Origin of the sequence: Idiomarina sp. UBA4520 (assembly GCF_002388365.1) — a bacterium.
Classification (GTDB): Bacteria; Pseudomonadota; Gammaproteobacteria; order Enterobacterales; family Alteromonadaceae; genus Idiomarina; species Idiomarina zobellii.
In genome coordinates, this window is sequence record NZ_DGMK01000017.1 from 1 (window position 1) to 57,671 (window position 57,671).

Genomic DNA, 57,671 nt, shown 5'->3' on the forward strand with positions numbered 1-57,671 from the left:
GACACAGAATTCTGAACACTACCCCCCTTTCGGGGCTCTTTATATTTCTAGTATAAGTTATTGAGGTGCAGCTTCACTACTCGTTTCAGCGTTTAGCTCCTGGCGCACTTCTCTCACAATAGGACGGTTAATCCGTATCATAGCGCGTAACTCTTCAATATATTCAACACCACGTTCAGAATAACTTTCCAAACCGACAATTAAGTCATTTGCCGTTATATCTTCATTATCTAAACGCTTCTGCTCGCGTAGCAAACGTAAGTCTAAATAAGCACCGTGGGTATTAATGTTTCGCATGTAACTTTTTACCGAATCATTCACTGAGTCAAATTTAGCGACTTCGTGACGGCCGTCTTCTTCGCGGCCTCTGGGGACAAGACCACAGCCTTTCACATAACACCATTGGCCAAACAAGTTAAGGCCCATCCGGGAGAAGCGAGAAGTTCCCCAGCCTGACTCATTAGCCGCCTGAACCAACACCATCATTTCAGGAATGATATCCATACGACGTTTTAACAAGCCGAATAAGTTGTCATCAATGGCTATGTCTTCTTCTAAACGGTAATACTCGATCCAGTCATCAATCTTTTGTTTATCGTCAGCGGTTAACTGGCCTTCTTGAAAACGCCCATAAACGTCTTTTAAATACGCCCGCTCATGTAATATATGAATGTTTTCCGCTTCAACCATAGGCAGTAAAAAGCTAAAAAAGGCTTCTTTTTTCTCGGACACATCTGTCATTGCCGAAAACTCAGGCATGGTTGTTTTAATCTCGACATCCGGAATAGGCGGTAAGTGTGCAACGACCGAAGCGTCTTCCTTTTTAGGTGGCTCTTTTGGAATAAACCAAGGCGTTAACAGCGCCGCAATACAAAGAACAATGAATAAAATTATCGTAACTATTCGCATACATTCCTCAAATAAGCCTTAAATAGAAATATTGTCAGACGGCTCTGGGTCATCGTTATTAATAATAGTTACGCCAATAATCTCTTTATAGACCACACCAATCAGGTTATAAATCATTGGCAACATCCAAATCAAACCTAAGCCAAATGGAATAATCGCCAAAAACAAAGCCCCCATAATGAGTAAAAAGAGCACAATAAATTTTGGCAACTTGTAGTGGGTAATGCGGAAAGAGTAATACAGTGCATTCAATGGGCTGGTACCACGCTCGATAACCAACGGCATAGCTAAAGCCAGAACCACGGTTAAATACAGCGAGCCAAGTAGCCCTAAATTCGGGTGTAACTGCCCCAGTAACAAAGTCAGAATAATATTTAAAACGGTCGCAATTAGTGAGACTACAATAAGCGGCATTAAGCGCTGAAAACCGTCAAATACTTGTGTCGCTTTTGTTTTTATATCAACGCTGTGCTTTATGCCCATCAGCATAAGGCCACCGAGCAATGGCGCATTAATAACCGCTTGAATAATACTGGTGACAAACTGCAGTTCCAGCGAGTTTTCAAAACTTTCCAGCGAAAAGAAATTAATCAGTACCAGCACCATTAACACGTTAATGCCGAATAAAATTAAAAAGCCGCCTAACAAAGAGCCAAGATGGCTCTTTGTGACATTAAATGATTGCTCTATGACACTTTTTAACGAAAAATCGTACTTACCAGTTAACGCATCGGTTAATGAGCCGCCTACTATTAGCTTGTTATCATTCACAAAAATTACCACACTTTAATTGCTGAGTCGGTTAAAATAGCGCCCGCTATACTAGAGCATACGCATCGACAATCCAATAAATTCGATAACCCCTGAAGGAGTATCATGCAGAAAAAGCGTAAAGAACGTCCTGCGAACCCCAAATTGGTCTTGCTTAATAAACCTTACGGTGTTCTATCGCAATTTAGTGGTGAAGCTGACGATGATACCTTAAAAAATTATATTCCTCATAAGGATGTTTATCCTGCCGGGCGTCTCGACAAAGACAGCGAAGGCTTGCTGCTGCTTACCAACGACGGTGTCTATCAGGCGAGACTTGCGAACCCCAAGTATAAGGTATGGAAGACATACTGGGTTCAGGTCGAAGGCGAACCGACTGAAGAGCAACTGGAGCAATTGCGTAACGGTGTTGAACTCAAAGACGGAATAACGCGCCCGGCAGAAGCTTTTGTTATGCCCGAGCCTAATGACTTATGGCCTCGTAACCCGCCTATTAGAGAGCGAAAGTCTGTACCCGATACCTGGCTTTGCATAAAAATAAGAGAAGGCAAAAACAGACAGGTTCGTCGCATGACAGCACACGTTGGACTACCAACGTTAAGGTTGATAAGAGCCGCAGTCGGCCCTTTTCAGTTAAAAAGATTACAGCCAGGACAATGGCGTGAAGAGCCGCCGGTTTGGTAAACCTTTGACTACCGCTGTGACGGTGAAAATGATAGAATACGCGCCAATTTTAGTACGCCAAAACGTCCGAGCAAATTTATGAGTGATGCAGTAAAAAAAGTCATTGTCGGAATGTCCGGAGGGGTCGACTCCTCTGTCTCAGCTTATCTTCTAAAACAACAGGGCTACCATGTTGAAGGCCTGTTTATGAAAAACTGGGAAGAAGACGACACGGACGAGTATTGCGCGGCCGCCGACGACCTGGCTGACGCAGAAAAAGTTTGCGAAACCCTGGGTATTGAGCTGCACACCATTAACTTTGCCGCTGAATACTGGGATAACGTGTTTGAGTACTTTCTGGAAGAGTACAAAGCCGGCCGTACCCCCAACCCGGACATCATGTGCAACAAAGAGATTAAGTTTAAAGCCTTTCTTGAGTTTGCCGCGGAAGCGTTGGACGCCGATTATATCGCCACAGGCCATTATGTTCGTCGACAATATGACGGCAAAAAATGGCAAATGCTGCGTGGCTTAGACAATAACAAAGATCAAAGCTACTTCTTGTATACACTGAGTCATGAGCATATCGCGCAGACACTATTTCCGGTTGGCGAACTGGAAAAGCCTGAAGTTCGACGTATTGCCGAGGAACAAGGCTTAGTAACGGCGGATAAAAAAGACTCTACCGGTATTTGTTTTATTGGTGAGCGTAAGTTTAAAGATTTTCTACAACAGTATCTTCCGGCTAAGCCTGGTGACATCGAAACCGTCGATGGTGATGTTCTTGGGCAACATGAAGGCTTGATGTACCACACGCTTGGTCAACGCAAAGGTTTACATATTGGTGGACTTGCTAACGCTTCTGACGACCCTTGGTATGTGGTCGATAAGGACGTTGAACGTAATGTACTGATTGTTGCACAGGGGAAGAACCACCCTCGCCTGTACTCTAAAGGCTTAATTGCCGGCCAGCTGCATTGGGTGAACCGTGAAACGCCTGCGGAACCGTTCCGCTGTGCCGTAAAAACACGTTATCGCCAGAACGATATCGCCTGTCAGGTAACCCCATTAGATAATGGCGATGTTCATGTTGAGTTTGACGACCCCGTTGCGGCAGTAACGCCAGGCCAGTCAGCGGTGTTCTATATCGATAACGTCTGCCTTGGGGGCGGTATTATTGAAAAACGCCTTACCGACTTTGAGGTAAAACTATGAACGACTGGCAACAGCGAGTTATTGCCTTAGCCGGTATGTCATTAAGTGCCGCTGCAGTACAAAAAATAGCGCGCAGCGGCAGTTTGTATCCAGAATCCATTACCGACACATTAGTTCATAGTGTATTACAACAGTCGCCCGACTCCATCGAGCAGGTTTACGGCGGACTAGCGAATATCCAGCCCGGTTTACAGACACTTGTGCGCCAAATTGGCAGCAGTTCTCAGAAAGATGTTGAAGTCACTCGCTATTTAATAGGGATGCTGCACCTTTCAAGACGTTTATTAAAAGAACCCAAAGTACTGGACGAGCTGGGTCAGCGCATTTCACAAATAAAGCGCCAAAAAGAAGAGTTTGGCTTTGAACAATACCGCATTTTAGAAAGTATGGCTGGCGTATACCGTGAGTTAATAAGCCCATTAGGTCAGCCTATTCGAATCAATGGTAAACCAGAGGTGTTAAAGTCCGATGCTAATCAGCATCATATCCGTGCTCTGTTACTCGCTGGCGTACGCAGTGCCATACTCTGGAATCAAGTCGGTGGTAAGCGCCGCCATTTCATTTTTTCAAGAAAACAGATGCTGAAAGCCGCTCAGCAGCTACTTCAACTTGCTTAATATAACTCGGAGAACCTTGTATGTTGCCCTTATCTTCACTCACTGCAATATCCCCTGTTGACGGTCGATATGCGTCAAAAGCTGAAATGCTACGCCCTATTTTCAGCGAATATGGTCTTATCAAGTTCCGAGTAACCGTTGAAGTACGCTGGCTACAATTGTTAGCAACTGTCGACGGCATTAAAGAAGTTCCCGCATTAAGCGACGAAGCGAATGCAGTACTCGACGGTATTGTTGAAAACTTCTCTGTTGAAGATGCGGAACGCATTAAAGACATTGAGAGAACGACTAACCACGACGTTAAAGCGGTTGAGTACTTTCTGAAAGAGTCCGTTGAACAAAGCGATGAGCTCAATAATGTCTCCGAATTTATTCATTTTGCGTGCACCTCGGAAGACATCAATAACCTGTCTCATGGTTTAATGCTGGCAACGGCACGAGACGACGTACTGTTGCCAATGATGAATCAACTGCTCGACGATGTGAAAGCCAAAGCTAAAGAGTACCGCGCCGTTCCAATGATGGCTCGCACCCATGGCCAACCAGCTACACCAACAACAATGGGCAAAGAGTTTGCCAATGTTGCTGTTCGCTTAGAACGTCAACTTGAGCAATTTAAAGCGGTTAATATTATGGGCAAAATAAATGGTGCGGTAGGTAACTATAACGCCCACCTTGCGGCTTACCCAAATGTTGACTGGCACGGTATTTCTGAGCGTTTTGTTGAGTCTTTAGGCTTGAACTGGAACGCTTATACCACTCAAATCGAACCGCACGATTACATTGCTGAGTATTTTGACGCCCTGTCACGCTTTAATACTGTACTTATCGATTTTGATCGCGATGTCTGGGGTTACATTGCTCTGAACCACTTCAAACAAAAAACGATTGAAGGCGAAGTCGGCTCTTCAACCATGCCTCACAAAGTTAACCCAATCGACTTTGAAAATTCAGAAGGCAACCTGGGCATTGCCAACAGCATTATGCAGCATTTAGCGCAGAAGCTACCTATCTCACGCTGGCAGCGTGACCTGACTGACTCAACGGTATTGCGCAACTTGGGCGTCGGCTTAGCTTATGCGGTAATTGCTTATCAGGCGACACAAAAAGGTTTGAGCAAATTGGAAGTGAATGACGCCAAACTGGCCGCCGAATTGGATGACAACTGGGAGCTAATGGCAGAGCCAGTGCAAACCGTTATGCGCCGCTACGGTGTTGAAAAGCCTTATGAAAAGCTCAAAGCGTTAACTCGCGGCAAACGCATTACCCCAGCTGACTTAAGCGACTTTATTGATGCGTTAGATATTCCTGACGCAGCAAAGGATGAAATGAAAGCGCTAAGTCCGGCAAACTACATTGGCCGTGCGGTTCAGTTTGTTGATGATTTAGTATGACATTAAACTACGATATAGCAGACTTTCTGGCGAATAGCTGGCAGAAAAAGCCTTGTTTAATTAAGCAAGGCTTTGCTGCATTTTCAGATCTTATTAGCCCTGAAATACTGGCGGGCTTAGCCATGGAAGAAGGTGCGGATTCCCGTATTGTGCAGACAAATGCCAATACCGATTCAGGCTGGCAGGTCATTCATGGTCCCTTCGAAGAATATGAATCATTTGGTGAGTCGGACTGGACGCTATTAGTTCAGTCCGTTAATGAGTGGGTGCCAGAAGTTGGCGAACTCCTGCAACCCTTTCGCTTTCTGCCGGACTGGCGCCTGGACGATGTCATGGTTAGCTTTTCCTGTGAAAACGGTGGTGTTGGTCCACATGTCGATCAATACGATGTTTTTATTATTCAGGGCGCAGGTAAGCGACGCTGGCGCGTGGGCAACCGTCAACCGTTACAGGAGTTGCAACCCACTGAGGATCTTTGCTTAGTCAATAATGATTTTAACGTCGTTATTGACGAAGAACTCGAAAGCGGTGACGTGTTGTATATTCCGGCAGGCTGCCCACACGACGGCATAGCACTTGAGCCGTCGCTGAATTACTCCGTTGGCTTTAGAGCTCCCTCTCAAGCTGAGTTGCTGTGGCAACTGGGCGACAGCGCTATGGCTAATGACGTGCTAACCAAGCGCTACACAGATCCAGACAGTCAAGCACCATCGTCTGGCTATGAGATCACCGAACAGCAGCTAGACGCTGTTAAGTCATTATTAATAGAAGCAATATCATCGGACGAGTCCAGTGACTTGATTGCCCGGTTACTATCGCAATCGAAGCGTCCTTTGGTAGAACCTGAGTTACCTGTAACAGCAGAGCAAATACCTGCAATGCTGGAGCAAGGCGCTGCTTTTATTGAGCGCGCTCCCGGTGCCCGATTACTGCGCTTAAATAATGACACTTTTTATTTAAACGGTGAAAAACTCGAGGTGCCTGAAGCGGCACAGCAAGCCGCTACGCAACTGGCTAAAATGCACGGCAGCGCTCATGTTACAGAGCTGAAAGCCACCTTCTCAACGCCGGAAAGTCAGGCTTTTCTGGCCGAGGTCATTAACCTGGGTGGTTACTATTTCTTCATTGATGAAGCACCTGAATAATTCTGTAAAGAGAAGTTGATAAACACCTGTTTGAATACGCGTATTTATTGATTTTATTCAGTAGCGAACGGTTGCCCTACGTGGTAATGTTCGCGCAATTTTTTAAGCAATAAGGAATTGAAATTCATGTCTCTATTCGAGCATCCTGAATTTGATAATCACGAGCAAGTTGTATTCTGTCACGACCAAGAGTCTGGCTTGAAAGCTATTATTGCCATTCATGATACAACCTTAGGCCCAAGCCTTGGTGGTACACGCCTTTGGAATTACAGCTCGTCAGGTGAAGCTTTAACTGACGTACTACGTCTGTCTCGTGGCATGACCTATAAAAGTGCAATGGCAGGCCTGCCTTTAGGTGGCGGTAAAGCGGTTATCATTGGCGACGCAAAAAAAATTAAAAGCGAAGAGCTATTCCGTGCTTATGGACGCTTCATCGAGTCGTTAAGTGGTCGTTACATTACCGCAGAAGACGTCAACATCCGTACTGAAGATATAGACATCGTTGCAAAAGAAACCAGCCACGTAGCAGGTACTGCTGACAAGGCCGGCGACCCTTCTCCGCATACAGCTTTGGGCACTTACCTGGGCTTAAAAGCGGCAGCAAAACACCGTTTAGGCAGCGAAGACTTAAAAGGCGTAAAAATTGCTGTGCAAGGTTTAGGCTCGGTCGGTTATGACTTTGCTAAGTACTGTGCAGAAGACGGCGCTGATCTTATCGTTACCGATATTAACGAAGAGTCTGTTGAGCGTGCGGTTAAAGAATTAGGCGCAAAAGCGGTTGGTTTGGATGAAATATACGGCGTTGAAGCTGATATTTACGCACCTTGTGCATTAGGCGCAACCATTAACGATGAAACACTGAAGCAACTTAAGGTGAAAGTTATTGCCGGCAGCGCAAATAACCAGCTGGCAAACCCTAAGCATGATCAGGCTGTTAAAGACATGGGTATTTTGTATGCGCCCGACTACGTCATTAATGCCGGCGGTGTTATTCATGTCTGCTCTGAAGCGGCCAACATGAGTCTGGAAGAAACGGATAAGCGTGTTCGCGCTATTTACGACACTCTGGACAAGCTGTTTGCGCGTGCTAAAGAGGAAGATCGCCCAACGGGTGTTATTGCTGATGAGATGGCAAGAGAAATCATTGCCAAAGGCAAGCAGTAAGTACGCTTATAAAAAAGCCTGGTGATTAAACCAGGCTTTGCAGGATAACTTCGAGCGGGTGTTTCACCCGCTTTTTTTCTACCCGTTTTACTTGCGAGCGGCAGGAAAACCCCGTTACCAAGACTCCTGAACTACCGTAACGTTGAACAGCGTCGTGCCAACCCATGTGATACAAGCCCATACTGTCATCCAGGTTTTTAACCTCATGACCAAAAGTACCGGCCATACCGCAACAACCGACATTAACAATATCCAGGGTAAGGCCCAGCTTAGCGAACAGCGTTTGCCATTGTTTCGCTGACTCAGGAACAAAGCTTTGTTCAGTGCAGTGCAGGAGCAGTCCATAGTGACTTGATCGCTTTTGATCTTGCGTCTCAAAGTCTACAGACATAAGCCATTCAATCACGGTGCTGACATTGACTGATGGTAATTCGCCATTACAGGCCTTTCGATATTCATCCCTAAAAATCAGTGCTGTCGACGAATCGGGGCCAATTAAAGGAATACCCGCCTCTGAAAGCGGTTGTAACTGTTCAGTGACCTTGCGCGCGGTTTCATCAAAGTCTTTTAAAAAGCCTTTCACATGTTGCGCTTTACCATGCCCAGCAAAAGGCAGTAGTACTGGTCTATAACCCAACTTCGATACCAAGTGACCCAAAGCTAAAACAAACTCAGCTTCGTAAAAACTGGTAAATGGATCCTGAACAATAACAACAGTCTTGCTTATTTCCGTTTCACTTAACGCCAGAATATCGCCGGTATCTAAAATATCGAAGCCGTTTTGGCTCCACCCCGTTAGTAAGTCCGGCGTCGAGAAGCTCGGCGTATCAACATAACCCACAATATGTTTAAGCGCCCAGCGAGATGCCGGGTTATTAATCAACATATTACTAGCGGTTGGGAAACGACTCGCCAGACGTCCGGTTTTTTCAACGTTCTTAACCAGGTAGTCCTTCAGTGGACGGAAATACCGGCTGTAGTAATGCTCATAAAACCGAGCACGAAACGTCGGCACATCGACTTTTACCGGGCACTGATTGGTACACGCCTTACAGGCTAAGCACTTATCCATGGAGTCTTTCACTTCATGGCTAAAGTCATCCGATAGTTTGAACTTACGCGATAACTTTTCAAAAAAGCCGCTTTGTTCAGGAGCCTGTGTCGCGTCGTACCCTTCTTTTTGTGTGAGCCGCAGCCACTCACGCACTAGTCCTGCTCGGCCTTTCGGCGAATAACGCCTGTCGCGTGTCACTTTATAAGACGGGCACATAGCCGATGCAGTGTCATAGTTAAAGCAAAGACCATTACCGTTACAGTCCATCGCGTTTTGGTAACTCTCGCGCGTAGCTACAGGTATTTGCCGGTCATAGTAGCCACGCTTTATGGCATCCACTGAAACTAATTGAGCTTCTGTGCTAATTGGCGTGCAAATTTTGCCTGGATTGAGCTGATTATTGGCGTCAAAACTGGCTTTTATTTTTTGCAGCTCTTTATATAACTCGTCACCAAAGAATTTAGGCGCATATTCGGAGCGATACCCTTTACCGTGCTCGCCCCACATTAAGCCGCCGTACTTTTGCGTCAGTACAGCCACTTCATCGCTCACTTCTCGCAGCAAGCTTTCATCTGCGGGTTCGGTTAAATCAAGCGCAGGCCGTACATGCAGCACACCAGCGTCGGCGTGACCGAACATGCCGTAATCTAAGCCCTTACTATCTAGCAGAGCCCGGAATTCATTAATAAATGGTGCCAGTTTTTCAGGCGGTACGGCTGTGTCTTCGGCAAAAGCAACCGGTTTGCGTCGTCCTTTTGTTGCTCCTAACAAGCCGACTGACTTTTTACGCATTGCATATATCAGCTGTATGCTCGGCAAGTCATCACAAATTTGATAGCCGATAACTCCCTGGTTGTCTTTACTCTTAATGAGTTTGTCCAGGCGCTGACAAAGCGTATTGACCTTAGTATCTATGTCATCTTGGTCAAGTCCGGTAAACTCGACCATATTAATCCCGTCCATGCGCTTGCCTTCAACGTCTTCAAGCAAGTGTGACACAGACTTCCAGATGATATCTTCCCGCGCAAGGTTCAGCACCTTACTGTCAACAGTTTCGACCGACGTCGCATTTGCCTTTACCAGGAATGGTGCATTCTCTAAAGCCGCCTGAAAGTTTGAGTATTTAACGTTAACCAGCACGCGGTGTTTGGGAATTGGCGTAATGTTCAGCCGGGCTTCGCTGACGAAGCCTAACGTCCCTTCTGAACCGGCAATAATTCTCGAAACATCAACAACCTGCTCTTGGGGGTCATAAGCGTGCTTCAAGTCATAGCCCGTTAAAAAGCGATTCAATGGCGGGAATTTATCGGCAATTAAGTGCTCTTCACCAACGCAGGTGTCTATAACCTGACGGTAAATTTTTGCTACCCTGTCGCTACCTTGAGCAATGGTTTCAGCCTGTTCAAGAGACACCGGACCACTGTCCAGAACCTTTCCGTCAAGCAATACGGTTTTAAGCTCGAGAATATGATCGCTGGTTTTTCCGTAAACCAAAGAGCCCTGCCCGGAAGCATCGGTGTTAATCATGCCCCCCAGTGTCGCCCTGTTGCTGGTCGACAGGTCAGGCGAGAAGAAATAGCCATGCGGGCGCAACGCGTCGTTTAACTGGTCTTTTACCACTCCGGACTGCACGCGAACCCAGCCCTCTTCGGCATTCACTTCCAGTACTTTATTCATGTGTCGACTCATGTCGACCACAATGCCGGAGGTTAATGACTGACCATTGGTGCCAGTACCACCGCCTCGGGGAGAAAATTGAATATCAGAAAACTCATCCTGGCCGGCTAACTTCATCACCAGAACAAGATCAGATTGCTTTTGAGGGTATAAAACTGCCTGAGGTAATTGTTGATAAACGCTGTTATCGGTAGCGGCAATAAGCCGCCCCGAATAACTCACATCTATTTCTCCGGAGAATCCAGAGCCTTTTAATGACTTTAAAAAGCTCTGGTAGTTTTCCGGTAACGCACTTTCCGCTGAAACTTTCGGTAATGCGGTCATACTTATAGGTGTTCCGACAAATACATCCAGGTTTCAATAACGGTGTCAGGGTTCAGTGACACAGAGTCAATGCCCTGCTCAACCAACCAAGCGGCAAAATCGGGATGATCCGACGGCCCCTGACCACAAATTCCAACGTATTTACCACGTTTCTTAGCCGTTTGAATGGCCATAGCAAGCAGTTTTTTAACGGCTTCATTGCGTTCATCAAATAAATGCGCAATCACACCCGAGTCACGATCAAGCCCCAGGGTTAACTGAGTTAAGTCGTTAGAGCCAATAGAGAAACCGTCGAATATATCGAGGAATTCGTCAGCAAGCAGTGCATTCGACGGCAACTCACACATCATAATGACGCGCAGGCCGTTTTCGCCCTGTTTTAAACCTTGCTCTTCCAGAAGCTCAATAACTTTGCGACCTTCTTCAAGAGTTCGCACGAACGGAATCATAATTTCGACGTTGGTCAGTCCCATGTCGTTACGAACCCGTTTAATGGCTTCGCACTCTAATGCAAAGCAGTCACGGAATTCTTCAGAGATATAGCGGGAAGCACCGCGGAACCCAAGCATAGGGTTCTCTTCGCCCGGTTCGTACTGACTACCGCCAATAAGGTTAGCGTATTCGTTAGACTTAAAGTCAGACATACGAACAATGACACGTTCGGGTGAGAAAGCAGCACCTAAGGTGGCAATACCTTCTGCCAAACGCGCAACATAGTATTCGCGTGGACTGCTGTAGCCAGCCATCATTTGGTCGATAGTCGCTTTCAGGTCATCACTTTGTGCGTCATAGTTCAGCAGTGCTTTCGGGTGCACGCCTATCATGCGGTTAATAATGAACTCTAAACGCGCTAAGCCAATACCCGCATGAGGCAAACTGGCAAAATCAAACGCGCGGTCAGGGTTACCAACGTTCATCATAATTTTCAGCGGCAACGGTGGCATAGCATCAATGCGTGACTCGGTGACGTCAAAATCAAGCTGTCCCTGATAGATATAGCCGGTATCACCTTCTGCACAAGAAACGGTAACTTCCTGACCATTCGCAATATGATCTGTTGCATCGCCACAACCTACGACCGCCGGAATGCCTAACTCACGCGCAATGATAGCCGCGTGACAAGTACGACCACCGCGGTTAGTAACAATGGCAGCGGCGCGTTTCATAATCGGTTCCCAGTCAGGGTCAGTCATGTCAGTCACTAACACATCACCCGGCTGAACCTTGTCCATTTCACTAATGTCATTGAGAACTCGTGCAACACCACGACCAATGCGCTGACCGATAGCACGGCCCTGGCAAACTACGTCACTCTTGCTTTTCAGAGCAAAACGCTCAATAGCCTGGCCTTTCTGGTTAGACTGCACCGTTTCAGGACGTGCCTGAACAATATACAGTTTGCCATCAACGCCATCTTTCGCCCATTCAATGTCCATTGGACGGCCATAGTGCTTTTCAATGATAAGCGCCTGTTTGGCCAGAGCTTCAACTTCGTCGTCAGTAATTGAGAACGTGCGGCTTTTCTCTGTGTCGATGTCTTCAATTAATGTCTGCTTACCGTGCGCACGGTCTTCGGAGAAAATCATCTGGATTTTCTTGCTACCTAGTGTGCGTCGCAATACCGACGGACGGCCTGCGTCTAACGTTGGCTTATGAACATAGAATTCATCAGGGTTTACAGCGCCTTGCACAACCATTTCCCCAAGTCCAAAAGACGAGGTGATGAAGACAACATCTTCGAAACCTGACTCGGTATCAATACTGAACATAACGCCCGAGGAAGAAATATCACTACGCACCATACGCTGAATGCCCGCCGAAAGCGCAACACCACGGTGGTCATAGCCCTGGTGAACTCGGTAAGAAATTGCCCGGTCGTTAAATAATGAAGCGAAGACATGTTTAATGGCTTCCATCACATTGTCTAAGCCACGAACGTTCAGGAATGTTTCCTGCTGTCCGGCAAATGATGCATCAGGCATGTCTTCAGCCGTCGCTGAGCTACGTACAGCGAAACTAAATTCGTCGTTGTTTTCGCTCAGCGTTTCAAATGCTGATTTAATGGCATTTTCAAACTCGCTCTGGAATGGTGTGTCGATTATCCATTGGCGAATTTTTTGACCTGCCTGAGCAAGCGCTTGAACATCATCGACATCGAGGCTGTCGAGCAAATCGTGAATGCGATCGTTAAGACCACTTTGCTCCAAAAACTGATTATAAGCTTCGGCTGTGGTCGCAAAACCTCCGGGAACTTCAACGCCGGCGCCCGATAAGTTGCTGATCATTTCACCCAGAGAGGCGTTTTTGCCTCCCACACGATTAACGTCCTGCATTCCCAGATCTTGGTACCACACTACGTATTCTTGCACGTCACAGTCCTCAATTAATTTTTTAGGCATGGAAGTGCCGGTTATTTTACACTTTATAGCTCAACAAGTTAATATCGCTGTATTAATCCTTTGTAAAAGAGACTTAACGTGCGCTACGCCTTTTATATTTCTGACGGTACGGCACTGACCGCCGAGGCCTTTGGCCATGCCTTGCTTTCTATGTTTCCGGTCACCTTTGAGCATAAAACCCTGCCATTTATTGATACCGAAAAAAAAGCAGAAGATGTCTGTAAAACCATTCAAAAAGCACAAGAAGAAAGTGGCGAGCCACCACTTATCTTTCATACGTTTGTTAACGAGTCTCTAAAATCAAAAATAACCCACTGTGGTGGTGTTTGCTATGATTTCCTCGACCACTTTGTGGCTCCCGTTGAGAAAGAGCTTAACGTTAAAGCTGAGCCGAAGACCCACCGTACTCACGGTGTCCATAAGAATTATAACTTCCGAATAGATGCCATTAACTATGCGCTGGATAACGACGACGGTAAGCGTCTTAACCAACTCGATAAAGCCGATCTTATTCTGGTAGGTGTATCGAGAACCGGAAAAACACCAACCAGCCTCTATTTGGCGATGCAATACGGCATTAAAGTGGCTAACTACCCTCTTACGGACGATGACGACTTTGAGCGGCTGCAATTGCCAAAAGAACTCAAAATGCACCGTCACAAAATTTTTGGCTTAACGCTTAGCTCTCAGCGCTTGCATGAAATACGCAGTCAACGCCGGGAAGGTAGTCGTTATGCGTCGTTAGCACAGTGTCGATTTGAATTAGCCGAGGTTGAAAAGCTGTACCGCCGGGAAGCAATACCTTTTATCAATTCAACGCATTATTCGGTCGAAGAAATTGCTGCGAAGATTCTTGCGAAGACCAACTTAGAACGGCACCGCTATTAGTGCCGTTCCGTTATTAACGCTTATTTTGCGCTTATTTTGCGTTAGTACTTTCAAAGATTTTGTCTGCAGACGCTGCAACAAAACCGGTGTAGAGCTTACCAGGTTCTATTTCATAGCGTTTCGCAAACTCATAGAAACAGCTGGGAATGCTGACCGTTTTATCAGAGAACTCAACATCATGGCGGTCAGCCATAGTCGATGACTGCTCAAGATAGACCTCAGGAGACCCTTTGATTTCACCACCAGAGGTGTTCAGGGTAAAGCCGTTGTCTTTTAGCTTCTGATTAACCTGTTCCAGTGACTCATAGCCCGGAAGTTGGTTAACGCTGACAGTAAAGTGGTTTGCGCAATAGCCGAACGCCGACATCCAAGCAGCGTATTCACTTTCTTCTAACAGCGCCTGATAGTCTTCATGGCTGACTTTCCAGTGGGTTCCTGAGTACAAAAAGTCAGGTTTCTTAGTGTCTTCTTCAGAGACTTGCGCAACCATATCCTTCACTTTAGCTTGCAACTCGTCAGAAAACTCGCTGGTCATTAACTCACTAATAAAGACTTTTGGCAGCTCAGGGTCGTCATGCTCGAAGTGTTTAGCGCGAAGCTTCTTCGCTTCAAAGTGATAATCGCCGCCTTCCTTGTAGCCTAAATCGAGAAAGTGCTGTGCCAGAACTTCTAAGCCAACCGGAGCAATATCGAATGTTCTGAAAGCAACGTGATCGTTAATGATCGGGTGCCCTTCACCCAGAATTTTGTGTACTTTTTCTGCCGATGGCGTGCGAGATAAGTAATCTTGCCACAAATTCTCAAATAACTGCTCTACCTGCTGTGACATACAACGGTTGTCCTCTTATAGATTCAATGAAATAGAAAATTTAGCCTTCGCCATTGCGGGCTGCTTTCAGCGATTCGGCCACTAAGAATGCCAATTCTAACACTTGATCGGCATTAAGTCGTGGATCGCACTGCGTGCGGTAGCGGCTCGATAAGTCTTCTTCGCTGATTTTATAGGCGCCACCAGTGCATTCGGTTACGTCTTCCCCGGTCATTTCCAGGTGAATCCCGCCAGGATACGTACCCTCAGACTGATGAATGGCGAAGAACTGTCTCAGTTCCTTATGAATGGCGTCGAACGATCGCGTTTTCAAGCCATTGTCAGCTTTTATAGTGTTGCCATGCATTGGATCACTCGACCAGATAACATTGCGACCCTCTTCTTTTACGCGACGCACCAGGCGTGGCATGTTGTCCGCCAGATTGTCTGCGCCCATGCGGGTAATGAGTGTTAAGCGCCCTGCTTCATTATCCGGATTAAGCGCATCGATAAGGCGAATAAGCTCGTCCTCCGGCATTTTCGGCCCTACCTTCACACCAATTGGGTTATTAATGCCGCGCATAAACTCGACATGAGCATGGTCCAATTGGCGCGTACGTTCCCCTATCCAAACCATGTGTGCCGAACAGTCGTAAGGTAAACCTGTAAGAGTGTCGGTACGTGTTAAGGCTTGCTCGTATGGCAGTAATAAGGCTTCGTGCGACGTAAACAGCGACGTTTCATGAATGGTTGCATTGTTATCGGCATTAATACCAAGCACTTCCATAAAGCGCAGTGCTGATTGAATTTCTTCTGCAATTTGCTGATAACGTTCTTTCAGCGGATTTGAAGCTATGAAGCTTAAGTTCCACTTGTGAACCTTATGCAGGTTTGCCAAACCGCCCTGCGCAAAGGCTCGCAGTAGGTTTAAGGTTGCCGCCGAGTGATGATACGCCTTAAGCATGCGCTCAGGGTCTGGTTCACGGGAGGCTTGGTTAAAATCAGAGCCATTAATAATATCACCGCGATAACTTGGCAGGCTGACACCATCAATCGATTCGAAGTCGCTTGAGCGAGGCTTGGCATATTGCCCAGCCATTCTTGCAACTTTGGTCACCGGACATGAGCCAGCAAAAGTCATAACAATGGCCATTTGCAGAATGACTTTAAAGGTGTCTCTTATTTTAGGGGCATTAAAATCACTAAAGGACTCGGCACAGTCACCGCCTTGCAACAAAAAGCCATTGCCCTGACAAACATCGCTGAGCTGATTTCTTAGTGCCCGAATCTCTTCTGCAAAGACTAACGGTGGGAACTGACTTAATTGCCTCTCGACATCATGCAGCTGCTGTTCGTTTTGATAGCTGGGTTGTTGTTGAATTGGCTTATCGCGCCAGCTGCGCGCACTCCACTGTGCCATAAAATTAACTTCCGATTTTTTTGCTCTGTAAGAGGTACGAATGTACGGTGTCCGCCGCTGAAAAGCAACGACTAACGCCGTTGCTCCAGTGCATGAATACGCTCTTCCAAAGGCGGATGACTCATAAAGAGTTTACCAATCGTTGAGCGTTTTCCCTTAATGCCGAAAGCTAACATGGTACCGTCCAGTTCTGATTCGCGGCCTTGCTGCAAACGACGCAACGCCGCTATCATTTTCTGTTTACCTGCTATGTCTGCGGAGCCTGCGTCGGCTCTGAACTCACGCTGACGCGAGAACCACATGACTATGGTGCTGGCCAAAATGCCGAAGACAACTTCCAGCAACATGACTAAGCCATAATAAGCCAGGCCACCACGTTGGTTATCACCGCGTGCAATGGCGCTGGCGATGATCCGCGCAAAAAACATTACAAAGGTATTCACCACACCTTGAATTAAGGTCAGTGTGACCATGTCGCCGTTAGCAATGTGACTGACTTCGTGCGCCAGCACCGCTTCCACTTCGTCTGCGTTCATACTTTGTAAAAGGCCGGTACTTACCGCAACCAATGAATGTTTCTTGCTGCGCCCCGTCGCAAAAGCATTAGGTGATGGAGACTGGTAAACCGCTACTTGTGGCATCGGTATGCCTGCTTTTTGTGCTTGCTGCTGAACTGTTCTTATCAGCCATTCTTCTGACTGGTTCTGAGGCTGTTCAATTACCCGCGCTCTGGTTGACCGAATGGCCATCCAGCGAGATATCCAAAGCGAGACAAACGCACCACCAAAGCCAAATAAAGCGCAGAAAATCAATAACCCGGCAGAGCCACTAGCATCGATTCCGGTCGCTGCAATGACAATATTAAAAACAACACTAACAACCAATAAAATAGCTATATTAGTTGCTAAAAACAGCAGGATTCTTTTCATCCTAGTCTCCGTTATAAATAGTCACAGTTACCGATATGTAGGCGCTTAGCCTTAAGTTCAATACACCAGTGAAAATTTACTGGCTAAATTTTGTGTCTGCCAATCAGGAATATAAGGCAGCACTGCTATCGGTTTTGACCGCAATACAGCGATTAATGTTTCCAGGTTTTCGGTTTGTCTGGGCATGGGAGTTTCTGTCGTTTGCACAGCAATCCAGCCTGCTAAATCACACCCAGACGCTTTAATTGACTGTGCGCTAAGTAACGCGTGATTCAAGCACCCTAACTTTAAGCCCACCGTTAAAATAACTTTTGCAGACAAGCGCTTAACCAGCTCTGGCATAAAGTGAGAATTAGATAAAGGCAACTGCCAGCCCCCTGCACCCTCTATTACTAAAGCATCCACGTTACTTTGACGAATTTCGTCAACCGTCTGTTGAAGCTTATCCAAAGATATTTCTACATTCTCATCAGCAGCGGCAATATGAGGCGCAATTGCAGGTTTAAAGGTATAAGGGTTAACCTGCTTATAGGGCTGAGTAACGTTTGCAACCTTCATTAACGCTAAGGCGTCTGAGTTTTTTAGTTGCCCGTCGGTCATCTCGCAACCGGAGGCAACCGGTTTCATAACAGCGACTTTTTGTCCGCATTCCACTAAATACTGAACAAAGCCGCACGCTACGACTGTTTTACCTGCATCTGTGTCAGTACCAGTTATAAAATAAATATCCATATTAACTATTAATCAACCATACTTAACTAAAACTATATTAACAATATGCCATTCCAAGGGTAATCCACCACTTATTCTGTAAGTTTCATAGGTGTTTGCTAAAGTTTGTAATTTCGATTTAGTCATCAAACCTGAGTTGTTATCTCGTTTTACCAAACTGGCTCCCACCCCTTTTATACTGGTTAGCAAAGCACGTAAATTGGAAAAATGCTGGACGTAATTGTGCGTATAAAAGGTTTTATGCAACCACGGAAATGTTTCTGTCGCTTGGGTAATATCCGCTAGTGTTGAAAAGTTATTGATGTGAGGTTTGTTGTCGACCTCAGCCCAACTGTTTTGTAAAGAAGAAAAGGTACCCGGAAGCAACGTGTTCACCGTGGCAATACCACCGGGTTTAAGCACACGGTAAACTTCCGCAAACGCGGTGTTTAAATCATCCACCCATTGCAGTGATAAATTCGCAAATACCCAGTCGACACTCTCATTGGCTAAAGGCAGCGCAGTCCAATGGCCTTGTAACAAGCTCAAGTGAGGATTTAACGTCTGAGCCTGTGCCAGCATCTCTCTTGAAATATCAATACCAAGGTATTGCTGGCTATAACTCTCAAGCCGCGTTGTTTCAGCGGCGGGACCACAGCCAATATCAACAATTGTTTCCGGACTAATAGGCTTGACTGCGTTGGCGTAGCCCAATAAGTCGTGAGCGGCTTTTCTTTGAATTTCGTCATGCTGAGCATAGCTTATCGCCGCACGATCAAAATGCTGAGCAACGGCTTTATCAAAATTAAGCGGCTTCATAATGCGTTGTCGCGCTCCAGTAACCCGTCCACCACATGCCAAAACTGACTTATATGAGCAGGCTGCATATTGCTGTTTAGACTAAAGCGAATTCGGGGTGAATGCTTAGGTACCGTGGGGTGAACAATGGCACGGCATAAATAACCTAAACTGCTTAGCTCGCCAGCCATTCGCTTGGCAGACTCTTCGCTTTCAAACAGCCAGCTTTGAATTGGAGTTGAAGACTCAATATAGACTAACCCCCGACGAGACATCTCTAATTGAAACTGCTGCGCCAGTTGTGCCAAGTGCTCTCGCTTCTCGCGCCCTTCCTGGTGCTTTATAACCATTAAGGCGGCGCTTGCTGCGGCCGCTTGTGCCGGTGGCATTGCGGTTGAATAGATGTATTCTCTGCAGAACTGAATCAGCGCTTCAATAGTGTCTTGGTCTGCACAAACAAACGCTCCGCCAACGCCAAAAGCTTTGCCGAAAGTCCCTGTCATGATGTCAGCAACGCCCAAATCATTCGATAATGCGCCTTTGCCGCTATAACCAAGAACACCAATGCCATGCGCATCATCCACCATAACTGTGGTGTTCGACTGACGTTTTTTAAGTTCGATTAATTGTGTAATGCCGGCATCATCGCCGTCCATGCTGAAGACACCTTCTGTCACCAGCCAGTCGCCGGGCTTCAGTGCCTCAGCAATGGTCAGTGGTTGACTGTGGGCATAGCGCTTAAACCGCTGACGACTTTGCTTTATACCGTCAATCAAAGACGCATGAACCAGTTTATCCGCGTATATTTTGCTGGTGTCACTAACCAAAGTGCTCAGAACCCCGACATTTGCCGAGAAGCCAGAAGGGAAGAGTAGTCCAGCCGGCTTTTCCAGCCACTCTGAAAGCTCCGATTCGAGCCGTTGGTGCGCCAAACTATAGCCACTTAATAACGGAGAGCCGGTGCTTCCGACGCCCCATTCATTAGCCGCATCAACGAACTGTTTCTTAACTTCTGGGTGCTGACTTAACCCCAGATAATCATTTTTAGAAAAGTCGAGTACAACATTGCTTTCCCTTGCTGCTCGGCAGCGCCGCCGACGCATTTGCGGCGAAGACATTCGTTGCTTAAGTTTCTGGCGTAGCGACTCGTGCATTGGCTGTTAATTTAAGATGCGTCGTAGAAACGAACCGGCTGCTCTTGTTCAGCAATGGCATCTTCAATCACTGCTGTGTGTACCTCGTCATCATAGCCATCGGCCTGCTCTGGCGTAATGCCTAAGCGCTCAAATAAACGAAGATCAGCATCTGCTTCGGGGTTGGCTGTGGTCAGTAGTTTCTCACCATAAAATATCGAGTTAGCACCAGCTAAGAAACATAGCGCCTGCATTTCGTCATTCATATCTTCACGGCCAGCCGACAATCGAACATGCGACTGCGGCATTAGAATACGGGCAACAGCAACAGTACGTACGAACTCAAAATTATCTAAGTCTTCGAGCTTAGCGAAAGGCGTCCCTTCAACTTTCACCAACATATTAATGGGTACACTTTCAGGGTGCTTAGGTAAGTTAGCGAGCTGCACCAACAATGAAGCGCGATCTTTCACACTTTCTCCCATACCAACGATGCCGCCTGCACAAACTTTCATACCAGCGTCACGAACATTGGTCAGGGTATCAATGCGGTCCTGATAAGTTCGTGTGGTAATAATGTCGCCATAAAACTCCGGCGAGGTGTCCAAGTTATGGTTATAGTAATCAAGCCCGGCCTGTTGCAGCAGCTTCGCTTGCTCTGCACTCAGCATGCCCAGTGTCATGCAACTTTCTAAACCCAGCTCTTTAACGCCTTTAATCATTTCCATAATGTAAGGCATATCTCTGTCTTTCGGGTTCCGCCATGCAGCGCCCATACAAAAACGACTGGCTCCTTTGTCTTTCGCCGCTTGCGCTTCCTGCAAGACACTTTCAACGGCCATTAAGCGCTCCCGGTCAAGTCCGGTATGGTAATGCGCGCTCTGTGGACAATATTTGCAGTCTTCAGGACACGCTCCGGTTTTAATAGAAAGCAGCGTACTGACCTGTACTTCATTCGGGTTAAAGTGCTCTCTGTGAACACTCTGGGCTTTGAACATTAAGTCGTTAAACGGAAGCTGTAGTAAATTCTGGACTTCTTCAATGGTCCAGTCATTGCGAATGGCAGACATATTAATAATCTCGTCATTTGAACAGTTAATGTCGCATAGAATATGCGTTATCATTGCTCTGTCAATTTACACAAGAATAGAAACTTTACAACTGGGCAATTTATGACCTCATCAAGCCGTTTAAGTAATGAAGCCTTCGACCGCCAACATTTATGGCACCCTTATACCTCAATGAGCCACCCGCTACCGTCCTATGAAGTGAGCTCAGCAAAAGGTGCCACTATTACCCTTAAAAGCGGCGAGCAGCTTATTGACGGAATGTCCTCCTGGTGGGCGGTAATTCACGGTTATCGTAACCCACGGTTGGATAAGGTTGCCCATCAACAAATTGATACCGTCAGCCATGTAATGTTTGGGGGCCTTACACACGAGCCGGCAATTAACCTGGGGCGACAATTGGTTGATATGCTGCCTTCTCCGTTAGAGAAAGTGTTTATTGCAGACTCAGGCTCTGTCAGTGTCGAAGTGGCCATAAAAATGGCCCTACAGTACTGGCTGGCGCAGTCACGCCCTGAGAAGTCTAAGCTGTTAACCATAAAAGGCGGTTATCACGGTGACACCTTCAAAGCTATGTCGGTGTGTGATCCGGAAAATGGCATGCACAGCTTTTTTAATAACGCCATTGCTACGCAAATTTTTGCTGATGCTCCTGAATTAACACCCGACGATGAATGGGATGAAAACTCTGGCCAGCAGTTGACACTATGGTTCGAACAGTTCCATAAAGAATTAGCCGCCGTTATTCTTGAACCTATTGTTCAGGGGGCCGGAGGCATGCGTTTTTACCACCCTAACTACCTGAAACTTATACGAGCGCTTTGTGATAAATACGAGGTGCTGCTCATTGCCGATGAAATTGCCACTGGCTTTGGTAGAACCGGAAAATTATTCGCCTGCGAACACGCCGAAGTAACGCCCGATATCATTTGTCTTGGTAAAGCGTTAACGGGTGGCTATATGACGTTAGCGGCAACCGTCACGACCGCAAAGGTCGCTGAAACTATCGGGCAAGGCCCTGCTGGTGGCGCGCTCATGCACGGACCTACTTTTATGGGGAACCCCCTGGCTTGCGCTGTCGCATCCGAGTCATTAGCCATAGTTAGTGAAGGCAATTGGCAGCAGCAAGTGAGTACCATAGAGAAACACCTCAAAGAGAAGTTACTGCCTTTAAATGAGCTAAGCTCCGTGCACGAAGCACGAGTTTTTGGTGCTATTGGTGTGTTGGAGATGGAACAGACAATCGACGTCGCTGAAGCGCAGCGTTTATTCATTAAACACGGCGTTTGGATACGCCCTTTTGGTCGGCTGCTTTATATTATGCCGCCTTATATTATTAGCGAGCAGGAGTTATCAACGTTATGCTCGGCAATGGCTGGCTACGCAAAAAGCGTTTAAAAGCCGAAGAAATAAAGTGATAAGCCACCCAGGCAGCTTAAAATAAGTATCACCAGGTTCACCCAAATATGCTGTTTATGCTGCCTAAAGAGCACAAAGTTGAGCGCCAGGCTTATAAGGCTAATCACTAAGCCAATGCAAAGTGTGATAAAAAATAAGTCGCCTAGTGTTATATGCCAGTAATCCCGAACCGGAATACCAAAGATTTGTGTCAGTATGGTATTACGCTCGGGCTTTGCGTAATTAAAAACAATAGTGGCAATAACAAATATGACCCAGCCAGAGATGCATAATAAGCCAAGCACCCTTGACCAAAATGGTACTTTTTTCAAGTCGTCTATAGAGCCCCTTTTCATAATTTTTCTCTCTGTTAACGGGGTTATACTTGAGTCTGCGCCAATCCGAGGTAACATAGCAACCTTTGATTCGCAAAATAGTGTAAATTTCGGAGAATAGAAACCCATGTCGTATGCTTCTGTAGTGGATATTCTGGAAGGCAAAATTCCCGTCGATGAAACGGTAACGGTTCGCGGTTGGGTGCGTACGCGCCGTGACTCAAAAGCGGGTATTTCGTTTATTAATGTGCATGATGGCTCCTGTTTCGAGGCCGTTCAAGCCGTTGTTCCTGCTGAGCTTCCTAACTACAGTAATGAAGTGCAAAAGCTGACAACGGGTTGTTCTGTTGCTATTACCGGTGTGGTCGTTCCTTCTCAGGGGCAAGGTCAATCGTTCGAACTGCAAGCGACGAAAGTCCATGTTTATGGCTGGGTCGAAGATCCAGACACCTATCCAATGGCGCCGAAACGTCACAGCATGGAATACTTGCGTGAATACGCTCATTTACGCCCTAGAACAAACATTACCGGCGCAGTGATGCGTGTTCGTAACTCTTTGTCTCAGGCTATTCACCGCTTCTTTCACGAGAACGGCTATTTATGGGTTAGCACCCCTATTATCACTACGTCAGATTGTGAAGGCGCTGGTGAAATGTTCCGTGTATCAACGTTAGATTTACTCAATGTACCGAAAACAGAAAAGGGTGAAGTCGATTTTTCTGAAGACTTTTTCGGTAAAGAAGCCTTTTTGACCGTATCGGGTCAGCTAAACGTTGAGTCTTATGCGTGCTCGTTGTCTAAGGTCTATACCTTTGGGCCAACGTTCCGCGCTGAAAACTCGAATACCAGCCGCCACTTGTCCGAGTTTTGGATGGTCGAGCCAGAGCTTGCTTTCGCATCACTTGATGATGTCGCTGACTTAGCTGAAGACATGCTTAAGTATGTTTTCAAAGCAGTCCTTCAAGAGCGCCCTGACGACATGGCGTTTTTCGCTAAACGCATTAACTCGGAAGCCGTCAGTCGTTTAGAAGCCATTGTGAACAGCAACTTCGTCCACATGGATTACACAGACGCTATTGAGATTCTGAAAAACTGCGGCAAGAAATTTGAATACCCGGTTGAATGGGGTGTTGATTTACAATCTGAGCACGAACGGTATCTTGCAGAAGAGCACGTTGGCGCCCCGATTATTCTGAAAAACTATCCACGTGATATTAAAGCCTTTTATATGCGTCAAAACGAAGACGGAAAAACCGTTGCGGCAATGGACGTATTAGCCCCGGGTATTGGTGAAATTATTGGAGGTTCTGCTCGCGAGGAGCGCTTAGATATTCTTGATAAGCGCATTGAAGAAATGAACCTACCAATGGAAGAGTATGAATTTTATCGTGACCTTCGCCGCTACGGTACCGTCCCGCATGCAGGCTTTGGGCTTGGTTTTGAACGCTTAGTTGCTTACGTCACCGGCGTACAAAACATCCGCGATGTCATTCCTTTCCCACGGGCTCCCAAAAGTGCTGAGTTTTAACTCAGCACTTTATCTTTTGCTGAAACAAAATACGGTTCAGCATCTTTTTCAGGTTTTATTGGCGTAGGTACAGCAGGCGTGCCTACGTACAAAAAGCCAACAATAGCGTCGTCTTCAGCTAAACCCAGCTGCTCTTTGACGTAATCATCTTCCGCGGTCCAACCGGTACGCCAAATTGCCCCGAGTCCCTGCGCAAAAGCCGCTTGCTGCATGCCATGAGCAGCACAAGCAACGGTACATAGCTGCTCTTCACGCGGTACTTTCGGATGCTCTTGATACCTTAGACAGGCCGCTATCACTAAAGGAGCCCGAAACGGTAATTGCCCAGCCTGCTCAACAATGGTTTCAGAAAAGTCATTAATACGTGCCGCCTGCTGATAGATGTCAGCCAGAATTCCACGATCCTTTCCCTGAAATTGTATAAACTCGTACGGCGCTAACGACATATGATCGGGTGCTCTCACCGCTGACTTTTTTATTAGCTCCAATTGTTCGACACTGGGCCCAGGCTCTATCAGCCGTGGCATTGAAGAGCGCGTTGTTAATAACTCTACTGCATCCATATATCAACCTTTATCATTATGTAACGGTTCGTTACATTCTCCGGCTAGCTTGCATAGACCACTTTCGATATGCTTAAGACATTTCTTAAATAACAATGAGTGATAGCTATGCGTTCAGTGAGCTCAATCTTTAAATATATTTGGCGAATAATCAACGGTACCCGAAAGGTCATTATAAATTTAGTCTTCTTTATTGTGTTGGCTATTTTCCTGGCCAGCATGATAAGTGGCGAAGACCCTATTGAAGTGCCTGAAAACGGCATACTGGTACTTAACCCACAAGGTATTCTCGTTGAAGAAGAAACCTGGGTCTCTCCTATTGATAAATTCTTTTCTGAAGCACTTGGCGGCGGTGATGATATTCCCGAAGTATTAGTGGCCGATGTTGTAGAAAGTATTGAGATGGCTCAGAGCGATGAGCGTATTGGCGCGCTTTACTTAGATCTTCAGGATCTTTACCCAAGTGGCATTAATAAACTGAGCGCTGTTACCGAGGCATTAGAAGAGTTCAGAACCTCAGGTAAGCCCATTATTAGTAACGCCGATTACTATGCGCAACATCAGTATTATATTGCAGCCCACGCTGATCAGCTTTATTTAAACCCAATGGGTGGTGTCGTTTTTGAAGGCCTTGATTACAACCAGGTTTACTTTAAAGAGTTGCTTGAGAAGCTAAAAGTTAAGCCGCACGTTTTTAAAGTCGGTAAATTCAAGGCTGCGGTTGAACCCTTTATTCGTAACGACATGTCAGACGAAGCCCGGGAAGCCAATGAAACGTTATATAGCGAGTTATGGGCCGAGTTTCGTAATAGCGTGACTACCACTCGTAATATCAACCCTCGCTTAACCAGTGGCAAAATTGATGATTACATGGCCGCGTTTGACGAAGCAAACGGCGACATGGCGCGCATGGCGTTAGATAACAACTTAGTCGATGCACTGAAAACACGCACAGAGGTTCGTAATGAGCTTATTAATTTGGCGGGGCTTGACGAAGAGAAGGAAACGTTCAAGCACATTACTTTTGATAACTACCTGACTGCGCAGAAACCACCAATGCCGGCACCAAAAGCAAAAGACGAACCGAAGATCAGTGTTGTTGTTGCGCGAGGCCAAATTGTCGACGGTTCTCAAAAAGCCGGCATGATTGGTGGCGACAGTACCGCTAAACTTATTCGCGATGCCCGTAATGACGAAAACACCAAAGCCATTGTGCTTCGCATTGACAGCCCGGGTGGCAGCGCTTTCGCATCAGAAATTATTCGTCAGGAGTTATTGCAAGCAAAAGAAGATGGTATTCCGGTTGTAGCATCAATGAGTTCAGTCGCAGCTTCAGGCGGTTACTGGATTGCCGCAGATGCTGATAAAATCATTGCTTCCCCTACTACCATTACTGGCTCTATCGGTGTGTTTGGATTACTGATGAACCTGGAAGACAGCCTTGCTGCTATTGGTATTCACAGTGACTCTGTCAGCACCACTGAAATTGAATCCATAAACCCTATGGAAGAAATGACAGACTACCAGCAAACGATGATTCAAAAGTCGGTGGAAAATACCTACGACAACTTCTTAAGTCTTGTCGCTGATGCTCGTAATATGAGCAAAGATGACGTACATGAAATAGCTCAGGGCCGTATCTGGACAGGTCGTCAAGCAATGAAACGTGGTCTGGTTGATACCTTAGGTGACTACGACGACGCCATTAAACTGGCAGCAGAGCTAGCCTCTATTGAAAAGTATGATGTGAATGTTGTTCAGCAGAAATTATCACCACAAGAGCAGTTCTTTGCTGAACTGTTTAACAATAGTGCGGCTAGCGACTTGTTACCTAAGGTGAGCCGTGACAATAGTAGTGATTGGTTATTGAAGCTATTCAGTGACGTACAGTCTGAAACTGCCGTACTGAGAAACTTCAACGACCCGAAAAACGTTTACTCATACTGTGCACTGTGCCCTCAACCGCGTTAGAATAATCGACATTCGTTACTAAGAATGTCGACAGGAGACGCAAGTGCCTCGTAAAAAGATATATGTTGCTTATACCGGCGGAACCATAGGTATGAAAAAATCGGAACAAGGATACGTTCCGGTTGCGGGGCACTTAAGTGATTGCGTACAAAAAATGCCGGAGTTTTTCAGGGAAGAAATGCCGGAATTTGTTATTCATGAATACTGTCCTTTAATGGACTCCTCAAACATGACCCCGGCAGACTGGGTTACTATCGCCCGGGATATTGAGGACAATTACTCGGATTATGATGGATTCGTCATCCTCCACGGTACCGATACCATGGCTTACACAGCGTCTGCCCTATCGTTCATGCTGCAAAACCTCAATAAACCGGTCATTGTTACCGGCTCACAAATTCCTTTAGCAGCACTGCGTTCCGATGGTCAAACGAACTTGCTGAATGCCCTTTACGTTGCTGCTAACTATCCGATTCCAGAAGTCGGCCTGTTTTTTAATAACACCTTATTTCGCGGAAACCGTTCAACGAAATCGGATGCTAATGGCTTTAATGCGTTTTCATCGCCCAATTTCCCCTCGTTGCTGGAAGCTGGCATACAAATTCGCTTAAATGCCGGTCAACTTTCCGAAACAGATGCCAAACCGAGTGAGCTCAACGTGGTTGAAATGACGCCACAGCCTATCGGTGTGGTCATGCTTTATCCGGGCATTTCACCCGACATAATCGACAACCAGTTAAAACAGCCGGTGAAAGCACTTATTCTACAAAGTTATGGCGTCGGCAATGCGCCGCAAAACGATGCTCTGCTCTCTGTTTTAAAGCGCGGTATCGATAACGGCATTACAATTTTAAATTGCACACAGTGTTTCCGTGGGCGTGTCGATATGGACGGTTATGCTACCGGCAATGCGCTGGCAAAACTTGGCTTAGTGTCCGGCTCCGATATGACCATTGAAGCCGCGCTAACCAAGTTACATTACCTACTGTCGCAAGACATTTATCACAATGAAATTCAAAAACTATTACAGAAGAATTTACGCGGCGAATTAACTCCGCCATAATCGAGCACTGACTCAAATCAATAATAATAACAATATTACTATGGCTAAAAATACGTCTCCGGCTTTTGCCTCACGATTAGGCTTTATTCTCGCTGCTGCTGGCTCCGCCGTTGGAGTCGGCAATATATGGGGCTTTCCAACCCAGGCGGCCAGTAACGGCGGAGGTGCCTTTTTACTGGTTTACCTCATTATGATTGCCATTCTCGCCTACCCTATGCTTGTGGCAGAAGTCACCATCGGCCGAATTCGTCAAAACAACCCAATTGAAGCGTTAAGAAATTTATCCGACAAAGCCTTCTTCAGAGGAACCGGAGCTATAGCCGGGGTCGTCGGGCTTATCGTCCTTAGTTTGATTTTAAGTTTTTATGCCATCGTATCCGGCTGGCTTATTTCGTATATGATATCGCCGCTACTTATCTTTGTTGGCCTGCCGGACACTGCCGCATGGTTTGTCGAATTTTCAGAAGCCAGAAATATGGCGACCATGGTCTTCTTTATGCTGTTAACCGTCTACGTGGTGCGTTCAGGTGTCAATAACGGCATAGAACGCTGGTCACGACGGCTCATGCCAATGCTGTTTGTCCTCTTAATTGGTATGTCAGCATACATTCTGACTCAGGAAGGCGCTCTTGAAGGCCTTAAAATGTATTTAGTCCCTGACTTTTCCCAAATTAGCGACCCGCAACTTATCATACGAGCCATGGGTCAGGCCTTTTTCTCATTATCGCTAGGTGTTTGCGTAATGATGACTTACGGCGCCTATCTATCGAACAAAGAGAATATTCCTAAAACAGCCGCCTGGGTTGCTGGTATAGATACCAGCGTGGCCTTTTTAGCCGGGCTTTTAATTTTACCCGCTATGTTCGTTGCTCAGTCCAATGGCGTTCAAATATACGCAGATGACGGTACCCTGCTCTCCGCCGATACACTGGTATTTACCGTATTACCCGCAATGTTTGACACACTTGGAACGGCAGGCTTATTCGTCTCGTTCGGCTTCTTTTTATTGATGGTTATAGCAGCCATTACATCCTCTATTTCTATGCTGGAAGCACCGGTAAACGCATTGCGCGAAGAAGCTCGCTGCGACAGAAGCTCAGGGGTGTGGATAGTCACTCTTATTGTCACCGCTATTTCGACTACAATTATTTATAATTTTGAGGTCTTATTTGGGGCGGTAGTCACATTCAGCACCGTTTATATGCAGCCAATAATGGCTCTGGTGTTCGCTATTATGCTGACTTGGGTCTTACGCCAGAATCACCTGCTGAAAGCTTTAAAGCAAGGTTCACCGGATATCGATAAAAGCTGGTTCTGGAAAATATGGCCCTGGTACGTCAAATTTGTTTGCCCGGTGCTTATTCTTTTGATTATTTGGCAGGGCTGAATCAGTTTAAGGATAAAGAAATAAAGGCTGCCGCCAATAACGACAGCCTTTTCATCATTAAATAACCCATTTATCCATAAAACTATCGACCGGCATTTGATCAAACGAGTCGTTTTCAGTACACAGTTTAAATATCTCATTCGCCTGACTTGCCGGAAACCGCTTACTTAAGCTCGCTTTAAATTTTTCTTTGAGTACAGGAATACCCTCGTCACGACGGTTACGATGTCCTATTGGATACTCCACTGCCACTTTTTCTGTTTTCGTACCATCTTTGAAGAAAACTTGGATCGCGTTGGCAATCGAACGCTTATCCGGATTCAGATAATCTTCACTGTACTGGCGGTCTTCTTCAACGACCATTTTTTCTCGAAGAGCATCGATTTCCGGATGTGCCTGATGAAATCCATCTTCATAGTGATCAGCATTCAGTTCCCCCCAGATTAAGGGCACTGCGGTCATATACTGTAAGCAATGATCCCTATCTGCGGGGTTAGCCAGCTCCCCTTCTTTGGAGATAATACGAATCGCAGATTCATGTGTTGTAATAACGACTTTCTCTATGTCGTCTACCTTACCTTTTACATCGGGATGAAGCGTTACTGCAGCTTCACACGCTGTTTGAGCATGAAACTCTGCCGGGAAAGACAGTTTAAACAGAATGTTTTCCATAACGTAATTGCTGTAATCGCGCTGAAACTTAAATTTCCGATCTTCTTCGTCTTTCAGCTTCTGATCTTTATTTGTCTTACTAAAGAGAACATCATAAAAACCCCATTGTGGCGCAGTCAAAGCGCCGGGGATTCCCATTTCACCACGCATCGTTATATCTGACAGACGCACTGCCCGAGAGGTGGCATCCCCCGCTGCCCACGATTTACGGGAGCCCGCATTAGGTGCATGGCGATAGGTCCTCAATGACTGACCATCTACCCAAGCCTGAGACAGCGCTGCCATAATTTGCTCTTTGCTGGCACCCATTAGCCAACTAACAACAGCTGTTGACGCCACTTTTACCAGTACAACATGGTCAAGCCCAACTCGGTTAAAGCTGTTTTCTATGGCCAGATTACCCTGTATTTCATGGGCTTTTATCATGCCTTCCAGCACGTCTTTAATAACAAGAGGTTTAAGCCCACGGCTGCGTCGCTGCTGAGAAATGAAGTCGGCGGTCGCTAAAATGCCACCTAAATTATCAGACGGATGTCCCCATTCTGCCGCCAGCCAGGTATCATTGAAATCCAGCCAACGAACAATGCAGCCTATATCCCACGCAGCTTTAACGGGGTCTAAAGAAAACTGTGTACCAGGAACACGAGCGCCATTGGGAACCTTTGTCCCTTGTACCAGTGGTCCCAAATGTTTGGCACATTCCGGATAACCTAATGCCAACATACCGCAGCCCAGCGTATCCATAAGGCAGTACTTCGCGGTACTCCAGGCTTCTTCGCTTGTGACGTTATAGTTCATTACATAGTCGGCGATATCGACAATGACGTCGTCGTAATCGGGACGTTTATTTTGTTCGACAGTCGTAGGCATTATGACTCCTTAATTCAAAGGGTGACTCAAATAGCTACGGAGCTAATCGGTTGATTGATCGCTCTTTTCGTTTATTTTGGATAAAAAAAACCCGGAACCAATCCAGATTGTTCCGGGTATAGGGGAATGGCTCATGGGATGAGCCGTGCGCTAACTCATGATAAAACAGTCTCATTTATCCTGCTTAAAATTCATCCAACAATTTTTAGTTTAGACAATAATCGAAGGATGTCTAATTTTTTTACAGTTTCTTTTAACTTTATGTTTTTGAACAATTAAAAATGTTTTATCGACAAGTTATGCACAGCTCATTAAGATGCTTTAAACAGCTTATAAAAGTTCTCAGTGGTCACGCGTGCAACCTCTTCCAGCGTAATACCTTTAACGTCTGCTACGCATCTTGCGACATCAGTCACGTAGGCCGGCTGATTCACTTTGCCACGATGAGGCACCGGTGCTAACCAGGGGCTGTCAGTTTCAATAAGTAGTTTGTCTAAAGGCAATGCTTTAACTGTGTCTCTTAATTCCGATGCATTTCGAAAAGACGCAATACCAGAAATGGAAATATAAAAGTCTAATGAGTCGATGGCTTCTTTTGCCATTTCGTAAGACTCGGTAAAGCAATGTAAAACACCGCCAGGTTTATCCGCGTGGCCTTGTTTTAACATAGCCAGGGTATCTTCACGGGCTTCCCGGGTATGAATAATAAGAGGTTTATTCAACTGCCCTGCTACAGCAATGTGCTGCTCGAAGTTGTTTTGTTGTTTCACTTTCGAGTCCGGATCATAAAAGTAATCCAACCCTGTTTCACCAATGGCAACAACCCTTGGTTCGCTGGCTAGCTCTGTTAACTTTGCCGCCATTTCATCAGCGCCCATGCTCTCTTCATTGACGTAAAGGGGATGCACACCGCAGGATATAGAAACATTGTCATACGCAGAAACGGTATCGCGCATTTGCGGGTACTCATCGAGCGTGACACAAACACACAGCATATGCTCCACGTTATTTTTGCGGGCATTCTCTACTAATCCAGCCAGGTCTGTACCGACTTTCTCTGGGTCAATACGATCTAAATGACAATGCGAATCAACAAACATCCAGTGCTCCGTTGCAATTAAGTTGCGCAAGAATTTAATAATGAACGGAACAGTTTACCATATTCAGACTTATGCTTGTGAGTCAGATAGTTTAATCGATGCCCTGTCGCCAGGTCTTTGGGGAGCAAGGTTAAAACGCAGGGCAACTGCCTGTTTTCAAACAGCCAGGTCACTTGTGTGCTGAAGTAAAAAGGACACGGCCGATCATGCAATGTCAGCGACACATCAAGTCTTTCTCCCAACTTATAGTAATGTTCACTGGTTTCAGGCATTAAAAATGATGTGTATTTAAAGAGTGGCACCATTCGCGTTGCCAACTCGTGAGCAGACTCAAGCTCAACAGATATAACGTGGGACATAAAGGCTCCGTTTATTGCAACAGGAGCCTTATTCTTCACCCAGCAGAAAGTGTGACCAGCGGCTCCAGATAAGGGTTAATAATAACGGCAAATTAACGCCGGGGGAGCCCTGATATGTCTGACGTAACTGTCGGCATTCCGATACCCATTGACTGAGATGCGACGCAGTCAACCAAGAGCATTGCGTTAATCGTTCATACCGCTCTCGCACGCCAGGAAAGTAAAAACGCTCAGCGGGAAGCCGGTTTAACTGAGCGAGCATATCGGATGCTAAGCGCTCAGACGTATTCAACCACTCTGCCGCAACTGCTTTGTCTTTTAGCTCAGGTAGTGGGGTCAGCTTATGCAAAGCGTCGAATAGCTCCGCAGCTTGCGCAGTTTGTTCATCAGTTTGTTCGGCTTCAGGGTAAGGAATGCTGAGCCACTGCATGCGGCTTCGCAATGTTGGCAATAATTGTTCAGGCTCTTTCGTTGATATTAGCCAACAGGTATCAGCAGGCGGCTCTTCAAGTACTTTCAGTAAAGCATTAGACGCCTGCTCAGTCATTTTTTCAGCTTGCAAAATAACGGCAACTTTAAAACCACCCTGGTTTGCCTTATTCACAATGTTTTTTTGTAGGTCACGAACCTCATCGACCCCGATGCGACTGGCTTCTGTGCCATCGAGTATCCAGGTATCCGGATGGTTTCCCGCGGCGTACAGCAAGCACGATTTACATTGGTTACAAGCACTCTTCCCTTTCGACTGGCAAAGCAAATACTTGGTGAACTGCTCAATGAAGCTGTTACTGCCTTTGTCCGGGTAGTGTTTTAAGTAATATGCATGGGCTAACCTATTGCTTTCAAAAGCAGTCACTAAACGTAACCATGCATCGCGTAACCAGGGGGCGGCCATTAAAACAAATTCTCCTCAAGAGTTCTTAGAATGGCTTTATGTACTTTTAACATCGGTTGATTCGCATCGATCACGAAAATCGACGGGTCTTTCGCCGCAATGTTCAGGTAGGCCTGCCGTGTTCGTTTAAAAAACGCCAAGTCCTCTTCTTCTATTCTATCCAGCTCACCTCGCTCCCTGGCTCGCTCAAGACCCACTTCCTCATCAACATCCAGTAAGATGGTCAAATCGGGATAAAAACTGCCTAATGTTAACCCACGTAGCTTTTGCAAAAGTTCATCGCCAAGCTGTCTGCCACCGCCCTGGTAAGCCCGCGATGATAAATCATGACGGTCACCAATAACCCAAGTGCCATTGATTAAGTGTGGCTTAATGACATTTTCGACTAGCTGTACACGGCTAGCGTACATGAGTAGCAACTCGGTTGTCGGGACTAAGGTTTCATCCCACTTTTTCTTGACCAAGTCGCGTAACGACTCAGCCAACGGCGTTCCACCGGGTTCGCGCACGGCTTCAGTTTCAATACCTTTAGCTTGCAAATGCGTGATCACATTGGCGATAGCAGAACTTTTACCTGCTCCCTCCAGACCTTCAATAACAACAAACTTCCCTTTCATATTTACTCTTTATTTAGTTGATAGCGGCGCACGGCTTTATTATGTTCTTCCAGCGTTTTTGAAAACACATGACCACCGGTGTCATCAGCAACAAAGTAATAGTACGGCGACTCGTCAGGATTGGCGGCTGCTTCTAACGACGCCCGACTTGGCATAGCGATAGGTGTCGGCGGTAATCCATTAATTCTATAGGTGTTATAAGCCGTTTTCTCACGTAAATGTGCGCGTGTTAGATTACCGTCGAAGTTTTCAACACCGTATATTGTTGTCGGATCGGACTGCAACCGCATCCCAATAGCAAGTCGGTTTGCGAAAACGCTGGCAACCAAACTTCTCTCACCCGCTATGCCCGTTTCTTTCTCAATAATTGACGCTAAAACTAATAATTCATAAGGCGAGTCAACCGGACAATCATCTGAGCGTTCACTCCATACCTCAGCTAATGTGCGCTGCATTGACTCGTATGCGTCTCTTAAAATGCTCTCAGCTGACGAATACGCTCGATAAGTATAAGTTTCGGGCAATAGAAGACCTTCTAACGAATCATAAGAAGCTCCTAACTCAGTTCTTAACCTGTCAGCAGCCGTTTGCGCGTCACCCGTTAAATAAGTTGCCTCGTTCAACTTTAACAGCCACTGTTCCAGTGTGTGACCTTCCACCAGAGTGACCGAAAACTGAAGCTCGTCGCCGTTTGCGAGTTTTCTCCATACATCAAACCAATTATGCGTTGGCTTAATCTCGTAAACACCAGCTCTCAAATGATTTATCCCGCCAAGTAAGCGGCTAAAACCATAACTCAGCTGTGTATTATTCAGCACGGATTTATCAAGTGAGTAATGCTGAGTAACTTGTGCAACAACGTACCGCGCATGCTTTCCTTTAGGAAACTCAAGCACAAGTGGTTCACTTTGATGAACATTTCCAAAAGGCTGAGATAAATAATAGTAACCGTAGCCAAGCCCCCCTGCGCCAATGACAATAAAAAAAAGAGCAATTAAAAACAAACGTTTAAGTAAAGTCATAAAGCCAGGCGTTGTATCTTATTGGGTAACTGATTATTTTCGAATACTTTACCATTAAATGAGTGAACAGGGACAGCGCCTCGGACACTGTTGCAAATGAAAATTTGCTCTGCGCTCCCCAATTCAGTCGCCGTACAATCTTTTATTCTAAGGTTAGCAAGCGCATTGCTTTCTATGATGTATTGCCGCATAACGCCATTAACCCCAGCCGTTGTCAGTGACGGTGTAAACCACTGCTCACCGACCCGCCAGAATACATTACCTTGAATAGCCTCTATAACAGTGCCGTCACTTGTACAAACAATTAGGTCATCAACGCCTTTTTCCGACTTTTCAGCACTGAGCAGAACTTGCTCTAAGCGATTTAATGTTTTTAGCCCCGCAAGAATGGGCTGTTGCGCCAAAACAAAGTCAGCCAACTCAATATCTAGAGGTTTTTGAGGTGTTGGTAATGAGCTTACCTGAATGTATTCATTGGCTTCTGCGCGGCTATCAAAGCCATAACCCTGGGCACTACTTCCCCGAGTTATAATCACCTTACACACCCCTTCCTCAACCTCTGCTGCCAATGTCTTCAACCGAACCTGTAAAGTGCTTATTGCCGGGTAATGGATGCGTAAAGCGTCGTTGGCATGAGCCAGTCGGGCAATATGTGCGTCTAAGTGCTCTGGAACACCATTAACAATACGAAGAGTGGTGAAATGGCCATCGCCAAACTGAAGCCCTCGGTCAAGAGCATCGGGATCAATTGGGTGAGTATTAAAAAACTGTTTTATCAGCGTCATAACGAAAATAGGCGGAACCAAGGTTCCGCCTATTGTCTCAATAATTCTCTGAAAAATTAATCGTCAGAGTGATTATTTACGTAATCAATTGCTGCTTGAACAGTTTTGATTTTTTCAGCTTCTTCATCAGGAATTTCAGTTTCGAATTCTTCTTCCAAAGCCATAACCAATTCAACTGTGTCTAAAGAGTCAGCACCCAGGTCATTTTCAAATGACGCTTCAGGCTTAACTTCTTCTTCTTTAACACCCAGTTGCTCAATAATGATTTTCTTTACGCGTTCTTCAATAGTACTCATTTATAATATCCCTCAAATAGTCGTCGCGAGAGTGAAAATTGGCTGTAGTGTAGTGAAACCAGCCTCATTAATAAAGTAAAAATTCCGATAAAATTAAGAGGTCGTACCGCTGACCGCTTAAACCATCGCCATTCCGCCATTAACGTGAATGGTTTCACCGGTAATGTAAGCTGCCCCATCTGACGCCAAAAATGTCACCGCAGACGCAATTTCATCTGGCTTGCCTAATCGTGCAGCAGGAATATTAGCAAAAATACTTTCTTTTTGCTCTTCCGTTAACGCTTTTGTCATATCCGTATCAATAAATCCTGGTGCCACGCAGTTCACGGTGATACCGCGCGCTGCAACTTCTTTGGCCAAAGACTTACTGAAGCCAACCAGCCCCGCTTTTGCGGCGCAATAGTTAACCTGCCCAGGGTTCCCTGTGGTACCAACCACTGAACTGATATTAATAATGCGACCATTACGACGTTTCATCATGCCACGAACCACGGCTTTGCAGACACGGAAAATAGCCGTTAAATTGGTGTCGATAACAGAGTTCCACTCATCGTTTTTCATGCGCATCATTAAGTTGTCGCGAGTAATACCGGCATTATTGACCAGAATATCGATACTACCGAACTCTTTTTCAAGCGACTTTACTGTTTCCTGAACGCTATCAGCGTCAGTTACGTTCAAAGCAATACCTTTGCCTTTATCACCAAGGTAATCGGAAATAGCGGCCGCCCCTTTGTCTGAGGTTGAGGTGCCTATTACTGTTGCTCCTTGCTGAACAAGCTGCTGCGCGATTGCTTTGCCAATGCCACGACTAGCTCCTGTTACTAACGCAACTTTATTCTCCAAGCTCATCACTTATTCACCTTTTAAATTGAATTCAATGCATCAGCGCTGTTTAACGCTGAACAATTAAATGATTTAGTTATACGTTTATTCAAGCCCGTTAATACTTTCCCCGGACCGACTTCGAATGCTTTTTCCACGCCCATATCAGCAGCTTTCTCAACAGACTCTGTCCAACGCACCGGACAATAAAGCTGTCGGACCAATGCGTCTTTTATCGCTGCCGGATCTGTTTCAACCATGACATCAACATTATTGATAACGTCAATTACCGGTGACTTAACGGTAATATTCTCCAATTCCTGCTTTAATTTTTCGGCTGCTGGCTTCATTAACGCACAGTGCGAAGGCACGCTAACAGGCAGAGGTAAAACACGTTTAGCGCCTGCTTCTTTCAAGGCTTCGCCGGCACGGGAAACTGCTGAGGCATGACCGGCAATAACGACTTGCCCCGGTGAGTTATAATTTACCGGAGTGACAACTTCGCCCTGGGCCTGCTCTTCACAGATTTGCTTAATAACATCATCATCTAAACCGATAACGGCTGCCATTGCCCCTTCACCGTCAGCAACAGCTTCCTGCATAAACTTGCCGCGTGCTTCAACGAGTTTAACTGCATCTTTAAAGTCGATAGCACCTGCACAAACCAACGCCGAATATTCTCCCAGGCTGTGCCCTGCCATGACCAGGTCATCGCCTAGACCTTTGTCTTTGGCAACGCGATATAACGCAACGCTGGCAGTCAGTAACGCAGGTTGAGTGAACTGTGTTTCATTGAGCTGGTTATTGGGGTCTTGCTGCACAAGCTCCCACACGTCATAACCAAGTGCATCGCTTGCCTGTGCGAACGTCTCTTTTATGATCCCAAACTCGTCGGCTAATTCACCAAGCATACCAACGCTCTGCGAGCCTTGCCCCGGGAAAAATAACGCTGTCGTCATAACCACCCTCTTAATATCGAATTAATGCTGAGCCCCAGGCGAATCCACCACCAAAGGCTTCTAATAATAGGTTCTGCCCACGTTTAACGCGACCATCTTTAACTGCCCAGTCTAACGCAATTGGCACCGATGCGGCAGATGTATTACCTGTTTTGTCCAAAGTAATAACCACTTGTTCCATCGACATGTTTAATTTTTTTGCCGTCGCTTTAATAATTCGCAAGTTTGCCTGGTGTGGTACCAACCAATCCAATTCTTCCGGTGACATCTTATTCGCCGACAATGTATCGGTAACCAAGCTACTCAGTTTTGCCACAGCAACTTTGAAGACTTCATTGCCTTTCATGTACATCCAGGTATCGTCTTGCGGGTTAGCTTTGCGGTTTGCCTGTTTCGCCCCCAGTAAATGGCTGTATTCACCCGCGCTGTACAAATGCGTTGAAACAATGCCCGGCTCGTTACTTTGCTCGAGTATGACTGCACCGGCCCCATCACCGAACAGAACTAAGGTGTTTCTGTCGTTGGGGTTACACAGTCGCGCCAGAACATCGGTGCCAATAACTAAAGCACGCTTATATTGACCGGTTTTAATGAAGTTATCGGCGACCGATAGCGCAAAAATAAAGCCTGAACAAGCCGCACCAATATCAAATGCGGGAATATTTGTGACATCGAGCATTCGCTGAATTTCGCATGCAGCACTTGGAAACGCGTGCTCAGCCGAAGTTGTCGCCACAACGATAACGTCGATATCCCGAGCGTTTAGCTGACTACTTAATAAGGCTTGTTTCGCGGCTTCATAGCCAAGCGTTGCGGCTGACTCATTCGCAGCTGCAATTCGCCGTTCTTTAATGCCAGTACGTTCAGTAATCCATTCGTCTGATGTGTCAACACGGGTGGCAAGATCATCATTTGTAAGACGTTGCTCCGGTAAATAATGACCGGTACCAACAATTCTCGAGTATGTCATAACAACTCTGCATTTTAAGGCTGTTCAGATAAGACCGCTTCGACCCTATTTTTGATTCGGTCAGGAAGCTGCTCGTGCGCCTCTGCTACAGCTTGCTGGATAGCGCTGTAGAATGCTTCCGCATTGGCACTTCCGTGGCTTTTAATCACCACCTGGCGCAATCCTATCAAACTTGCTCCGTTGTAGTGGTCGGGCTTCAGCCTGTCCCACGATTTATGCGTACGTCGTTGTAAGAATTTGAAGAAAAATCGATACAGCCAATGAGAGTTTAGTGTTTCTCTCATTTGCTCAATAATAAAGGTTGCTAAGCCTTCGCAGCTTTTCAACGCAATGTTACCGACAAAACCATCGCAAACGATAACGTCGGAGCGGCCACTGAATAAATGGTTGCCTTCAATAAAGCCGTTGTAATTTAAACCTTCACACTGAGAAAGTCTGGCAGCGGCATTACGAACCACATCACTGCCTTTAATTTCTTCTTCGCCCATGTTGAGCAAGCTAATTTTCGGCTTTTCTATGTCCAGCAAATACTCAGCAGCTACCGAGCCCATTACACCAAACTGGAACAAGGTGTCAGAATCGCAGCTAGCGTTTGCGCCCAAATCAAGCAAAAACGATTTGCCACCGACACGGTTAGGAATCGCCGTCATCAGCGCAGGCCTTAAAACTCCGGGTAAGGTTTTTACCGTAAAATACGCATTCGTCATTAATGCGCCGGTATTACCGCCGCAGACCATTGCATGGCATTGTTCATTGGCAAGGGCTTGCAGTGCAAGACGCATAGACGAATTCGGTTTGCTACGTAAAGACTGACCAGGCTTGTCATCCATGAGAATGGTTTGCTCAGCATGAACCACGCTGACAGCAGTGCTTTCTTTAAGGTGATATTGCTTTAATAGCGGATTTATCTGGTCTTGGTGACCAAAAACTGTGAAGTGAGTATTGGGATAGTTTGAAACCGCTCTTTGCAGAGCTTCAATAACAATAGAGGGGCCATTATCGCCCCCCATTGCATCAATCGCTATATTAAGTTCAGGCATGGCCTGTCTTACTTATTAACGACCTTGCGACCTTTATAATAACCGTCGGCTGTTACGTGGTGACGACGATGCGTCTCACCCGTAGTTGAGTCAACCGACAGTGTTGGGCCGTCTATCGCATCGTGTGAACGACGCATGTCGCGTCTTGAACGACTTTTCTTACTTTTTTGAACAGCCATTTACGCTATCTCCTGATTATTTACGCTTTAATTCTTGTAATACGGCAAATGGGTTATCAGATTCGTCTTTATCAGACTCGTCGATTTCGCCCCATGTCATCGCATCACGGTCTACCTGACAAGACTTAGCGTCGTGCTTAGGTACTAAAGGCATTGCCAGAATTAATTCATCTTCGATAAGCCCATGCAGATTGATTTCACCGAATTCATTCGCCTCGATAGCTTCATAGCTTTCAGGGAAGTCATCAGCCACCTGCCGCTTAGTGACAGGAGCATACGCAAATTGCGCAAAAATATCAACTGCTAAAGGCGTATTGCAGCGTTCGCAACGTACTTGAACATGTACCTTTGCGTCACCTGCAAAATAGCTTATGCCTTGTTCATCAATACCAAACTCAACTTTGACGTCAGGATCAGGACATGACTCTACGAGCAACTCCTGAAACCGAGTTAACGTTTTTGCTGGTACTAAGCCCTCGTAAATGACCTTTTTATTGGCACATTTTACGGGGTCTACCGTTACGGGAATACGAACCTTTTGCATAGCGCGCGAATGTTACCTTAAGTTGGTGTTCAGTGGCAAGATAAATCGGACGTTACCGACAATTATCTACAATTAATTAACTCAGTGGATTAATTCCCTGAGATCTTAGCATATCCAGTAGCGCAATCGTCGGAAGTCCAATAAGAGTATTAGGGTCATTCCCTTTCATTTCACTGAACAAACTGACGCCCAGGCCTTCACTTTTAAAACTGCCGGCACAATCAAGCGGTTGCTCTAATTCAACATAACGAGCTATTTCATCAGCCGTTATATTATCCCGAAAGGTTACGAAGAACGGTTCAATTCTTACTTCGCACTGAGAAGTTTGGGAGTTTAATACAGCAAGCCCTGTATAAAAGGTCACCGTTTTGCCCACAAAGCTTTTTAGCTGCTCAATGGCTTTTTCCTCGGTACCCGGCTTGCCAAGAATTAAGCCGTCGCATACCGCGACTTGATCGGAACCAATAATAATAGATGGTTCACCATTAAGTTTTCTCGCCACAGCTTGTGCTTTTTCTTCCGCTAAACGCCCTACCAGCTGCTCTGGCTGCTCTTCATTAACTGCAGACTCATCAATGTCTGGCTTTACGACGTTATAAATTAAGTGCAGTTTGTCCATTATAGCCCGACGGTATTTTGAACCAGAGCCAAGCACTAGGGGGAGTGTCATAACCTCTCCTTTAAAATAAAGTTCGAAAGTTCAGTCAGAGATGACGCAATATATTCAGCGCCTGCCGCTTTTAGTTGGTCGGCCCGGTGCGCGCCCATAGTCACTCCAATAGGGAAAACACCAGCGGCACTGGCCATTTTCATATCATGTATTGAGTCGCCCACCATAACTGTATTGTCAGGCGAATAGCCTGCCTCATGCATTAATTCTATGAGCATATCTGGGTTCGGCTTGCCTTTTGATTCATTGGCGCAACGGGAATAAGGAAAGAACTGGGCCATATTCGTTTCCTGCCACACTCTGTCCAGGCCTCTTCGAGCTTTGCCAGTTGCAACCCCAAGTTGCACATTGCTTGAACGCAACGCTTCAAGCGAGTTAACGGCATCGTCAAACATGGGCGATGCTACTGTGTTCAGTGTGACGTATTCGTCTTTGTAACGCTCTAAAAAAATCTGCTTTTTTTGGGAGTCCAAAACACCAAAAAGCCTTTCAATAGCAGGCTCCAAACTAAGCCCTATGATATCTTTTGTCGCCTGCTCTGAGGGTACAGCTAAACCAATGTGTTCGGCAGTCCGCTGCATTGACGAAACGATACGGCCAATGGAATCCATTAAGGTTCCATCCCAGTCAAAAACAACGAATTGAAATTTCGACATTACGGCAACCTACATCATTGTTTGGTTAGCTTCGACAGCGTCGCGCTGAGGTTTTCATCTAAGGGCGCTTCGAACTGCACGTCTTTTTCCGTTTCTGGGTGCTTAAATGAAAGCTTCCAGGCGTGTAAGAATAGTCGCGTCAGTCCTTTAGACGCCATTAACTCGTCAAAGTCAGTGTCACCATATTTAGGATCTTTAGCGATAGGGTGTCCTGCGTGCAAGCAATGCACTCGAATTTGGTGCGTCCGGCCAGTCAACGGCGATGCTTCTACAAGGGTCGCCTCGGCGTAGCGCTGGTAAATACGAAAGCGCGTTTGCGACGGTTTACCTTCTGCACTGACACGAACAACCCGTTCACCAGATTGAAGCGTATTCTTTTGTAGAGGTGCTTCTACCATACGCACCCTTTTTTGCCACTGTCCTCTAACTAACGCCAAATACTGCTTATTCATTTCTTTGTTGCGCAACTGTTCATGCAGTAACTTCAGCACTGAGCGCTTTTTCGCAACCAAAAGAATGCCACTGGTATCCCTGTCTATTCGGTGCACAAGCTCTAAGTGTTTGTCATTAGGCCTTAGTGCCCTAAGTCCTTCAATTAGCCCGAAGTTTAGTCCCGAACCACCATGCACAGCAAGACCCGAAGGTTTATTGACGACAATAAAAGACGCATCTTCGTACAGAATATGCTCTTCCAGCCGGGCTATTTTATCGAGTTTAGCCGAAGGTAAAGGTGCCTTTTCAGCAACTTTTACCGGCGGAATCCGAATTAAGTCGCCACTATTTATTTTATAGTCTGGCTTAGCCCGTTTTTTATTAACCCGCACCTCGCCTTTACGAATAATTCGATAAACCAGTGACTTTGGCACTTTGTTTAATTGGGCAATAAGGAAATTGTCCAGGCGCTGCCCCGATTCATCGGTCAGTACGGTATGCCAGCGGACTTTTTGTTGAATGCTTTTCATGGCGGTATTTTAGCACGCTTCCTAGCAATATTCAGTGAAATTAGCGCTTGTATTTTCGGCGTTTTTCGTGAAATAATTAAGTGTCAAAGTCCATCGTGGATGGCAGACAAAGAAACTAATTCGCGCAATCGTGTCAACAGAGCGACGCATTATCCACATCAGCATACGGTTGAAAAGTCTTAATCAAAGAGAATAAGCAAAAATCCGAGATGTTGATGGCACGGAAAAAGAACAGAGAAACCTCGCTCAAAAGAAAGAGCGATTGCAGACGTAACATATAGCGACAATATGACACCGGATGTAATGGTGTTATCGGCACAGTCAAAATCATTTTAACCACACGTTTCAATGACGGGTGGCACAGGCGCTAAGCCTGTACAACAGACGAATTCGATAATCGCACGAGCACCAGAGTGTGTGTGTCATATTGTGGCCCGGAAACATTGAGTCACAGTAATGAAAAGAATGCTAATAAACGCCACGCAGCTAGAAGAGTTGCGTGTTGCGTTGGTCGACGGCCAGCGCCTTTACGATCTGGATATTGAAAGTCCAGGACATGAACAAAAGAAAGCGAATATCTACAAGGGTAAAATAACCCGTATAGAGCCCAGCCTCGAAGCCGCTTTCGTCGATTATGGCGCAGAGCGTCATGGTTTCCTTCCTTTAAAAGAAATTGCCAAGACTTACTTTCCAGAGGGATATACCTTCCAGGGACGTCCAAACATTAAAGACGTTGTTTCTGAAGGTCAGGAAGTCATTGTTCAAATCGACAAAGAAGAGCGTGGTCAGAAAGGCGCGGCACTAACAACCTTTATTTCTTTGGCAGGCAGTTATCTGGTATTAATGCCAAACAACCCTCGTGCCGGCGGTATTTCGCGCCGTATTGAGGGCGACGAACGCTCTGCCTTGAAAGAAGCCCTGTCGGAAATTAACGTACCGAAAGAAATGGGCCTTATTGTCCGTACCGCAGGTGTTGGCAAATCAAAAGAAGAATTAGAGTGGGACTTAAACGTTCTTATTCATCATTGGGAAGCTATTAGCAAAGCGGCTACCGAGCGCCCTGCTCCATTCTTGATTCACCAGGAAAGTAACGTCATTTTCCGCGCCCTTCGTGACTATTTACGTCGTGACATTGGCGAAGTGCTTATCGATAGCCCGAAAGTCTACGAGCAGGTACGTAATCATATTCAAATTATTCGTCCTGACTTCTTGCAGCGCGTTAAGCAATATGAAGGCGATGTTCCATTATTCAGCCATTACCAAATTGAGAGCCAAATTGAGTCAGCTTTCCAACGTGAAGTTCGTCTACCTTCAGGTGGCTCAATTGTTATTGATCCGACCGAAGCTCTGACTTCAATAGATATCAACTCGTCACGCGCAACTAAAGGCGGCGATATTGAAGAAACAGCGCTGCAAACAAACCTGGAAGCGGCTGAAGAAATTGCGCGTCAACTGAGACTTCGTGATGTTGGTGGCTTAGTCGTTATCGACTTTATTGACATGACACCCGCCAGACACCAACGCGACGTTGAAAATCGACTACGTGACAGTCTTGCACAAGACCGTGCCCGTATTCAGGTGGCTCGCATTTCGCGTTTTGGCTTAATGGAAATGTCTCGTCAGCGTCTGCGTCCGTCACTTGGTGAGTCGGCAAACAATGTATGTCCTCGCTGTAATGGTCAGGGTACTATTCGCTCTAGTGACTCGTTAGCCTTGTCTATTCTGCGTCTCATTGAAGAAGAAGCGCTGAAAGACAACACCATACAGGTTCATGCACAAGTACCGGTAGACGTAGCAACGTACTTGTTGAACGAAAAACGTCAGTCGCTCAATCATATTGAGAAGCGTCATGATGTTAAAATCGTGATTATTCCAAACCATCACTTAGAAACGCCACACTTCGAAGTATTGCGTATTCGTGATGATGAAGTGCCAGAAGCGGCAAGCTTTGAGTTGGTGCAAAAGCCAGAGCAACACGAGTCATCGGTTTCTATCACCTTAACTCAAGAGTCCGCTAAGTTTGACGAACCGGCACTAAAAGGTTTACAAGCGCCAAGTGCAGCGCCGGCCCCTGCTCCTGCACCAACACCGAAACAGCCTGAGAAACCGTCTTTATTAAAACGCTTATCGACTTGGCTGGGTAAACTTTTCGAGAGTGAAGAAGAAACCGATAAGAACAAGCAAAGTTCTAATCAGCGTAGACCAAACCAGCGTCGAAACAACAATAACCGCCGTGGCCGTGGTCGTCGTCCTGCTAATCGTCAGCAGCAAGGTCGTAATAATACGGCGGACAAAGCGGCTGCAGATTCTGCGAAATCGGATAAGAGCGCAGATGAAACGAAAGGTTCAAATAACAAGCCGAACCGCGGTAGAAACGATCGTAGACGTCGCGGCGGACGTAATCGTAACCAGCAACAGAATGCTCAAGGTGCTAATGCTCAGGTGAAGCAAAGCGCTGAGCAAGCGCCGCAAACTGAGGCAGCGCCTGAGAAACCGAAAGAAGTTAAGCCTCGCCGCCAACGTAAACCAATGGAAAAATCCGTTCGCGTTAAAGGCGATGGTTCAGTTGAGAACCAGGCATCACAACAGCCAGCTCCTCAGGCTCAGAAAGATAGTTCTGTCGCTAAAGAAGCTGAAGCGAAAAAGCCAGTTGAGCAAAATGCTGAGTCATCAGCACCGGTAGAGAAAAATACCAATGAGCAAACTCAACAGCGTACTTTAGATCCTCGCATTCAGGCAGCTGCTGAACTTGTTGAAAGCAAAGAGCACTTACCGGTTAACGAGCAAAAGTCTGCTGAGGAACCTGCTCCTGAAGCCTCAGAAGCTCCGAAACAGGAAGAGCAAGCTCCGGAAAACCAGGTTCAGACTCCTGAGCCAAGTGCCGAGGAATCACAGCCTGAGCAACCGGAAACTGTTGCAGCAACAGAAGCTAGCGATACGACAGAACCTGCTGAAGTGGCGGAGACTGAATCAGAGTCAGCTCCTTCAGTGGAAAGTGAAGCTTCGGAGCCAGTTGCGGAACAAGCTCAAGAAGACGTCTCTGAGAAAAAAGCGCGCAACCGTTCACGCCGTTCTCCAAGACATCAAAGAGCAGCGGGACAGCAACGTAAGCAAAACCGGGAAAATAAAGAGTCTAACGAGACTCCGATAATTCCAGCTCGTGGTCTTAGTGGCTCAGCCTTTTCTCCAATGACTAAAGCATCTGCAGTTGAAAGACAAACGCCTTTCCAGGCTCTGAATGTTGCCTCAGGAGAAAGTCGTTTAACGTTCGTCAGAGATGAACAAACGGCAGGCTATGCCAATGCCCGTTCCCGTTCATTTGCTGAAATGACGAAATGTGACTAGCACAAAAAAGCCAGTAAACAATCCCTGTTTACTGGCTTTCTTTTTATCTTCATTACTGCTAATTCAAACGAATATTCGAGCGGTTTTTTTCAAGTGTTTTAAGGCCTATACCTTTTACATCAAGTAACTGTTCTACTTCAGTAAAGCCGCCGAGCTGCTCGCGCACTTCAATCAGTTTTTCTGCTTTCTTAATACCGATACCCACTAACGCTGATGCTATTTCCTGAGCCGATGCCGTATTGATATTTACACCCGTCTGCGCTTCAGCTTGTAATGCAATTGGCGAAGGGGAAACTGTTGGCATTGCATGAGCTGAAAAGCCAATAAATGACGCCAAAACAATAGGTAGCATTTTAAATGTCATAGTATGTTCATCCTTTTTGATAACCACTGCGTCACTGCAGTGGCCATACTATAAACGCTTTTTGCCGGCGCTCTCTCAAATTACGATTTATAAGACAGCTCAATACGCCACTAAGCTATACTTGCCAGTATGTTCTCGACAGCTTGTGCCGGATTAGGAGACTGCGTAATAGGTCGTCCTATCACCATGTAATCAACGCCGACCGTTACCGCTTCAGCAGGCGTCATTGTGCGACGCTGATCATCTTTGCTGCTGCCTTCGGGCCTTATGCCGGGGGTCATTAATTTAAAGTCGTTACCACAGGCTGCTTTTAGCATGTTTGCTTCCTGAGCAGAACAAACAACACCTTTCAGGCCCGATGACTTAGCCAGTTTCGCTAAATACTCAACCTGCTCATTGACGCTCTTAGAAATCCCCAGCTCTTTTAGGTCGCTTTCATCCATACTGGTCAACACCGTCACACCAATAAGCAAGGGCGGGTTATCCGTTTCTTTCAGCGCATCTGCAGCTGCTTTCATCATACGGCTGCCACCACTGGCATGAACGTTAACAACATCGACCCCAAGCTTTGCGGCCGCAGTGACGGCTTTAGCGACGGTATTAGGAATGTCGTGAAACTTTAAATCCAGAAAAATAGAAAAGCCCTTTTCTACCAGGCTCGCAACCCACTGTGGTCCGGCTGAAGTGAATAATTCTTTTCCTACCTTTAAACCTACTTTCCCTGACGGTAATTGTTCAATTAACGCATCTGCGTCCGAAGCATTTTGATAATCTAGCGCTACATAAATTTTTGGTAATTCCATTCGATTATTCACCATCTAATCCAAATATCGGTTTTGTTGTTGACCAGCTCTTACATGACGGACATTGCCAATAAAGGGTATGTCCTGAAAAACCACAGTGATAACACTTATAATTGGGTCTCTGCACAATATGCTCATGTACCATGCGCTGCAGACGCTTAAGACTGTCTCGAGCACTGCCCACGTCGGCTGCTTTTATATGCAGACCCATTAAGTGATGAAAGCCGCGCATGGTTGGATGCTTCTCCAACGCGTTTGCCATGAAGCTTTCAGCATCTTCAATGCTCTGTGACTCAGCCATTTTCTCAGACAGCTTAATAACCGCAGTAATTCCCGCTTCTTGTTCTACACAAGTGTGTAAAAAGTCGATAAAGCCATGACTGTTTCTCTTCGCTTCATACGCTTGCTCTAGTAACGGAATTGTTTCACAAACGTAGGCTTTGTCCTGGTCTATTACTTTCGTGAGGTACTCTATTGCCTGGTTATTATCGCCCTGCTCCAGATAAATACGTCCCAGGGACAAAGACGCCCTTACGCAGTTTGGATCCTGCTTTAATGCCTTATTAAAATACTTCACTCTTACTGACGAGTGATCGGCCGTGTCAGCAACTTCGCAATACAATTGTCCCAGAATCACTTTTATAGAGACGTTCTGTTTAACCAGTTTTAAAGCAACAATAATGGCTTTATCCCATTCATGAGTTGCTTCATAAAGTTCAAGCAAGTGCTTTTGACTGCGCTCTTTAAACAGCTTATTACTTTGCAGACCCTGAAACATTTTCTCTGCGCGATCATAAATACCGGCAGCTAAATAATCTTTGCCTAACTCGTACATAGCGGTTAGGCGATCACTTTCAGATAAATTAGGGAGTGAGGTGAGATTCTTATGAATTTTTATTGCCCGCTCGACTTCACCTCGGCGGCGAAATAATTTGCCCAACGTCCAGTGAGTCTCAATAGTCTCACTATCAACATCAAGCAACTCTACGAATAAATCGACAGCCTTATCGGGCTGATCGGAGAGCAGTAAATTAATACCTGTCGCGTACTGTTTTGAAAAGCGTTTTTGCTCTCTTCTCTCTTCTGAACGCACACTGTTGCGACCCATGAACCAACCATAGGCGGCAGCAATTGGCAGAAGTAAGAAAAGAAGCTCTAACATTTAATTCTGTCTCATTGGTTCGACTGCTTAGCGACTAGTTTCGACAGTTTTCGGCAGCGATAACGCCAGTAAAGGTTAGAAAGTAACATGGCCAATAATCCCACAAGAACGCCGCCACCAAAGAAAATTGCTAACAGCGACGCAACGGTCATATCAGCATTCAGAACCAGTAGATTGACGTTAATAACTTGCGTATTTTGGGCTCCAAACGCCATGGCTAAAAGGAATATAGCCAAAACGGGAATAAGAATAAGCAACTTCCTGAGCATATTCGCTTACCTGTTATTTATAAAAAAACGGCATGCCAGTATAGCATGCCGTTTTTATCAATCGAGCGTAAAAAACTACTTTATAAATCGACGCGCTCGCGCAGTTCCTTACCCGCTTTAAAATGAGGAACGTATTTCCCATCTAAATTAACCGGGTCACCGGTTTTCGGGTTACGACCAACACGTGGCGCACGATAATGCAAAGAGAAGCTTCCAAAACCTCGAATTTCAACGCGTTTCCCCTGAGACAGGGACTGCACCATTTGTTCAAGAATTTCTTTAACAGAAGCCTCAACTTGCTTAGGAGGCAACTCATGTTTCAAAGTTAACCGTTCAATTAGCTCTGATTTTGTCATAACTTACCTCCTGATAAAGCCGTTTATTACGACGAAAAACTGTCTTAGTCGTCAGTTTTCGCCGCTTTGAACGCGTCAGCCATAGCACTGTTGATACCAGAGCTGTCTTGCTGTTTGTTGACGCTTTCTACCGCTTCTTTCTCTTCAGCTTCGTCTTTCGCTTTGATAGACAGGCTCAGAGTGCGGTTTTTGCGGTCAACGCCCATGAAGCGCGCTTCAATTTTATCACCAACGCTTAACTCAGTGCTTGCATCTTCAACGCGGTCGCGTGCGATGTCTGCTGCACGTACATAACCTTCAACGCTTTCTGCTAATTCAACTTTAGCACCTTTAGCGTCAACTTCAGTTACTGTACCTTCAACAATAGCACCTTTTTTGTTAGCTGCCAGGTAATTGTTAAACGGATCTTCTTCTAATTGCTTGATACCTAGAGAGATACGCTCACGTTCTGCGTCAACTTGCATAACAACAGCGGTAACTTCTTCGCCTTTCTTGTAGTCGCGAACCGCTTCTTCACCTGGAGTGTTCCAGCTGATGTCAGACAAGTGAACCAGACCGTCGATACCACCGTCCAGGCCAATGAAGATACCGAAGTCAGTGATTGACTTGATCTTACCAGTAACTTTCTCGCCTTTATTGTGGTTCTTAGCAAACTCTTCCCAAGGGTTAGGCTTGCACTGTTTAAGGCCAAGAGAAATACGACGACGTTCTTCGTCAATTTCCAGAACCATAACTTCAACAGTGTCGTCAAGGTTAACCACTTTAGAAGGATGAACGTTTTTGTTAGTCCAATCCATTTCTGAAACGTGAACAAGACCTTCAACACCCTCTTCGATTTCAACGAAGCAGCCGTAATCAGTCAAGTTCGTAACACGACCAGTTAAACGGTGACCTTCTGGGTAACGGTTTGCGATATCTGCCCAAGGATCTTCGCCCAATTGCTTCAGGCCAAGAGATACACGAGTGCGCTCACGGTCAAACTTCAATACTTTAACAGTGATTTCATCGCCAACGTTCACGATTTCGCTTGGGTGCTTAACACGTTTCCAAGCCATATCAGTGATGTGCAACAGGCCGTCTACGCCGCCTAAATCTACGAATGCGCCGTAGTCAGTCAGGTTCTTAACAATACCTTGTACTTCCTGACCTTCTTGCAAGTTCTCAAGCAACTCTTCGCGTTCTGCACTGTTTTCTTTCTCGATAACAGCACGGCGAGAAACAACAACGTTGTTGCGCTTCTGATCAAGCTTGATAACTTTGAATTCTAAGTCTTTGTTCTCAAGGTGCGTTGTTTCACGTACTGGACGTACGTCAACCAGTGAACCAGGCAAGAACGCACGAACGCCGCCAAGGTCAACTGTGAAGCCACCTTTAACTTTACCAGAGATATAACCAGTAACAGTTGCGTTTTCTTCGTGAGCTTTTTCCAGCTGCAGCCAAGCTTCATAGCGCTTCGCTTTTTCACGAGAAAGCACGGTTTCACCGAAGCCGTCTTCAACAGCGTCAAGGGCTACGTCAACTTCGTCACCGACGTTGATTTCCAGCTCACCTTCAGCGTTGCGGAATTGTTCTGCAGGAATCGCACTTTCAGACTTAAGACCGGCATCAACTAATACCAAGTCTTTTGCGATAGAGACGATTGTGCCTTTTACGATCGAGCCCGGACGAGTTTCGACTTCTTTCAGGCTTTCTTCAAACAGCTGTGCAAAATTTTCTGACATAATAATTAACTTCGCTTAATAAATGACGTCCACTGAAATTCCGTATGCAGCGGGGTTATTAAAAATGTTCACCTGTATCCTTACTGTGAACCCCTAATTAGGGCCAAGCCCTAGCTAGTTTCTGAGAGTTTGCTGTGGGCAAACGTCAATACTTGTTCCAACACGTCATCAATAGGCGTGTCGGTAGAATCTAAATACAAAGAATCCTCCGCGGGCTTCAATGGCGCCACAGAGCGATTCATATCGCGATCATCGCGTTCTTTAATTTCGTTCACTAATTGATCAATATTAGCATCAAAGCCCTTTTCCTTCAATTGATCAAAACGTCTTTGGGCACGCTCTTGCGGCGACGCAGTTAAAAACACTTTGGCGTCTGCGTCGGTAAATACCACTGTCCCCATATCCCGGCCGTCCGCCACCAGACCTGGTAAGTCTTTAAAGCCGCGCTGGCGACGCAACAACGCCTCGCGTACACGCGGTAAAGCCGCAATTTTAGAGGCCATATTACCCACTTCTTCAGTGCGTATTGTCATGGTGACATCTTCGCCTTCTAAAATAATATGCGTTAGTGACTTTTCTTCGTCTGCTTCAAATTTAACATCCAAATGAGCGGCTAAAGCCACCAGGCTTTCCTCATCTTCCGGCGTGAAGTCATGATGAATCGCAGCCAAAGCCAGTACACGATATATCGCACCGCTATCAAGCAAGTGCCAACCCAGCTTTTCTGCGAGTAACCGACTGATAGTGCCTTTCCCTGCACCACTAGGACCATCAATTGTAATGACGGGGATATGCGTTGCCATAAAATCCTCAATTTGCTCTGCGTATTGCAGCTTTTAGCGGCGCAATTATACGCATTTGTGAAAAAATTGCATTAATCAGGAGCACGAAATAACGGGAAAGCTGAGTTTACTCAGTCACTTTGACAAATTCGTGAAAACTCTTGGAAATAAGTGGGGTACGTTTTACGGCAACAGTCAGGATCATTAATAGTTACGCCTACGGGCGAAAATGCGGCCAGGGAAAAGCACATTGCCATACGGTGGTCATTGTAGGTGTCTATTTTAGCATTTTGCCAGTGCTGAACAGGATATATTTTTAGGAAATCAGCACCCTCTTCCACGTCGGCGCCCAGTTTTCGCAGTTCTGTCGCCATCGCCGATAACCGATCCGTTTCTTTAACCCGCCAGTTGGCAACATTACGAATAATAGTCGGCTTGTCTGCAAAAAGTGCTAAAGGAGCAACCGTCATAGCTGCGTCTGGGATAGCATTAAAATCTTTATCCAGTCCTTTTATAACCCCTGAACCAGTCACTGTCATTTGATGCTCACCTATGTCTACAGTGCCACCCATTGCCTGAATGACTTCTGTAAACGCTTTATCACCTTGAATAGAAGAAGCACCCACACCTTCAATAGTTATCGGCCCGCCACCGAGCAATGCTGCTGCCATCCAATACGAAGCGCCACTAGCATCGCCTTCAACATGATAATTACCGGGAGATACATAAGACTGGCTGCCTTTTACATGAAAACGGCTTTCAGAGACACGCTCTATTACGATTCCAAAGTCAGCCAACATTTTGAGCGTTAACTCGATGTATGGCTTAGAGACTACGTCTCCTACTAAGGTTAAGGTAGAGTCTTGTTTAAGCAGTGGCAGCGCCATGAGCAACGCCGAAATAAACTGGCTGGAAACCGAGCCGTCTATGGAAAAATTGCCAGCTTTAAGTCCGGGCTTAATTAATACCGGTGGATACCCTGGTGTTTTTTGATAGGTTATTTCGGCGCCTTGCGCTTGCAAAGCTTCGACCAAATGTTGAACAGGCCGTTCCTGCATACGAGAGTCGCCGGTGAGCTCGACCTGCTGATTCGCACTTAACGTTGCCGCCAAAACTGCAATTAACGGTCGCATGGCGGTACCCGCATTACCTAAATGCAGCGAGGTGTCATTCAGTTGCCACTGCCCCGAACAACCGGTAACAAGTGTCGCATTATCTGACTTTTCACAGCTGACGCCTAAGCTCGCCAATGCCCCCAGCATATGCTCTGTATCTTCACTGTCGAGCAAGTTATGCAAGCTGACAGGCCCAGAGCAAAGCGCTGACATCAGCAGCGCTCGGTTAGCAATGCTCTTAGACCCCGGAAGAACAATAGTTCCTCGACACTGCGCCCGGGGTTTAAGGAAAATCGATTCAGCCACGCAGTTTTTTCATTGCCTTAATAAAGGCTTCATTTTCTTCGGGTAAGCCAATACTGACGCGTAAGTGATTCGGCAGCTCATAGCCAGTAACCGGACGCACAATAACCCCTTCGTGCAGCAACTCATCGTAAAGCTTCTCTGCATCTGGGCCGACTTCAATAGTCAGGAAGTTACCGTAAGAAGGAATGTAGTTAAAGCCTGCACCTTCACAAAAGTCAGTTAGCTGTTTCATGCCGTGCGCATTAACTTCAACCGCTTTTTGCAAGTAAGCATGGTCATCCAACACCACTTCTGCCGCCTTTAAGGACAGTGAATTCATATTAAATGGCTGACGAATACGGTTTAGGACATCGGCAATGCCTTCATGGCTTACTGCATAACCTGCGCGTAATCCTGCCAACCCGTAGGCTTTTGAAAACGTACGGCTGACTACAAGGTTCGGATACTCTTTAATCCATTCAACCGATGGCGCTCGCTCCGCTTCAGGTACGTACTCGTAATAGGCTTCGTCTAATACGACAATGACGTTTTGAGGCACTTTGCCCAAGAACGCTTTAATTGACTCTGTCGTCAAAAAGGTTCCGGTTGGATTATTCGGGTTTGCGATGAAAATCATCTTCGTTTTGTCAGTTATTGCTGCTGCCATGCCATCAAGATCGTGACCGTAGTCAATAGCCGGTACTGCAACAGGTTTTGCACCAATAGCCTGAGTGACTAACGGATAAACCACAAACGCATGCTGTGAGAAAATGACTTCGTCCTGGTCTGACACGAACGTCCGTGCCAAAATTTCCAACACATCGTTAGAGCCATTACCCAGAGTAATTTGTTGCGTTGTCACTGAGTTCAACTCAGCTAGGCGACTTTTCAGGTAGTACCCGTTTGCGTCCGGATAACGAACCAGATCGTTAAGCTCGGCTTCCAGCGCCGTCTTTACTTTCTCACTCAAACCGAGAGGGTTTTCGTTTGATGCTAATTTAACAACGTGCTGCAAACCCAATTCGCGCTGCAATTCAGACACTGGCTTGCCCGCTTGATAAGGACGGAGCTGTTTTACACCGGGGTTAACTAATGACAATGCATCAAAATTACTCATAATTCTCGTAAGCCTTTTGTCTTATTATTTTTGGAACTTAACTCTATTTTGAGCCTAGCTTTGACTTCTCTCAAAGTCCGCCATAAAGCTGAGTAACGCTTTAACACCGGCTACCGGCATTGCGTTATAAATACTGGCTCGCATACCGCCTACAAAACGGTGCCCTTTCAAGCCTTTGAAGCCTGCGGCTTCAGCCTGAGCTAAAAACTCAGCATCCAGTTTGTCATCAGCAAGCTGGAAAGGCACATTCATAATAGAACGATACTGCGGGTTAACGGTATTTCGGTAAAAGTCAGACTTGTCGATAAAGTCATACAATAACTTCGCTTTTTCATGGTTGATTCGACCCATTTCGGACAAACCACCTTGTGCCTTAAGCCATTTGAACACCAACCCTGCTAAATACCAGGCAAAGGTGTTGGGGGTGTTATACATAGACCCGTCGTTAGCCTGTAACTGATAGTCCATAATCGATGAAACCTGCTTCTGCGGTGACCCCAGCAAATCTCGCTTAACGATGGCAATAGCAAAGCCTGACGGACCTATATTCTTTTGCGCACCGGCGTAGATAACACCGAACTTAGACACATCCAGCGGCTCTGACAAAATATTTGACGACATGTCTGCCACAATGGGTGCATTAACATTAGGGATATCGTGAAGTGCAATACCATCCACGGTTTCATTGGGACAATAATGAAAATACGCTGCATTGTCAGACAACTGCCAGTCATCCGGAGACTGAATCTCCTTGCCTTTAACGCCCTCTTTCACCTGCCCGGCTACATTGACTCTAGAGACGAACTTCTCAGCTTCTCGTATAGCAAAACCAGACCAAATACCGGTATCCAGGTAGTCGACCGTTGAATCCGGAGAAGCGATATTTTGCGGAACGGCTGAGAATTGGCCGCGCCCGCCACCTTGCAAAAACAAGACGTCGTAGTCATCCGGAACGTTCAGTAAGTCACGTAAGTCTTGCTCTGCCTCTCGTGCCATACGTACATACGCCGGATCACGATGCGACATTTCCATCACAGAAACGCCTTGGTTATTCCAATTAAGAAGTTCTTCCTGAGCTTGCTTTAACACATCGACCGGCAACATTGCCGGTCCTGCTGAAAAGTTAAATACGTCACTCATTATTCTTCAGACGCTCCTTCTTCGTTGGCTCCGTCTTCTTCGCCATTATCGGCAACAACTTCACCTTCAATCAGCTCTTCGTCTTCATCAATTTCATCAATGCGCTGCAAGCCAACGACTTTTTCGTCATCGCCGGTACGAATTAAACGCACACCCTGAGTGTTACGGCCAACAGTAGACACTTCGTTAACACGAGTTCTAACCAGTGTGCCTTTATTGCTAATAAGCATAATTTCGTTGCCGTCGATAACTTCCATAGCACCGACCACAGAGCCATTACGCTCACTCACTTTTATAGAAACGACACCCTTGGTTGCACGACTTTTCGCCGGGTATTCAGTCAGCGGCGTACGTTTACCATAACCATTCTCCGTAACCGTCAGAACGGCCGCTTCCTGGTCTTCGTACTCACGCGGCACTATGAGTGACACAACACGCTGATCTTCTTCCAGACGAATACCGCGAACACCCGTTGCAGTACGGCCCATTGAGCGAACCTGCTCTTCCGCAAAGCGAACAACTTTACCAGCATCAGAGAACAGCATGATGTCACCGTTGCCATCGGTAATATCAACACCTATAAGCTCGTCACCTTCCACCAGGTTCAGGGCAATAATACCGCCGTTACGTGGACGGGAATACTCAGGCAACGGCGTCTTCTTAATCGTGCCGTTCTTCGTTGCCATAACCACGAACTTGTCTTCAGGGTAGTCACGCGTTGGTAGAATAGCGGTAATGCGCTCATCCTCTTCAAGCGGCAGCAAGTTAACAATAGGCTTGCCTCGTGACGCACGGCTGGCTAATGGCAGCTGATACACTTTCATCCAGTAGATACGGCCACGAGTCGAGAAGCACAAAATGGTGTCGTGGGTGTTAGCAACCCACAGACGTTCAATGAAGTCTTCGTCCTTCATTTTCGTTGCCGCTTTACCTTTACCACCACGGCGCTGAGCTTCGTATTCAGTCAGTGGTTGATACTTCACGTAGCCTTCATGAGACAGTGTTAGTACAACATCTTCCTCATTAATAAGGTCTTCCATGCTGATGTCGTGGGCTGCAGCAGTAATATCCGTCTTACGCTCGTCACCAAAGTTATCGCGAATTTCGACTAACTCTTCACGAATAACTTCCATGAGGCGCTCTGAGCTACGCAAAATATGTAGCAATTCAGCAATTTGCTCTAACAGACCTTTGTATTCGTCGAGAATTTTCTCGTGCTCTAACCCTGTGAGCTTGTGTAAACGTAAATCAAGAATGGCTTGCGCTTGTGCTTCGGTCAGATGATAGTTATCACCTTTAATGCCGTACTCTTCCGGCAAATGATCCGGGCGTGCCGCGTCAACACCAGCCGTTTCCAGCATGGCTGCAACATCACCTAGCTTCCAAGCGCGGGAAATAAGACCGGCTTTCGCTTCCGCAGGTGTTGGAGAGCGACGAATTAATTCAATAACTTCATCTATGTTCGCCAGCGATATCGCCAGGCCTTCCAAAATATGAGCACGCTCGCGCGCCTTACGTAATTCATAAACCGAGCGGCGAGTCACTACTTCGCGACGGTGACGAATAAAGCAGTCCAGCATGTCACGCAGATTAAATAGGCGTGGCTGATTTTTATCCAGTGCCACCATGTTAATACCAAACACCACTTGTAATTGGGTGTTTGCGTATAAGTGGTTAAGTACAACCTCGCCAACGTCACCACGGCGTATTTCAATGACAATGCGCATACCGTCTTTGTCAGACTCATCGCGCAGTGCACTAATACCTTCAACGCGCTTCTCTTTGACTAATTCAGCAATTTTTTCAATCAAGCGCGCTTTGTTCACCTGGTACGGAATTTCCGTAACAATGATGGTCTCTTTGCCTGTTTTCTCGTCGACTTCCACTTCTGCTTTAGCACGTAAGTGAATGCGACCACGACCCGTTTTGTACGCTTCAACAATGCCGCTGCGGCCTGAAATTGTTGCAGCCGTTGGAAAGTCCGGACCCGGGATATATTCCATTAACCCATCAACATCGATGTCCGGGTTGTCTATCATCGCCAGTGAGCCGTTGATGACTTCGGTGAGGTTATGCGGCGGAATATTCGTTGCCATACCAACCGCGATACCGGAAGAACCATTGACTAACAGGTTAGGAACACGGGTTGGCAGTACATCAGGAATGCGCTCAGTACCGTCGTAGTTATCGACAAAATCAACCGTTTCTTTGTCTAAATCGGCCAGTAACTGGTGAGAGATTTTGGCCATGCGAATTTCGGTATAACGCATCGCCGCTGCAGAGTCACCATCGACCGAGCCAAAGTTACCCTGCCCGTCAACCAACATGTAGCGTAATGAAAAGTCCTGCGCCATACGAACAATAGTGTCGTAAACCGCGCTGTCACCGTGTGGGTGATATTTACCGATGACATCACCGACCACACGCGCTGACTTTTTATAGGGTTTATTGTAGTCGTTA

The 57,671-nt window shown here is 46.2% G+C and carries 54 protein-coding genes (1 of these 54 running past the window's edge); 13 read left to right on the forward strand and 41 right to left on the reverse strand.

The window, feature by feature from the left end; translation table 11 throughout:
• Positions 1–57: 57 nt before the first annotated feature.
• Together B3850_RS07665 and B3850_RS07670 are read right to left on the reverse strand one after the other, a co-directional pair.
• A complete protein-coding gene (locus B3850_RS07665) occupies positions 58–909 on the reverse strand; it encodes a glucosaminidase domain-containing protein (protein WP_286911596.1) in 852 nt (283 codons plus the stop codon).
• An 18-nt stretch (positions 910–927) separates the two neighbouring features.
• Complete coding sequence (locus B3850_RS07670; RefSeq protein WP_286911597.1) at positions 928–1,680, reverse strand: hypothetical protein; 753 nt, start codon at positions 1,678–1,680, stop codon at positions 928–930.
• Between the two features lie 105 nt (positions 1,681–1,785).
• On the opposite strand from B3850_RS07670, the gene B3850_RS07675 reads away from it, so the two are divergent.
• The 6 genes from B3850_RS07675 to B3850_RS07700 all read left to right on the forward strand — a co-directional run bounded on the left by B3850_RS07675 (position 1,786) and on the right by B3850_RS07700 (position 7,878).
• Complete coding sequence (locus B3850_RS07675; RefSeq protein ID WP_286873259.1) at positions 1,786–2,364, forward strand: pseudouridine synthase; 579 nt, start codon at positions 1,786–1,788, stop codon at positions 2,362–2,364.
• A 78-nt stretch (positions 2,365–2,442) separates the two neighbouring features.
• Positions 2,443–3,558 carry a tRNA 2-thiouridine(34) synthase MnmA gene (gene mnmA, locus B3850_RS07680; protein ID WP_286873256.1) on the forward strand — a complete coding sequence of 372 codons (1,116 nt, stop codon included), beginning with the start codon at positions 2,443–2,445 and terminating at the stop codon, positions 3,556–3,558.
• The gene (gene hflD / locus B3850_RS07685) at positions 3,555–4,175 is read left to right on the forward strand and encodes a high frequency lysogenization protein HflD (protein ID WP_286873254.1); all 621 of its coding nucleotides are present in this window, start codon (positions 3,555–3,557) and stop codon (positions 4,173–4,175) included. Before mnmA ends, hflD begins: the two co-directional genes overlap by 4 nt.
• Positions 4,176–4,198: 23 nt before the next feature.
• Positions 4,199–5,569, forward strand: coding sequence for an adenylosuccinate lyase (gene purB, locus B3850_RS07690; protein WP_286873274.1), 1,371 nt, complete (start codon positions 4,199–4,201; stop codon positions 5,567–5,569).
• Positions 5,566–6,714 carry a cupin domain-containing protein gene (locus B3850_RS07695; RefSeq protein ID WP_286873252.1) on the forward strand — a complete coding sequence of 383 codons (1,149 nt, stop codon included), beginning with the start codon at positions 5,566–5,568 and terminating at the stop codon, positions 6,712–6,714. The genes purB and B3850_RS07695 overlap by 4 nt, the downstream gene beginning before the upstream one ends.
• Before the next feature lie 126 nt (positions 6,715–6,840).
• Complete coding sequence (locus B3850_RS07700) at positions 6,841–7,878, forward strand: Glu/Leu/Phe/Val dehydrogenase dimerization domain-containing protein (RefSeq protein ID WP_286911598.1); 1,038 nt, start codon at positions 6,841–6,843, stop codon at positions 7,876–7,878.
• Positions 7,879–7,903: 25 nt separating this feature from the next.
• Here the strand turns inward: B3850_RS07700 and ydiJ are convergent, their stop codons facing one another.
• Together ydiJ and ppsA are read right to left on the reverse strand one after the other, a co-directional pair.
• Positions 7,904–10,933 carry a D-2-hydroxyglutarate dehydrogenase YdiJ gene (gene ydiJ / locus B3850_RS07705; RefSeq protein WP_286873244.1) on the reverse strand — a complete coding sequence of 1,010 codons (3,030 nt, stop codon included), beginning with the start codon at positions 10,931–10,933 and terminating at the stop codon, positions 7,904–7,906.
• A gap of 2 nt (positions 10,934–10,935) precedes the next feature.
• Positions 10,936–13,302, reverse strand: a complete 2,367-nt coding sequence (gene ppsA / locus B3850_RS07710; RefSeq protein ID WP_286911610.1) for a phosphoenolpyruvate synthase — start codon at positions 13,300–13,302, stop codon at positions 10,936–10,938.
• Between the two features lie 108 nt (positions 13,303–13,410).
• Between ppsA and ppsR the strand changes: the two genes are divergently transcribed.
• A complete protein-coding gene (gene ppsR / locus B3850_RS07715; protein WP_053953768.1) occupies positions 13,411–14,220 on the forward strand; it encodes a posphoenolpyruvate synthetase regulatory kinase/phosphorylase PpsR in 810 nt (269 codons plus the stop codon).
• Positions 14,221–14,251: 31 nt separating this feature from the next.
• Here the strand turns inward: ppsR and B3850_RS07720 are convergent, their stop codons facing one another.
• The 7 genes from B3850_RS07720 to bioB form a co-directional block, all read right to left on the reverse strand.
• Entirely contained in the window at positions 14,252–15,049 is a 798-nt protein-coding gene (locus B3850_RS07720; protein WP_286873239.1) for a DUF1338 domain-containing protein, read from the reverse strand.
• 40 nt (positions 15,050–15,089) lie between these two features.
• On the reverse strand, positions 15,090–16,448 hold the full coding sequence (locus B3850_RS07725; protein WP_286911599.1) for a class II 3-deoxy-7-phosphoheptulonate synthase: 1,359 nt from the start codon (positions 16,446–16,448) through the stop codon (positions 15,090–15,092).
• Positions 16,449–16,519: 71 nt separating this feature from the next.
• The gene (gene htpX, locus B3850_RS07730; RefSeq protein ID WP_286911600.1) at positions 16,520–17,377 is read right to left on the reverse strand and encodes a protease HtpX; all 858 of its coding nucleotides are present in this window, start codon (positions 17,375–17,377) and stop codon (positions 16,520–16,522) included.
• Positions 17,378–17,434: 57 nt separating this feature from the next.
• The gene (gene bioD, locus B3850_RS07735; protein WP_286873230.1) at positions 17,435–18,109 is read right to left on the reverse strand and encodes a dethiobiotin synthase; all 675 of its coding nucleotides are present in this window, start codon (positions 18,107–18,109) and stop codon (positions 17,435–17,437) included.
• A 12-nt stretch (positions 18,110–18,121) separates the two neighbouring features.
• A complete protein-coding gene (locus B3850_RS07740; RefSeq protein WP_286873227.1) occupies positions 18,122–18,907 on the reverse strand; it encodes a methyltransferase domain-containing protein in 786 nt (261 codons plus the stop codon).
• Positions 18,904–20,040 carry an aminotransferase class I/II-fold pyridoxal phosphate-dependent enzyme gene (locus B3850_RS07745; RefSeq protein ID WP_286873225.1) on the reverse strand — a complete coding sequence of 379 codons (1,137 nt, stop codon included), beginning with the start codon at positions 20,038–20,040 and terminating at the stop codon, positions 18,904–18,906. The genes B3850_RS07740 and B3850_RS07745 overlap by 4 nt, the downstream gene beginning before the upstream one ends.
• Positions 20,041–20,051: 11 nt before the next feature.
• Positions 20,052–21,089, reverse strand: a complete 1,038-nt coding sequence (gene bioB, locus B3850_RS07750; protein ID WP_286911601.1) for a biotin synthase BioB — start codon at positions 21,087–21,089, stop codon at positions 20,052–20,054.
• A 102-nt stretch (positions 21,090–21,191) separates the two neighbouring features.
• Between bioB and bioA the strand changes: the two genes are divergently transcribed.
• The gene (gene bioA / locus B3850_RS07755) at positions 21,192–22,484 is read left to right on the forward strand and encodes an adenosylmethionine--8-amino-7-oxononanoate transaminase (protein ID WP_286873222.1); all 1,293 of its coding nucleotides are present in this window, start codon (positions 21,192–21,194) and stop codon (positions 22,482–22,484) included.
• On the opposite strand, the gene B3850_RS07760 is transcribed toward bioA, so the two are convergent.
• Positions 22,481–22,840 carry a hypothetical protein gene (locus B3850_RS07760; RefSeq protein WP_286873220.1) on the reverse strand — a complete coding sequence of 120 codons (360 nt, stop codon included), beginning with the start codon at positions 22,838–22,840 and terminating at the stop codon, positions 22,481–22,483. The two genes, bioA and B3850_RS07760, sit on opposite strands and share 4 nt — an antisense overlap.
• 106 nt (positions 22,841–22,946) lie before the next feature.
• Between B3850_RS07760 and asnS the strand changes: the two genes are divergently transcribed.
• Positions 22,947–24,347 (forward strand): asparagine--tRNA ligase, encoded by a 1,401-nt coding sequence (gene asnS / locus B3850_RS07765; protein ID WP_286873219.1) that lies wholly within the window; start codon positions 22,947–22,949, stop codon positions 24,345–24,347.
• Here the strand turns inward: asnS and B3850_RS07770 are convergent.
• Positions 24,344–24,910, reverse strand: a complete 567-nt coding sequence (locus B3850_RS07770) for a nitroreductase family protein (protein WP_273267429.1) — start codon at positions 24,908–24,910, stop codon at positions 24,344–24,346. The genes asnS and B3850_RS07770 overlap by 4 nt on opposite strands.
• A 108-nt stretch (positions 24,911–25,018) precedes the next feature.
• Here B3850_RS07770 and sppA point away from each other — a divergent pair, with 108 nt between their 5' ends.
• The 3 genes from sppA to B3850_RS07785 are packed head-to-tail and all read left to right on the forward strand — an operon-like array spanning position 25,019 to position 29,331.
• Complete coding sequence (sppA, locus tag B3850_RS07775; RefSeq protein WP_286873214.1) at positions 25,019–26,881, forward strand: signal peptide peptidase SppA; 1,863 nt, start codon at positions 25,019–25,021, stop codon at positions 26,879–26,881.
• A gap of 43 nt (positions 26,882–26,924) precedes the next feature.
• The gene (ansA, locus tag B3850_RS07780) at positions 26,925–27,944 is read left to right on the forward strand and encodes an asparaginase (RefSeq protein ID WP_286873211.1); all 1,020 of its coding nucleotides are present in this window, start codon (positions 26,925–26,927) and stop codon (positions 27,942–27,944) included.
• A gap of 40 nt (positions 27,945–27,984) precedes the next feature.
• Positions 27,985–29,331, forward strand: coding sequence for a sodium-dependent transporter (locus B3850_RS07785; protein ID WP_286911602.1), 1,347 nt, complete (start codon positions 27,985–27,987; stop codon positions 29,329–29,331).
• A 57-nt stretch (positions 29,332–29,388) separates the two neighbouring features.
• Here the strand turns inward: B3850_RS07785 and B3850_RS07790 are convergent, their stop codons facing one another.
• From B3850_RS07790 to rluC, 17 genes are all read right to left on the reverse strand, one after another.
• Positions 29,389–30,873: a bifunctional 2-methylcitrate dehydratase/aconitate hydratase gene (locus tag B3850_RS07790; protein WP_286873208.1), complete on the reverse strand. Its 1,485-nt coding sequence runs from the start codon at positions 30,871–30,873 to the stop codon at positions 29,389–29,391.
• Positions 30,874–31,184: 311 nt separating this feature from the next.
• Entirely contained in the window at positions 31,185–31,973 is a 789-nt protein-coding gene (locus B3850_RS07795; RefSeq protein ID WP_286873205.1) for a TatD family hydrolase, read from the reverse strand.
• 17 nt (positions 31,974–31,990) lie between these two features.
• Positions 31,991–32,332 carry a hypothetical protein gene (locus B3850_RS07800; RefSeq protein WP_053953782.1) on the reverse strand — a complete coding sequence of 114 codons (342 nt, stop codon included), beginning with the start codon at positions 32,330–32,332 and terminating at the stop codon, positions 31,991–31,993.
• Between the two features lie 28 nt (positions 32,333–32,360).
• On the reverse strand, positions 32,361–33,227 hold the full coding sequence (locus B3850_RS07805; RefSeq protein ID WP_286873202.1) for a DNA polymerase III subunit delta': 867 nt from the start codon (positions 33,225–33,227) through the stop codon (positions 32,361–32,363).
• The gene (gene tmk, locus B3850_RS07810; protein WP_286873200.1) at positions 33,227–33,844 is read right to left on the reverse strand and encodes a dTMP kinase; all 618 of its coding nucleotides are present in this window, start codon (positions 33,842–33,844) and stop codon (positions 33,227–33,229) included. Before tmk ends, B3850_RS07805 begins: the two co-directional genes overlap by 1 nt.
• A gap of 2 nt (positions 33,845–33,846) precedes the next feature.
• Positions 33,847–34,866 carry an endolytic transglycosylase MltG gene (gene mltG / locus B3850_RS07815; protein ID WP_286873198.1) on the reverse strand — a complete coding sequence of 340 codons (1,020 nt, stop codon included), beginning with the start codon at positions 34,864–34,866 and terminating at the stop codon, positions 33,847–33,849.
• Positions 34,863–35,672, reverse strand: a complete 810-nt coding sequence (gene pabC, locus B3850_RS07820; RefSeq protein WP_286873195.1) for an aminodeoxychorismate lyase — start codon at positions 35,670–35,672, stop codon at positions 34,863–34,865. Before pabC ends, mltG begins: the two co-directional genes overlap by 4 nt.
• Positions 35,673–35,707: 35 nt before the next feature.
• A complete protein-coding gene (gene acpP / locus B3850_RS07825) occupies positions 35,708–35,947 on the reverse strand; it encodes an acyl carrier protein (RefSeq protein ID WP_053953786.1) in 240 nt (79 codons plus the stop codon).
• A 117-nt stretch (positions 35,948–36,064) separates the two neighbouring features.
• Positions 36,065–36,799, reverse strand: coding sequence for a 3-oxoacyl-ACP reductase FabG (gene fabG / locus B3850_RS07830; protein WP_053953787.1), 735 nt, complete (start codon positions 36,797–36,799; stop codon positions 36,065–36,067).
• A gap of 14 nt (positions 36,800–36,813) precedes the next feature.
• Positions 36,814–37,731, reverse strand: a complete 918-nt coding sequence (fabD, locus tag B3850_RS07835) for an ACP S-malonyltransferase (protein ID WP_053953788.1) — start codon at positions 37,729–37,731, stop codon at positions 36,814–36,816.
• A 10-nt stretch (positions 37,732–37,741) separates the two neighbouring features.
• Positions 37,742–38,701: a beta-ketoacyl-ACP synthase III gene (locus B3850_RS07840; protein ID WP_053953789.1), complete on the reverse strand. Its 960-nt coding sequence runs from the start codon at positions 38,699–38,701 to the stop codon at positions 37,742–37,744.
• A 14-nt stretch (positions 38,702–38,715) separates the two neighbouring features.
• Positions 38,716–39,741: a phosphate acyltransferase PlsX gene (gene plsX, locus B3850_RS07845; protein ID WP_053953790.1), complete on the reverse strand. Its 1,026-nt coding sequence runs from the start codon at positions 39,739–39,741 to the stop codon at positions 38,716–38,718.
• An 8-nt stretch (positions 39,742–39,749) separates the two neighbouring features.
• Positions 39,750–39,920 (reverse strand): 50S ribosomal protein L32, encoded by a 171-nt coding sequence (gene rpmF / locus B3850_RS07850; RefSeq protein ID WP_011234590.1) that lies wholly within the window; start codon positions 39,918–39,920, stop codon positions 39,750–39,752.
• A 16-nt stretch (positions 39,921–39,936) separates the two neighbouring features.
• On the reverse strand, positions 39,937–40,464 hold the full coding sequence (gene yceD, locus B3850_RS07855) for a 23S rRNA accumulation protein YceD (RefSeq protein ID WP_053953791.1): 528 nt from the start codon (positions 40,462–40,464) through the stop codon (positions 39,937–39,939).
• Between the two features lie 76 nt (positions 40,465–40,540).
• Positions 40,541–41,134, reverse strand: coding sequence for a Maf family protein (locus B3850_RS07860; RefSeq protein ID WP_053953792.1), 594 nt, complete (start codon positions 41,132–41,134; stop codon positions 40,541–40,543).
• Positions 41,131–41,790 carry an HAD-IA family hydrolase gene (locus tag B3850_RS07865; RefSeq protein ID WP_053953793.1) on the reverse strand — a complete coding sequence of 220 codons (660 nt, stop codon included), beginning with the start codon at positions 41,788–41,790 and terminating at the stop codon, positions 41,131–41,133. Before B3850_RS07865 ends, B3850_RS07860 begins: the two co-directional genes overlap by 4 nt.
• 14 nt (positions 41,791–41,804) lie before the next feature.
• Positions 41,805–42,752, reverse strand: coding sequence for a 23S rRNA pseudouridine(955/2504/2580) synthase RluC (gene rluC / locus B3850_RS07870; protein ID WP_053953794.1), 948 nt, complete (start codon positions 42,750–42,752; stop codon positions 41,805–41,807).
• 456 nt (positions 42,753–43,208) lie between these two features.
• Here rluC and rne point away from each other — a divergent pair, with 456 nt between their 5' ends.
• Entirely contained in the window at positions 43,209–46,097 is a 2,889-nt protein-coding gene (gene rne, locus B3850_RS07875) for a ribonuclease E (protein ID WP_286873187.1), read from the forward strand.
• Positions 46,098–46,155: 58 nt separating this feature from the next.
• Here rne and B3850_RS07880 read toward each other — a convergent pair whose 3' ends face one another.
• The 11 genes from B3850_RS07880 to gyrA form a co-directional block, all read right to left on the reverse strand.
• On the reverse strand, positions 46,156–46,461 hold the full coding sequence (locus B3850_RS07880; protein WP_273267469.1) for a ComEA family DNA-binding protein: 306 nt from the start codon (positions 46,459–46,461) through the stop codon (positions 46,156–46,158).
• Between the two features lie 110 nt (positions 46,462–46,571).
• Positions 46,572–47,264: an orotidine-5'-phosphate decarboxylase gene (gene pyrF, locus B3850_RS07885; RefSeq protein ID WP_286873184.1), complete on the reverse strand. Its 693-nt coding sequence runs from the start codon at positions 47,262–47,264 to the stop codon at positions 46,572–46,574.
• A 4-nt stretch (positions 47,265–47,268) separates the two neighbouring features.
• Positions 47,269–48,426: a lipopolysaccharide assembly protein LapB gene (gene lapB, locus B3850_RS07890; RefSeq protein WP_286873182.1), complete on the reverse strand. Its 1,158-nt coding sequence runs from the start codon at positions 48,424–48,426 to the stop codon at positions 47,269–47,271.
• Between the two features lie 11 nt (positions 48,427–48,437).
• Positions 48,438–48,695, reverse strand: a complete 258-nt coding sequence (locus B3850_RS07895; RefSeq protein ID WP_053953798.1) for a lipopolysaccharide assembly protein LapA domain-containing protein — start codon at positions 48,693–48,695, stop codon at positions 48,438–48,440.
• Between the two features lie 80 nt (positions 48,696–48,775).
• Positions 48,776–49,051, reverse strand: a complete 276-nt coding sequence (gene ihfB, locus B3850_RS07900; RefSeq protein WP_053953799.1) for an integration host factor subunit beta — start codon at positions 49,049–49,051, stop codon at positions 48,776–48,778.
• 44 nt (positions 49,052–49,095) lie between these two features.
• The gene (rpsA, locus tag B3850_RS07905; protein ID WP_053953800.1) at positions 49,096–50,772 is read right to left on the reverse strand and encodes a 30S ribosomal protein S1; all 1,677 of its coding nucleotides are present in this window, start codon (positions 50,770–50,772) and stop codon (positions 49,096–49,098) included.
• Positions 50,773–50,882: 110 nt separating this feature from the next.
• Positions 50,883–51,575: a (d)CMP kinase gene (cmk, locus tag B3850_RS07910; RefSeq protein ID WP_058579134.1), complete on the reverse strand. Its 693-nt coding sequence runs from the start codon at positions 51,573–51,575 to the stop codon at positions 50,883–50,885.
• Positions 51,576–51,685: 110 nt separating this feature from the next.
• A complete protein-coding gene (aroA, locus tag B3850_RS07915; RefSeq protein WP_286911603.1) occupies positions 51,686–52,975 on the reverse strand; it encodes a 3-phosphoshikimate 1-carboxyvinyltransferase in 1,290 nt (429 codons plus the stop codon).
• Entirely contained in the window at positions 52,968–54,071 is a 1,104-nt protein-coding gene (gene hisC, locus B3850_RS07920; protein ID WP_286873627.1) for a histidinol-phosphate transaminase, read from the reverse strand. Before hisC ends, aroA begins: the two co-directional genes overlap by 8 nt.
• A gap of 54 nt (positions 54,072–54,125) precedes the next feature.
• On the reverse strand, positions 54,126–55,211 hold the full coding sequence (serC, locus tag B3850_RS07925; RefSeq protein WP_286911604.1) for a 3-phosphoserine/phosphohydroxythreonine transaminase: 1,086 nt from the start codon (positions 55,209–55,211) through the stop codon (positions 54,126–54,128).
• Positions 55,211–57,671 carry the 3' portion of a DNA gyrase subunit A gene (gene gyrA / locus B3850_RS07930; protein ID WP_286911605.1) on the reverse strand. The gene runs 167 nt beyond the window's last position, so the window shows 2,461 of its 2,628 coding nt (coding positions 168–2,628); its start codon lies beyond the right edge, outside the window; its stop codon occupies positions 55,211–55,213. Before gyrA ends, serC begins: the two co-directional genes overlap by 1 nt.

Coding starts and splice junctions, on each gene's coding strand:
- hisC (WP_286873627.1), bottom strand. CDS start 54,071: ATGAGTAATTTTGATGCATTGTCATTAGTTAACCCCGGTGTAAAACAG.
- yceD (WP_053953791.1), bottom strand. CDS start 40,464: ATGCAAAAGGTTCGTATTCCCGTAACGGTAGACCCCGTAAAATGTGCC.
- plsX (WP_053953790.1), bottom strand. CDS start 39,741: ATGCCTGAACTTAATATAGCGATTGATGCAATGGGGGGCGATAATGGC.
- mnmA (WP_286873256.1), top strand. CDS start 2,443: ATGAGTGATGCAGTAAAAAAAGTCATTGTCGGAATGTCCGGAGGGGTC.
- B3850_RS07745 (WP_286873225.1), bottom strand. CDS start 20,040: ATGCACGAGTCGCTACGCCAGAAACTTAAGCAACGAATGTCTTCGCCG.
- tmk (WP_286873200.1), bottom strand. CDS start 33,844: ATGAAAGGGAAGTTTGTTGTTATTGAAGGTCTGGAGGGAGCAGGTAAA.
- lapB (WP_286873182.1), bottom strand. CDS start 48,426: ATGTTAGAGCTTCTTTTCTTACTTCTGCCAATTGCTGCCGCCTATGGT.
- B3850_RS07895 (WP_053953798.1), bottom strand. CDS start 48,695: ATGCTCAGGAAGTTGCTTATTCTTATTCCCGTTTTGGCTATATTCCTT.
- ihfB (WP_053953799.1), bottom strand. CDS start 49,051: ATGACAAAATCAGAGCTAATTGAACGGTTAACTTTGAAACATGAGTTG.
- fabD (WP_053953788.1), bottom strand. CDS start 37,731: ATGACGACAGCGTTATTTTTCCCGGGGCAAGGCTCGCAGAGCGTTGGT.
- hflD (WP_286873254.1), top strand. CDS start 3,555: ATGAACGACTGGCAACAGCGAGTTATTGCCTTAGCCGGTATGTCATTA.
- B3850_RS07720 (WP_286873239.1), bottom strand. CDS start 15,049: ATGTCACAGCAGGTAGAGCAGTTATTTGAGAATTTGTGGCAAGATTAC.
- rne (WP_286873187.1), top strand. CDS start 43,209: ATGAAAAGAATGCTAATAAACGCCACGCAGCTAGAAGAGTTGCGTGTT.
- sppA (WP_286873214.1), top strand. CDS start 25,019: ATGCGTTCAGTGAGCTCAATCTTTAAATATATTTGGCGAATAATCAAC.
- pyrF (WP_286873184.1), bottom strand. CDS start 47,264: ATGGAATTACCAAAAATTTATGTAGCGCTAGATTATCAAAATGCTTCG.
- B3850_RS07665 (WP_286911596.1), bottom strand. CDS start 909: ATGCGAATAGTTACGATAATTTTATTCATTGTTCTTTGTATTGCGGCG.
- B3850_RS07760 (WP_286873220.1), bottom strand. CDS start 22,840: ATGAAAAGGGGCTCTATAGACGACTTGAAAAAAGTACCATTTTGGTCA.
- bioB (WP_286911601.1), bottom strand. CDS start 21,089: ATGTCTGCCATTCGCAATGACTGGACCATTGAAGAAGTCCAGAATTTA.
- asnS (WP_286873219.1), top strand. CDS start 22,947: ATGTCGTATGCTTCTGTAGTGGATATTCTGGAAGGCAAAATTCCCGTC.
- B3850_RS07740 (WP_286873227.1), bottom strand. CDS start 18,907: ATGAAGCCGCTTAATTTTGATAAAGCCGTTGCTCAGCATTTTGATCGT.
- B3850_RS07790 (WP_286873208.1), bottom strand. CDS start 30,873: ATGCCTACGACTGTCGAACAAAATAAACGTCCCGATTACGACGACGTC.
- htpX (WP_286911600.1), bottom strand. CDS start 17,377: ATGAAAAGAATCCTGCTGTTTTTAGCAACTAATATAGCTATTTTATTG.
- fabG (WP_053953787.1), bottom strand. CDS start 36,799: ATGAGCTTGGAGAATAAAGTTGCGTTAGTAACAGGAGCTAGTCGTGGC.
- bioD (WP_286873230.1), bottom strand. CDS start 18,109: ATGGATATTTATTTTATAACTGGTACTGACACAGATGCAGGTAAAACA.
- B3850_RS07865 (WP_053953793.1), bottom strand. CDS start 41,790: ATGTCGAAATTTCAATTCGTTGTTTTTGACTGGGATGGAACCTTAATG.
- B3850_RS07785 (WP_286911602.1), top strand. CDS start 27,985: ATGGCTAAAAATACGTCTCCGGCTTTTGCCTCACGATTAGGCTTTATT.
- serC (WP_286911604.1), bottom strand. CDS start 55,211: ATGAGTGACGTATTTAACTTTTCAGCAGGACCGGCAATGTTGCCGGTC.
- rpsA (WP_053953800.1), bottom strand. CDS start 50,772: ATGTCAGAAAATTTTGCACAGCTGTTTGAAGAAAGCCTGAAAGAAGTC.
- B3850_RS07880 (WP_273267469.1), bottom strand. CDS start 46,461: ATGACATTTAAAATGCTACCTATTGTTTTGGCGTCATTTATTGGCTTT.
- B3850_RS07770 (WP_273267429.1), bottom strand. CDS start 24,910: ATGGATGCAGTAGAGTTATTAACAACGCGCTCTTCAATGCCACGGCTG.
- rluC (WP_053953794.1), bottom strand. CDS start 42,752: ATGAAAAGCATTCAACAAAAAGTCCGCTGGCATACCGTACTGACCGAT.
- B3850_RS07725 (WP_286911599.1), bottom strand. CDS start 16,448: ATGGCACAGTGGAGTGCGCGCAGCTGGCGCGATAAGCCAATTCAACAA.
- B3850_RS07700 (WP_286911598.1), top strand. CDS start 6,841: ATGTCTCTATTCGAGCATCCTGAATTTGATAATCACGAGCAAGTTGTA.
- B3850_RS07860 (WP_053953792.1), bottom strand. CDS start 41,134: ATGACACTCCCCCTAGTGCTTGGCTCTGGTTCAAAATACCGTCGGGCT.
- B3850_RS07795 (WP_286873205.1), bottom strand. CDS start 31,973: ATGTTTGTTGATTCGCATTGTCATTTAGATCGTATTGACCCAGAGAAA.
- cmk (WP_058579134.1), bottom strand. CDS start 51,575: ATGGCAACGCATATCCCCGTCATTACAATTGATGGTCCTAGTGGTGCA.
- mltG (WP_286873198.1), bottom strand. CDS start 34,866: ATGACTTTACTTAAACGTTTGTTTTTAATTGCTCTTTTTTTTATTGTC.
- B3850_RS07695 (WP_286873252.1), top strand. CDS start 5,566: ATGACATTAAACTACGATATAGCAGACTTTCTGGCGAATAGCTGGCAG.
- B3850_RS07800 (WP_053953782.1), bottom strand. CDS start 32,332: ATGTCCCACGTTATATCTGTTGAGCTTGAGTCTGCTCACGAGTTGGCA.
- ydiJ (WP_286873244.1), bottom strand. CDS start 10,933: ATGACCGCATTACCGAAAGTTTCAGCGGAAAGTGCGTTACCGGAAAAC.
- B3850_RS07840 (WP_053953789.1), bottom strand. CDS start 38,701: ATGACATACTCGAGAATTGTTGGTACCGGTCATTATTTACCGGAGCAA.
- B3850_RS07675 (WP_286873259.1), top strand. CDS start 1,786: ATGCAGAAAAAGCGTAAAGAACGTCCTGCGAACCCCAAATTGGTCTTG.
- bioA (WP_286873222.1), top strand. CDS start 21,192: ATGACCTCATCAAGCCGTTTAAGTAATGAAGCCTTCGACCGCCAACAT.
- acpP (WP_053953786.1), bottom strand. CDS start 35,947: ATGAGTACTATTGAAGAACGCGTAAAGAAAATCATTATTGAGCAACTG.
- B3850_RS07805 (WP_286873202.1), bottom strand. CDS start 33,227: ATGGCCGCCCCCTGGTTACGCGATGCATGGTTACGTTTAGTGACTGCT.
- rpmF (WP_011234590.1), bottom strand. CDS start 39,920: ATGGCTGTTCAAAAAAGTAAGAAAAGTCGTTCAAGACGCGACATGCGT.